The 57,671-nt window shown below is 50.6% G+C and carries 42 protein-coding genes; 11 read left to right on the forward strand and 31 right to left on the reverse strand.

The window, feature by feature from the left end; all coding sequences use genetic code 11:
* From C3F13_00005 to C3F13_00040, 8 genes are all read right to left on the reverse strand, one after another.
* The coding region (locus C3F13_00005; GenBank protein ID PWB56845.1) for a hypothetical protein at positions 1 to 306 on the reverse strand (306 nt) is incomplete at its 3' end.
* A gap of 103 nt (positions 307 to 409) precedes the next feature.
* Positions 410 to 1,120 (reverse strand): hypothetical protein, encoded by a 711-nt coding sequence (locus C3F13_00010; GenBank protein ID PWB56846.1) that lies wholly within the window; start codon positions 1,118 to 1,120, stop codon positions 410 to 412.
* Entirely contained in the window at positions 1,120 to 2,379 is a 1,260-nt protein-coding gene (locus tag C3F13_00015) for a hypothetical protein (GenBank protein ID PWB56847.1), read from the reverse strand. Before C3F13_00015 ends, C3F13_00010 begins: the two co-directional genes overlap by 1 nt.
* Before the next feature lies 1 nt (position 2,380).
* Positions 2,381 to 3,421: an adenylate/guanylate cyclase domain-containing response regulator gene (locus C3F13_00020; protein ID PWB56848.1), complete on the reverse strand. Its 1,041-nt coding sequence runs from the start codon at positions 3,419 to 3,421 to the stop codon at positions 2,381 to 2,383.
* Complete coding sequence (locus C3F13_00025) at positions 3,411 to 3,764, reverse strand: hypothetical protein (protein ID PWB56849.1); 354 nt, start codon at positions 3,762 to 3,764, stop codon at positions 3,411 to 3,413. Before C3F13_00025 ends, C3F13_00020 begins: the two co-directional genes overlap by 11 nt.
* Before the next feature lie 18 nt (positions 3,765 to 3,782).
* Positions 3,783 to 15,722: a hypothetical protein gene (locus C3F13_00030; protein PWB56850.1), complete on the reverse strand. Its 11,940-nt coding sequence runs from the start codon at positions 15,720 to 15,722 to the stop codon at positions 3,783 to 3,785.
* Between the two features lie 24 nt (positions 15,723 to 15,746).
* Positions 15,747 to 17,567: a hypothetical protein gene (locus tag C3F13_00035; protein PWB56851.1), complete on the reverse strand. Its 1,821-nt coding sequence runs from the start codon at positions 17,565 to 17,567 to the stop codon at positions 15,747 to 15,749.
* Positions 17,564 to 19,342 (reverse strand): oligoendopeptidase F, encoded by a 1,779-nt coding sequence (locus C3F13_00040; GenBank protein ID PWB56852.1) that lies wholly within the window; start codon positions 19,340 to 19,342, stop codon positions 17,564 to 17,566. The genes C3F13_00035 and C3F13_00040 overlap by 4 nt, the downstream gene beginning before the upstream one ends.
* 292 nt (positions 19,343 to 19,634) lie before the next feature.
* Here C3F13_00040 and C3F13_00045 point away from each other — a divergent pair, with 292 nt between their 5' ends.
* The 4 genes from C3F13_00045 (at position 19,635) to C3F13_00060 (ending at position 25,695) form a co-directional block, all read left to right on the forward strand.
* Complete coding sequence (locus C3F13_00045; GenBank protein PWB56853.1) at positions 19,635 to 19,997, forward strand: hypothetical protein; 363 nt, start codon at positions 19,635 to 19,637, stop codon at positions 19,995 to 19,997.
* 59 nt (positions 19,998 to 20,056) lie between these two features.
* Complete coding sequence (locus C3F13_00050) at positions 20,057 to 20,851, forward strand: hypothetical protein (GenBank protein ID PWB56854.1); 795 nt, start codon at positions 20,057 to 20,059, stop codon at positions 20,849 to 20,851.
* 272 nt (positions 20,852 to 21,123) lie between these two features.
* Entirely contained in the window at positions 21,124 to 22,440 is a 1,317-nt protein-coding gene (locus C3F13_00055) for a hypothetical protein (GenBank protein ID PWB56855.1), read from the forward strand.
* 507 nt (positions 22,441 to 22,947) lie between these two features.
* A complete protein-coding gene (locus C3F13_00060; GenBank protein ID PWB56856.1) occupies positions 22,948 to 25,695 on the forward strand; it encodes a hypothetical protein in 2,748 nt (915 codons plus the stop codon).
* 144 nt (positions 25,696 to 25,839) lie between these two features.
* Here the strand turns inward: C3F13_00060 and C3F13_00065 are convergent, their stop codons facing one another.
* From C3F13_00065 to C3F13_00130, 14 genes are all read right to left on the reverse strand, one after another.
* Positions 25,840 to 26,316, reverse strand: a complete 477-nt coding sequence (locus C3F13_00065) for an alkyl hydroperoxide reductase (protein ID PWB56857.1) — start codon at positions 26,314 to 26,316, stop codon at positions 25,840 to 25,842.
* Complete coding sequence (locus C3F13_00070; GenBank protein PWB56858.1) at positions 26,309 to 27,292, reverse strand: alpha/beta hydrolase; 984 nt, start codon at positions 27,290 to 27,292, stop codon at positions 26,309 to 26,311. The genes C3F13_00065 and C3F13_00070 overlap by 8 nt, the downstream gene beginning before the upstream one ends.
* Complete coding sequence (locus C3F13_00075; GenBank protein ID PWB56859.1) at positions 27,289 to 28,083, reverse strand: tryptophan-rich sensory protein; 795 nt, start codon at positions 28,081 to 28,083, stop codon at positions 27,289 to 27,291. Before C3F13_00075 ends, C3F13_00070 begins: the two co-directional genes overlap by 4 nt.
* A 1-nt stretch (position 28,084) precedes the next feature.
* Entirely contained in the window at positions 28,085 to 28,513 is a 429-nt protein-coding gene (locus C3F13_00080; protein PWB56860.1) for a PPOX class F420-dependent oxidoreductase, read from the reverse strand.
* On the reverse strand, positions 28,449 to 29,861 hold the full coding sequence (locus C3F13_00085; protein PWB56861.1) for a deoxyribodipyrimidine photo-lyase: 1,413 nt from the start codon (positions 29,859 to 29,861) through the stop codon (positions 28,449 to 28,451). The genes C3F13_00080 and C3F13_00085 overlap by 65 nt, the downstream gene beginning before the upstream one ends.
* 68 nt (positions 29,862 to 29,929) lie before the next feature.
* Complete coding sequence (locus C3F13_00090; protein PWB56862.1) at positions 29,930 to 31,204, reverse strand: MFS transporter; 1,275 nt, start codon at positions 31,202 to 31,204, stop codon at positions 29,930 to 29,932.
* A gap of 12 nt (positions 31,205 to 31,216) precedes the next feature.
* Positions 31,217 to 32,527: a hypothetical protein gene (locus C3F13_00095; GenBank protein ID PWB56863.1), complete on the reverse strand. Its 1,311-nt coding sequence runs from the start codon at positions 32,525 to 32,527 to the stop codon at positions 31,217 to 31,219.
* 58 nt (positions 32,528 to 32,585) lie between these two features.
* Entirely contained in the window at positions 32,586 to 33,356 is a 771-nt protein-coding gene (locus C3F13_00100; GenBank protein PWB56864.1) for a hypothetical protein, read from the reverse strand.
* Positions 33,357 to 33,627: 271 nt separating this feature from the next.
* Positions 33,628 to 35,130: a phytoene desaturase gene (locus C3F13_00105; protein PWB56865.1), complete on the reverse strand. Its 1,503-nt coding sequence runs from the start codon at positions 35,128 to 35,130 to the stop codon at positions 33,628 to 33,630.
* Positions 35,118 to 36,083 carry a hypothetical protein gene (locus C3F13_00110; GenBank protein ID PWB56866.1) on the reverse strand — a complete coding sequence of 322 codons (966 nt, stop codon included), beginning with the start codon at positions 36,081 to 36,083 and terminating at the stop codon, positions 35,118 to 35,120. Before C3F13_00110 ends, C3F13_00105 begins: the two co-directional genes overlap by 13 nt.
* Before the next feature lie 172 nt (positions 36,084 to 36,255).
* Entirely contained in the window at positions 36,256 to 37,398 is a 1,143-nt protein-coding gene (locus C3F13_00115; protein PWB56867.1) for a hypothetical protein, read from the reverse strand.
* A 25-nt stretch (positions 37,399 to 37,423) separates the two neighbouring features.
* Positions 37,424 to 38,671, reverse strand: a complete 1,248-nt coding sequence (locus tag C3F13_00120) for a hypothetical protein (protein PWB56868.1) — start codon at positions 38,669 to 38,671, stop codon at positions 37,424 to 37,426.
* Between the two features lie 132 nt (positions 38,672 to 38,803).
* Positions 38,804 to 39,970 carry a hypothetical protein gene (locus tag C3F13_00125; GenBank protein PWB56869.1) on the reverse strand — a complete coding sequence of 389 codons (1,167 nt, stop codon included), beginning with the start codon at positions 39,968 to 39,970 and terminating at the stop codon, positions 38,804 to 38,806.
* Entirely contained in the window at positions 39,970 to 41,316 is a 1,347-nt protein-coding gene (locus C3F13_00130; GenBank protein PWB56870.1) for a hypothetical protein, read from the reverse strand. The genes C3F13_00125 and C3F13_00130 overlap by 1 nt, the downstream gene beginning before the upstream one ends.
* 185 nt (positions 41,317 to 41,501) lie before the next feature.
* Here C3F13_00130 and C3F13_00135 point away from each other — a divergent pair, with 185 nt between their 5' ends.
* The gene (locus C3F13_00135; protein PWB56871.1) at positions 41,502 to 42,623 is read left to right on the forward strand and encodes a rubrerythrin family protein; all 1,122 of its coding nucleotides are present in this window, start codon (positions 41,502 to 41,504) and stop codon (positions 42,621 to 42,623) included.
* Between the two features lie 44 nt (positions 42,624 to 42,667).
* On the opposite strand, the gene C3F13_00140 is transcribed toward C3F13_00135, so the two are convergent.
* Genes C3F13_00140 through C3F13_00150 form a run of 3 tightly spaced genes read right to left on the reverse strand, consistent with a single transcriptional unit; the run spans position 42,668 to position 44,357 of the window.
* Positions 42,668 to 42,928, reverse strand: coding sequence for a hypothetical protein (locus C3F13_00140; protein ID PWB56897.1), 261 nt, complete (start codon positions 42,926 to 42,928; stop codon positions 42,668 to 42,670).
* Between the two features lie 48 nt (positions 42,929 to 42,976).
* Positions 42,977 to 43,750 (reverse strand): oxidoreductase, encoded by a 774-nt coding sequence (locus C3F13_00145; protein PWB56872.1) that lies wholly within the window; start codon positions 43,748 to 43,750, stop codon positions 42,977 to 42,979.
* Positions 43,731 to 44,357 (reverse strand): sulfite oxidase-like oxidoreductase, encoded by a 627-nt coding sequence (locus C3F13_00150; protein ID PWB56873.1) that lies wholly within the window; start codon positions 44,355 to 44,357, stop codon positions 43,731 to 43,733. Before C3F13_00150 ends, C3F13_00145 begins: the two co-directional genes overlap by 20 nt.
* Positions 44,358 to 44,593: 236 nt before the next feature.
* Between C3F13_00150 and C3F13_00155 the strand changes: the two genes are divergently transcribed.
* Positions 44,594 to 45,205 (forward strand): DoxX family protein, encoded by a 612-nt coding sequence (locus C3F13_00155; GenBank protein ID PWB56898.1) that lies wholly within the window; start codon positions 44,594 to 44,596, stop codon positions 45,203 to 45,205.
* 154 nt (positions 45,206 to 45,359) lie between these two features.
* On the opposite strand, the gene C3F13_00160 is transcribed toward C3F13_00155, so the two are convergent.
* Together C3F13_00160 and C3F13_00165 are read right to left on the reverse strand one after the other, a co-directional pair.
* A complete protein-coding gene (locus tag C3F13_00160) occupies positions 45,360 to 45,710 on the reverse strand; it encodes a 4a-hydroxytetrahydrobiopterin dehydratase (GenBank protein PWB56874.1) in 351 nt (116 codons plus the stop codon).
* 24 nt (positions 45,711 to 45,734) lie between these two features.
* The gene (locus tag C3F13_00165; GenBank protein PWB56875.1) at positions 45,735 to 46,250 is read right to left on the reverse strand and encodes a DinB family protein; all 516 of its coding nucleotides are present in this window, start codon (positions 46,248 to 46,250) and stop codon (positions 45,735 to 45,737) included.
* 238 nt (positions 46,251 to 46,488) lie between these two features.
* On the opposite strand from C3F13_00165, the gene C3F13_00170 reads away from it, so the two are divergent.
* The 4 genes from C3F13_00170 to C3F13_00185 all read left to right on the forward strand — a co-directional run bounded on the left by C3F13_00170 (position 46,489) and on the right by C3F13_00185 (position 50,890).
* Entirely contained in the window at positions 46,489 to 48,510 is a 2,022-nt protein-coding gene (locus tag C3F13_00170; protein PWB56876.1) for a hypothetical protein, read from the forward strand.
* An 84-nt stretch (positions 48,511 to 48,594) separates the two neighbouring features.
* Entirely contained in the window at positions 48,595 to 48,996 is a 402-nt protein-coding gene (locus tag C3F13_00175; protein PWB56877.1) for a hypothetical protein, read from the forward strand.
* Positions 48,996 to 50,129 carry an aminotransferase DegT gene (locus tag C3F13_00180; protein PWB56878.1) on the forward strand — a complete coding sequence of 378 codons (1,134 nt, stop codon included), beginning with the start codon at positions 48,996 to 48,998 and terminating at the stop codon, positions 50,127 to 50,129. Before C3F13_00175 ends, C3F13_00180 begins: the two co-directional genes overlap by 1 nt.
* Positions 50,099 to 50,890: a polyprenol monophosphomannose synthase gene (locus C3F13_00185; protein ID PWB56879.1), complete on the forward strand. Its 792-nt coding sequence runs from the start codon at positions 50,099 to 50,101 to the stop codon at positions 50,888 to 50,890. The genes C3F13_00180 and C3F13_00185 overlap by 31 nt, the downstream gene beginning before the upstream one ends.
* 24 nt (positions 50,891 to 50,914) lie before the next feature.
* On the opposite strand, the gene C3F13_00190 is transcribed toward C3F13_00185, so the two are convergent.
* From C3F13_00190 to C3F13_00205, 4 genes are all read right to left on the reverse strand, one after another.
* Positions 50,915 to 52,885: a hypothetical protein gene (locus C3F13_00190; protein ID PWB56880.1), complete on the reverse strand. Its 1,971-nt coding sequence runs from the start codon at positions 52,883 to 52,885 to the stop codon at positions 50,915 to 50,917.
* A 39-nt stretch (positions 52,886 to 52,924) separates the two neighbouring features.
* Positions 52,925 to 53,410 (reverse strand): gluconate kinase, encoded by a 486-nt coding sequence (locus tag C3F13_00195; GenBank protein PWB56899.1) that lies wholly within the window; start codon positions 53,408 to 53,410, stop codon positions 52,925 to 52,927.
* Between the two features lie 106 nt (positions 53,411 to 53,516).
* Positions 53,517 to 54,431: a hypothetical protein gene (locus C3F13_00200; protein PWB56881.1), complete on the reverse strand. Its 915-nt coding sequence runs from the start codon at positions 54,429 to 54,431 to the stop codon at positions 53,517 to 53,519.
* 176 nt (positions 54,432 to 54,607) lie between these two features.
* Positions 54,608 to 55,012 carry a glyoxalase gene (locus C3F13_00205; GenBank protein ID PWB56882.1) on the reverse strand — a complete coding sequence of 135 codons (405 nt, stop codon included), beginning with the start codon at positions 55,010 to 55,012 and terminating at the stop codon, positions 54,608 to 54,610.
* Between the two features lie 431 nt (positions 55,013 to 55,443).
* Between C3F13_00205 and C3F13_00210 the strand changes: the two genes are divergently transcribed.
* Positions 55,444 to 56,613 (forward strand): hypothetical protein, encoded by a 1,170-nt coding sequence (locus tag C3F13_00210; protein PWB56883.1) that lies wholly within the window; start codon positions 55,444 to 55,446, stop codon positions 56,611 to 56,613.
* Positions 56,614 to 57,671 lie beyond the last annotated feature (1,058 nt).

Below are 57,671 nucleotides of genomic sequence, written 5' to 3' on the forward strand. Positions count from 1 at the left end.
TGCGCCGGTCATCTTGACCTCGTCGGGAGCCTGGAACTTCAGCGCTTGGGCCTTGACTTCATCTGCGCCGGTCATTTTGACCTCATCGGGGGCTTGGAACTTGAGGGCCTGGGCCTTGACCTCATCTGCGCCGGTCATCTTGACCTCGTCGGGAGCCTGGAACTTGAGGGCCTGGGCTTTCACCTCGGCTTCGGAACCCAGGATAAGTTGATCCAACAGTGACTGCTCAGCATCGGTTAGTGTCACGCGCACGGCAGACAACTTGATAAGTAAGCTTCTTAAGTTCTCATTCAGATTCTCGGTCATCTCGGTCTCTCCTTTACTGTTTTTCAACAACGACTGCTCGAATATTATTATACACATGATAACAAATGTCCATCAACTTGTCTGTCTGCTAAATGACACTGGATCATTCCCAATGATCTACAGCCTGGCTCTGGGCAAGCAGATTCAGTTCATCCAGGTTGAGCAACACGATATGGCCACGGCCGGTGAGCAGCCATCCGCTGCGCCGCCAGCGACCCAGTATGGTCGCCACGGTCTGGCGAGTGAGCCCCACACGGGTGGCCAGCTCATCCTGTGAAAGGGTCAGATAACCCTTATCCCTCGACTGTCCATCCAATAGCAACAGCTGAGCAGCTAAGCGCTGCTGGGCATCAAAGAAAGCCAGCGCCTCTTCTCGCTTGCTGCTATTCTGCAGCCTGCGAGCTGTGACTTCAAGGAGTCTTCCTGCCAGCAATGGCTCCTGTGTCAATGCGTGGATAAACACCGCACCCGGTATGAGAAGCACCTCACTATCAACAATTGCCTCCGCACTGGCTGAGCGCGCTTCACCGGTCAGAACCCCCAGCTCACCGAAGCATTCCCCAACTTCTATCTCATTAATAACCAGCTCGCGCCCATCGGGGTTTTCAAGCCGGATGGCAATTACTCCTCTCCACACCACATATACAGCGTCTGCAAAATCATGCTGGAAGAAAATAAAACTACCTTTAGCCACGGGTTGTAATCTGCTACCCTTGGCAATTGCTACCAGGCTGGAGGGGTTAATTCCCTCGAACAAGGGTAGGGAGCTCAGGAACTGGAGTATGGAAGCAGTCGCCGTTAGGCGGTTATCCATCAGTGACCCCCTGGCGAACGCTTGATGACGACAATCGTAAAGTCATCGGATTGGGGTTGCTCACCAACAAATTCCTGGACCTCTTTCCAGATCATGGAGCAAATCTGGGCTGCGGGTAGATGACCGATGGTAAGCAATGCATTGCGTAAACGCTCGACACCATACTGGCTATCTGAGCCATCCAACGCCTCGCTTAATCCATCACTATACATAACAATTAATCCACCTGTGGGGATGACTACGGTCTGCGCATCCAGCTCAATACTTTCGTCAATACCAAGCGGCATGCCCGGGCTGGAAACTGCTTCAACCAGCTGCATGTGACTATCTAGCACGATGGGGTAAGGATGGCCGGCGCGGCAGTAATCAAAACTCCCAGAAATGTCCAGGATGCCATAAAGCAGTGTCACAAACATGCCCGAGTGGCTCATTTCGATCAGGTGGTGATTGACCAGTTGCAGGCATGCTTCAGGGGATGGATTGCGGGGAGCTTCGATATGCACCAGGCTATTGGTTAAGTTAATGAACAAGGCTGCGGGGATGCCCTTGTCACAGGCATCGCCGATCACAAGGCCGAAGCGGTGTCTGTTAATGGGTATAAAGTCGTAATAATCACCACCAACTGCCCGGGCAGGAATGGTCAGAGCTGCGATATCAAAACCTTCCAGCAGGGGCAGGCTATCGGGGAGGATGCTTTCCTGGATCTGGCGGGCAATGGCTAGCTCTCGTTCCAAACGCTCCTTGATCAGCAGCTGTTCCTGAGCAGCTTTTAAATCCTGGTAGGCAGTCGTAAGCTGCTGGTTTTTTTCGCGCAAGTCGAGGATGGTAGTATTTTCCGTATCTTCCAGTCGCAGGCTCATCTGGCGTACCATATCATATGCCAGGCTAGGGTAGCGGTGCAGTAGGCGGTTAAAATCCTGGCGGGTCATTTCAAGAGTCAGGGCGACGGTGTGCGCCCGAACACTGGCAGTGTGTGATCCTTGCGGATCAAACAGGCTCATCTCACCAAATAAGGTTCCCTCAGGCCGGATGGCTAACTGCCGCTCATCCGATGTGCCCAGGGCTTTGATCACTTCTGCTTCGCCCTCCAATAAAATATAAAAGTGCTCGTCTGATTCACCTTCTCGAATGAGAAGCTCCCCAGGATCAAACTCACACGGTTGAAGTGTATCAGCCAGATGCATCAGCTCAGAATCCGGCAGACCTGCGAATAAGGGGATTCTGGCAATTAAGGCAACCTGTTCTGAGCGGTTTAGCATATCATCCTACCGGGATTGAATAGATCCTGACTGCGTGATTCTTGCCCTTGATATCTACCGTTCCCAGGTCATCCACCTTGATCGACTCATGCAATGATTGACGTGTGATCTCGTCGATCAAGATCGGCACCTGCGCGACCTTGGTATATGCCTCAAGACGGGCTGCCAGGTTAACCGTATCGCCCACGCAGGTATACGTGGCCCGGTGTTGAGTGCCGGTATAGCCTGCGATCACCTGCCCCGTAGCAATGCCTATCCCGATTTTTATGGTTGGCTTACTGGCCGCGTCTCGATCAATATTTAACAGGGTGATCATATCGATCATTTCCAATGCAGCCCGAACAGCCTGCTCAGCGTGGTTTGGCAGCGGCATCGGTGCCCCAAAAATAGCCATCAGGCCATCCCCCACCATCTGGTTGACGACGCCTCCCTGACCACTGATGGCTTCGAACATCAAGGTGTAATAAGTGTTGAGCAGCTCGATGGTATCGGCAGGGGATTGAGATTCAGCCAGGGCGGTAAAACCCCGAATATCAGAGAACATGGTGGTGGCTTCAATGAAGCGGCCACCCAGGGCAAACCCTGATTCCTCTAAATCCTGCGCAACTTCGGCAGTGGCAAAGCGCTTGATGAGCTCTCTCTGCTGGTCACGCAAGTGTTTCTTCTCCAGGCATGCCCCGATACGTGCCCTTAACAAAACTGGATTAACTGGCTTAATCAGGTAATCTTCGGCGCCCATCTCGATGCAGCGCACAACGCTATCCAATTCTTCCAGGGCTGAAGTGACAATTACGGGGATGTCGCGCAATTCCAGGTCACTGGCTAACCTCTCAAGCACCTGGTAACCATCCATCTCGGGCATCTGGATATCAAGCAGCATCAGGTCAAATTTACTTTGGTGCAGCAGGTCCAACGCCTGGCGACCATTTTCAGCGAAGGCTACCTGGTGGCCTTGCTGTTCCAGGCCACGCCCGAGGAGCAGGCGGTTGACCTTGTTGTCATCTACCACCAGCAAGCGCCCGGATGTTACATTACGGCTCATCCCTAAGCTCCTCCAAACACCGCTTTACCTGAACAAAGTCCGCAGCCAGCTGCTCCACTTTTGGCGCGGCACCGGTAAGGTCATTCGCTTTGCCCATCATCTCAAGCTCACGGGCCTGTTGTGAAAAAGCCAGGGCACCCAGGCTGGCACTGCTGGATTTAATGGAATGCGCATGCCGACCGAATGAGGTAGTTTCGCCCTGCGTAAGTGCCTGACCAAGCTGTTCTATTAGCGCTGCAGTTTCGATATTGTAGGTGTCAATGAGCTCAATGATAAAATCTGCACCCATCAAGTCTTTGAGCTGGTTATAGGTGGGCATATCAATTATAGCTTGTTCTTGCATAATCTCTCCTCAAATATTTCATTCGGCAGACAGTGGTTTAGCCAGATTGAGGGCATGCACCAGCTCGTCCACTCGAATGGGTTTACTTAAATAATCATTCATGCCAGCCTCAAGGCACATTTCTCGGTCACCCTGCATGGCATTCGCTGTCATGGCAATGATGCGCGGCCGTTTTATTGCTGGGACGTTTGCGCATAGGTGCCGTGTAGCTTCTAAACCATCCATTTCAGGCATCTGCACATCCATCAGGATCACATCGTAAGGTTGGCGTTTGACTGCCTGCAAGACTTCCAACCCATTGGCCGCTACATCAGCACGGTAGCCCATTTGGGATAGCAGGCGCAGCGCCAGTTTCTGGTTGACTACGTTATCTTCAGCCAGGAGGATCCGCAAGGGATGCCGTGAAGCCATCTCTGGATCGAGTGCCAGGCGTTCGGCAGCAGGTTTCGCCACTTCTCCGGCTTTTCCAGCAAAGAGCGTGATTAGCATATCAAACAAGGCTGATTGACGGATAGGCTTTAATAAAATGGCAGCAAATTCGGTCGCCTCGCGTGCTTCCTCACGACCTCCCAGCGAAGTTGACAAAACCAGTGGCATGCGGATTGAGCCTGGGAGGCTGGTCTCCAGCTTGCGAATCTCTGAAGCCAGTTCGAGGCCACTCATTTCAGGCATCTGCATATCCAGGATGGCCAGGTCGAATTTCTCTCTCTTGCGTAACAAGCCTAAGGCTTCAGCGGGCGTTTCACATACCAGGGGCAACATTCCCCAGGTCTGGGTTTGCAGCTGCAAGATGCGCCGATTGGTGGCATTGTCGTCCACCACCAGCAGCCGCCGGCCGCGTAGTTGTGGATGCTCACCTTCCATATGCGGGCGGCCTTTCCAATCCGGTGCTGGTTTAGCAAAAATAATGAAATGAAAGGTTGAGCCTTTCCCATGAATACCTACACTCTCCACCCACATTTTTCCATTCATCAGCTCCACGATGCGGTTGCTGAGCGCCAAACCCAGGCCAGTGCCTCCGTAGCGCCGGCTGGTGGATGCGTCTGCCTGGGTGAAGGCTTTGAACAGCATGCCTATCCGTTCGGGTAGGATGCCGATGCCAGTGTCACGCACTGAAAAGTGCAAGCTGTTGGGTTGCTCACCCTTGCCCACGGTCAGCACAATCTCCCCCTGTTCGGTGAACTTTACCGAATTTCCCAAAAGATTGATCAGCACCTGGCGTAAGCGGGTGACATCGCCAATTATCGCCTGAGGCACACCTGGATCTATCTGATATGCCAACTCAAGGCCTTTCTCAGACGCCTTGACCTTAATTAAATCCAGGGAAGCCTCGATACACTCACGCAAGTCAAAAGGCACCTCTTCCAAAGACATCTTGCCAGCTTCGATCTTTGAAAAGTCAAGGATATCGTTAATAATGGTCAGTAGCGAGTCACCACTGGAGCGGATGGTCTCAGCAAACTCGCGCTGTTCCGAATTAAGCGGCGTATCCATCAGTAAGCCACTCATCCCGATGATGGCGTTCATCGGGGTGCGAATTTCATGGCTCATCATGGCCAGGAAAGCGCTTTTGGCCTGGTTGGCCGCTTCAGCCTCCACTTTTGCTTGATGCAGCTCCTTCTCTGCTAGCTTTTGTTCAGTGACATCCCGGATAGTCTCGATGGCACCTACTACTTCTCCCCTGGTGGTGCGCAGGGCGGATGCGGTTGCATTCAAATATACCGGCTCACCAGTTAGATATGTCACTACTGTTTCATCCATCAATACACCGTCAATCTGGCGGATGTGGGCATAATCCCGTTTAATTTCCTCATCAGGTAAAAGCACCGTGTCAATCAGCAGGGGCCGGCGCTCGCCATAAAAGGGCAGGGAGTATTCGTAATTCGCTTTTCCCAATATATCCGCTGCATTCACATGGGTCAGCACCTCGATTGCAAGGTTCCAGGCGATGACCCTGCCTTCCCGGTCTACCACAAATGTCGCATCGGGTAGGAAGTCAATAATATCCGCCATGCGTCGCTGAGAATCCTGGGCAGCTTCAAACAGGCGAGCGTTTTGGATCGCTACGACAGCCTGCTGGGCCAGGCCGATAGAAAAGTTCAATTCAGCCTGGTTAAACCGGGGAGCATCGGGCTCTCGCCACACGGCCAGTGCGCCAATGGCCCGCTCCTGGGTCAGCAATGGTGCAACAAGCAACTTTTCACCTTCCAGGATGTCTTCTGTGCCGGGAATATTTACTGCCCGAGCATCTAAAGCAGTATCATCAACCCATTCTGCTACGCCACTATTGACAATACATCCGATGATCCCATCACCCAGCTGGACTTCATCGGCTAGCACCTCGCTGGCAATATCACCCTCTGCCGCAATAGCCTTCAACGTCTTGCCATCCGGTTGGAGCAGGTAGACGGCGCTATTCCCGGCAGCTAACAGCTCACGGGCCTGGCTGGCGATGCGCTCTAAGACGGTTTGCAATTCGAGGGTGGCAGAGATCTCACGGCTCACCTCTGCCAGGGCTGCCATCTCAGTTGCTCTCCGTTCAGTTTCAGTATACAAGCGGGCGCTCTCAATGGCGATGGCAGCCTGGCGAGCCAGGCTAACCAGGAAGTCCAGTTCAAGCTGGGTGAAGGTGCCCTGGTCGCGATCACGATAGACCGACATCACTCCCATAACCTTACCACGCGAGATCAGCGGGGCGACCATGAAGACTTCAGGCTCTTCATCGTATGATGGTGTACCTGGAATATTGATGGTGCGTGGGTCATGTTCGGGATCGTTAAGGATCTCAGCCACACCGGTTTGGGCAATGTTCCCAGTAATTCCCTGGCCAAGTGGTACGACCATATCCAAGGTTTCCTTGGCATATTTGCCCTGGGAGACGATCGGTTTCAAGGTGTGTCCATCAGGCTGGATGAGGTACAGGGCAATGTCGCGCACCTGCATCAGCTCGCGCGTCTTGGCTGCCAGGCGCTCCAGCACCGGCTCCATCTCATGCGTGGAGGCAATGTCAGAGCCGATTTCAGCCAGGGCAGCCATCTCAACCGCATGATGCTGAGTTTCCTGGTACAAGCGGGCGTTCTCAAGCGCTACACCCATACTGAGGGCCAGGGTGCTGATTAAGCGCAAATCATTCTCGTTGAATGCACATTCACGGTCGATATCCTGCAGAGTGATCACACCGGTGACTTCCCCACCGGCGATGAGCGGCACTCCCAGGTAGCATTTGGGTAATTCACCTGCCAGGACTGTCGAGCCAAATTCTCGTGCTCGTTCTTCCACATCTTGCGTGATCAACAACGGCTCACGCGTTCGCAGGATATGACCTGAAAATCCTCCCGGTATGTGGGGAGGTACATTCTGGCGAATCCCTTTTTCCACGGAATAACGCCAGTAGGCCATGTTCTCCTGCCGATCGTAGGTGATGATTCCCACCATCTGGGCATCGAAGACTTGCTGTAGCTCAGCCCCCACCAGCTCGTAAATGCCCTGCGGGTCAAGCTGGCCTGCTAAGGCTTGACCTATGCGGCTGATGATAGCCAGCTCACGATTACGCTGCTCCGTTTCTGCTAGCAGACGACGGGTCTCTTCGAAGAGGCGGGCATTTTCCAGGGCTACACCAAGGCTGGCTGCCATCGTAGATAACAATCGGACATCCGATAAAGTGAATAAGCCTGGGCGTTGGTCCTGAAGTGACAGCACACCAATCACACGATCTCCGCTCCAAATTGGCACACCCAGCCAGGATTGAGAACCCATATCCACCCGGTCATCAGTAAAAGCAACTGCACCATGAGCAATCTGATCATCTAACGTCTTCAAGACGAGCGGTTTGCCCGTTCGGATCACCTCTGAAGTGAGCCCTGGGCCAAGCTCGGCTGGTGGTTCGGCAAACCGAGAGCCTTCCCCATCAACCAAATAAGGGAACTGGATGAAGTTCGTTTGCTTATCGTACAAGGCGATAAACACTGAATAGTTGTGCTCCTTTCCAGGTTCCGGTGGAAAGCTACGCATGATTTCATCACCAAACAGGTCGATCATCACCTGGAGATCCAGCTTCGATGCCAAGGCTACCTGAGTCTTATTTATGATCGCCAGCTCTGCGTTGCGCTGTTCGGTCTCCTTGAGCAAGCGCTGGGTCTCGGCGAATAAGCGGGCGTTTTCCAAGGCCACTCCCATGGATGAGGCCAGGGTAGAGAGCAGGCGTACATGGCTTTCGTTATAAACAAAGCGGGTATAGCTCTGAACATCAATCGCCCCGATTGCGTTTTCACCCACCACGATCGGCACCCCCAGGTAAGACTGGGGCATCAGCTCATCGCCCGGGCTGTTCGGACTCAATATGGCCTCATCACCGACGATTTCTTCGAAACTCCCCAGAATCATCGGCTGCTTCGAATCGATCACCTTTGAGGTTAACCCTGAGCCATACGGGAAAGAAGCGGACGTAACATACTTCCGGTCGTAGCTGTAAGGAATGTGGATCATATTGCTATCTGTGTCATACAGGTAGATGTTCACCACTTCCGAGTGGAGAGTATCGCGCACCTGATCTCCAACGGTACGGATAATGGCCTCCACCTGCAGCTGGCTGGACATGGCCTGGCTGACGCTGTTGATGATGGAGAGCTCGTTTGCACGCTGGCTGGTCTCCTCGAGCAATCGCTGGGTTTCGTTGAATAAGCGAGCATTTTCAAGAGCCACATTCATGCTGTTGACCAGGGTTTGCAGTAGACGTACATCTGATTCGGTAAAGGCATGCTCACGCGTAAAGTCTGATAATCCGACCAGACCGCGTACCTGGTCACCGACGATCAAGGGTACGTAAACAACCGATTTCGGTGAATTCGTGCCGGGCACGAGGTAGCTACCGTATTTTTCAGCTTCTTGAGCCGTATTCTCATTGATGACCAGGATCTCTCGCGTCCGGGTTACATGGGCGGCGATTCCCGTATCGATGCGTTGTAAAGGCTGCTGTTCGATCCTCTCACCATTCTCGTATAGGTACGGGAATTGTTCAAGGTTGGTACGCGGATCAAAAATGCGGATTTCCAGGTTATCACTTTGGAAGATATCCCTGATCTTATCTCCTACCGAATCATAGATACCCTGGATATTCAACTCTGCTGCCAGGGCAGCCTGTACACTGTTAATGATGGCCAACTCAGCATTACGCTGCTCCGTTTCTTTAAGCAGCCGCTGGGTCTCGTTAAACAACCGGGCGTTCTCCAGTGCAACGCTCATGCTGTTTACCAAGGTGTGTAGCAGGCGGACATCTGAATCGCTGAAGGCATTCTCACGCTCAAAGTTAGACAGTGTGACCAGACCCCGCACCTGGTCACCCACGATCAAGGGCACATACACGGCTGACTTCTGTATCTGAGTGCCAGCAATGGTATAGCTGCCTAATTTCTCAGTGGTTTCTGCAAAATTCTCGTTAATTACCAGGATTTCGTGCGTGCGGGCGACGTGCGCACTTACCCCTGTATCAATTTGAGGCATGGGCTCTACCCAAACTCGCTCACCCTGTTCAAAGATGTATGGGAACTCCTCCATGGCGGTCCGTGCATTGAATACACGGATTTCCAGGTTCCCACTTTGGAAGATCTCACGGATCTTATCACCCACCGCATCGTAGATGCCCTGGATGTTCAACTCGGCAGCCAGGGCAGCCTGAACGCTATTGATGATGGCCAGCTCGGCGTTACGCTGCTCAGTTTCCTTGAGCAAACGTTGCGTTTCATTAAATAACCGGGCGTTCTCCAGCGCTACGCTCATGCTATTCGCCAGTGTTTGCAGCAGGCGAACATCCGATTCGCTGAAGGCATTCTCGCGCTCAAAATTAGAAAGGTTGATCAGCCCGCGCACCTGGTCACCCACGATAAGGGGCACCATGACTGCCGATTTATCCAGCTCCGTCCCTGCAATAACATAGCTGCCGTATTTTTCTACCTCTTGCTGCATATTAGCGTTGATCACCAGGGTCTCGCCGGTGCTAAGAATATGGGCAGCAAAACCTTTGTCACTTAGTGGCTGCGGCTCAACCATCACTCTGCGGTTTTTTTCATACAGGTAAGGCAAGTATATTAATTTGGCTGCTGGGTCAAAAATGCGGATTTCTAGGTTATCGCTCTGAAAGATCTCGCGAATCTTATCCCCCACCGCATCGTAGATGCCTTGGATATTCAGCTCTGCCGCCAGGGCAGCTTGCACGCTGTTGATGATGGCCAGTTCAGCATTACGCTGCTCGGTTTCTTTTAGCAGGCGTTGGATCTCGTCAAATAAACGGGCATTTTCCAAAGCAGCGCCCAGGCTGGCAGCAATGGTAGTTAACAGGCGGATATCCGATTCGTCATAGGCATTTTCGCGCTGGTAGTTTTCGAGCTGAACAACACCTATCATCCGGTCACTGCTGATGATGGGAACCATTACACCAGACTTGCTGATGTCAGTGCCTGGAAGCGATCCTCCGGTTAAGGCATCACCTTCTTCGACTGTATTCCAGACAACAGGCTGTCTCGTTTGGCTTATCTTCTCAAATCCGCTTCCGGGAATCGGTGCGCTTGGAGGAATGGTCAGGCGCTGACCATTCTCATATGAATACATGTAATGGACAAGGTTGGTCTTTTCGTCGTACCAACGGATACCCAGATCGGGCGTTTTAAAGACCTCCCGCAGCTTATCACCCACCAGGTCAACGATCGCCTGGAAATCCAGCTCAGCAGCCAATCCCTGCTGAATGGAGTTGATGATCTGCAGCTCTGCCACCCGTTCCTGCTCAGCCTGGAATTGACGAGCGTTAGCAATGGCTACACCCATAGAGGATGCCAATGTGGAGAGTAGGCTGACATGGCTTTTTTGAAATGCATACTCCTTATAGCTCTGCACACTTACCACACCAATGACCTGATCGCCGATAATAATGGGCACACCAAGGTAAGAGAGAGTCTCACCACCGCCACCAGTAGCATCCTTTACCAGGATCCCACCGTATTGCTCTTCTTCTTCCAAGTTCGATAAAAGTAAGGGCTCACGCTTGTGGATCACGCCGGCGGTTAAGCCTTTTTCCAATGCGAAGGGCGGAGGGGGGACTGCGTAACCCTTGTCATAGTAATACGGCGTGCTGATCAGGTTCGTTTTTGGGTCGTAAAAGTGAATGGAGGTAACTTCGGCCTTAAAGGTATCGCGAACCTGATCGCCAACGATCTTGATGATCGCATCCATGTCCAGCTGCTTGGACAACGCCTCGCCAACCTTGTTCAGGATAGCCAGCTCGGCATTACGCTGTTCGGTTTCCTTTAACAACCGCTGGGTTTCATCAAATAAACGAGCATTTTCGAGTGCAGTCCCAAGTGTGGCGGCGATGGTGGTCAGTAAACGTAACTCGGATTCACCGTAAGCATATTCGCGCTCGAAGTTCTCATCGTGGATAACCCCCAAAAATCTATCACTGCTGATAATGGGGACATCGACCACTGATTTACTTTGATCTGTACCTGGAACAATCGACGTACCCATGGCCAGCATCTCATTTACGGTGTTATACACCACGGGCTGGCGTAAAGTGGCTATTTGTACGAACGGACTGTTAGGCGTGGGAGAACTGGGGGGTATGGTCAGGCGGGCCCCATGTTCCTTTTCATACAGATAATGGACCAGATTTGTTCTTTCATCATACCAGCGGATGCCAATGTTTTCCGATTGTAATACCTCACTTAATTTATCACCCACCAGGTCGACAATCGCCTGGAAATCCAACTCGGCCGCCAGGCCTTGCTGGATGGAGTTAATGATCTGCAGCTCATTAACGCGCTCTTGTTCAGCCTTGAACAGACGTTGGGTCTCATTGAATAGGCGGGCATTCTCCAGGGCAGTACCCAATGAAGCGGCAATTGTGGTCAGTAAACGCTGTTCTGATTCCTTGAAAGCATATTCATGCTCATAATCGCTAACAGTTATAAAACCGATCACCCGGTCACTGCTGATGATCGGTATGGCTATCGCCGATTTTTCATAATCGGTTCCTTCGATATGTGCAGTAATTCCCTCAAAGTCTGACGCAGTATTGGCGATCATTAAATTGCGAGTGCCACGAAGCTGTTCAAAAACACCACCTGGAACAGGTTCTCTGGTAGGGAGAAATAAACGCTTGCCATGCTCATAGCTGTAAAGGTAATGGATCAAATTGGCCTTCTCATCGTACCAGGCAATGCCAAGCTCATCCGTATGCAAGACTTCGCGCAGCTTATCGCCAACCAGGTCAACGATAGCCTGGAAATCCATCTCCTTGGCCAGCCCCTGTTGAATGGAGTTGATGATCTGCAACTCAGCTACACGCTCTTGCTCAGCCTTAACCAATCGCTGGGTCTCGTTGAACAGGCGCGCATTTTCGAGAGCAGTACCTAGAGAGGCCGCAATCGTGCTAAGCAGGCGGATTTCTGCATCACCAAAGGCATGCTCGCGTTCAAAATTTTCAACCGTAATATCGCCCAGGAAGCGGTCAGAGCCAATAATGGGGATAGACACAAAAGAGAGACTGTGATCCGTTCCTGGCAGGGTTAATGATTTTGCTAACTCTTCTGCTTCAATCACATAGGGTTGGCGCGTCTTCATTAGGGTTTCGTAAATCCCACCCTTAAGAGGCGTAGATGGCAAAGCAAAAATACGCTTACCGTGCTCGTATTGGTAGAGATAATTCGCCAGGTTAGCCTTCTTGTCATACCAGGAAATCCCCAGGTCACCGATATTGAACACCTCGCGCAGCTTGTCGCCCACCAGGTCAACGATGGTCTGAAAGTCCAGCTCAGCTGCCAGCCCCTGTTGAATTGAGTTGATGATTTGCAACTCAGCGATTCGGTCCTGTTCTGCCTTCACCAGGCGTTGAGTCTCGTCGAACAGGCGGGCATTCTCAAGGGCAGTGCCTAAAGAAGCCGCGATCGTGGTTAGTAGACGGATCTCTCCTTCACCAAAAGCATTCTCGTGGTCAAAATCTTCGAGATGAATAGCGCCGAGAAATCTATCGCTGCTGATAATGGGGATGTAAACCGCTGATAAGCTTCTGTCTGTCCCTGGTATAAGGGGATAGTCCTCCATTTCAGCCAGGCCCATCACATATGGCTGGCGGCTGGTCATCAAATGCTCGTAGATACCGCCTGAAATCGGAGGAGATGGCGGCGTATGTAAGCGTTGACCGTGTTCGTATATATAAATGTAGTGAACGAGATTTGCCTGTTCCTCCCACCAGGTAATCCCCAAATCGCCTGTCTTAAATACTTCGCACAGCTTATCGCCAACCAGGTCAACGATGGCCTGGAAATCCATTTCCTTGGCCAACCCCTGTTGGATGGAGTTGATGATCTCCAGCTCAGCCACGCGGTCTTGCTCTGCTTTGACCAGTCGCTGGGTCTCGTCGAACAAGCGGGCGTTCTCCAATGCCACACTCAAGCTATTTGCCACTGTTTCCAGGAGGTGCATATCCGCTTCACTAAATGCATCTTCGCGGTCCACATTCTGCAAGCTGATAGAACCTGAGATATTTCCATGCAGCTTGAATGGAACACTTAGTACACTTTGAGGCATTTCACCCGCAGGCACCACGAAATCGGGGTCGATCTCCCGAATCCCTTCTTCAACATTCTTATTGGCTAAAAGAGGTTGGCCCTGATTTATGAAATGAGACCAGATACGAGGGATGGGCATGGGATCAAAAGAGAACCTTTCTCCTCGCTCAATGGTGTAATGACGGTACATCAGGTTTTTCTCAAGGTCAAATGTAGCCAGTACCACTGTATTGGCGTCAAAGATCTCTTTGATTTTTTCACCAACCAGCTCATAAATTTCTTGAATATCTAATTTTGATGCCAACCCCGCCTGTACACTGTTGATCACTGCCAGCTCAGCGTTGCGCTGTTCCAGGTTCGAATTCGAAAGTTTCAGTTCCACAGTACGATCAGTCACCTTCCGCTCGAGGGTAGCAGACCAGTGCGCATTTTCCAATGCTACCGCGGCTTGATTGGTCAATACGCCCAGCAAACTCAAATCTTCTGGGTCAAAGCGGCCAAAACATCCACGTAGATCACAATAAATCACACCTACCAGCTTACCCTGGCTGAGCAAAGGCGCAGAAAGAATGCTTCGCTGAGTAAGAAGGTCGGCTTCAGGGTTTATCAGGCGAATAAATCCCTGCCGGGTATGGACGACCTCTTTCAGATGCAGATCAATTTCAGCAATAAAAGCTACTGGGTCAGGGGTGGCCAGAACTTTCCCTGCAATGCTTGGAAATGCCGGGCGCGGGAGGATCGTTTTTACTTCGCGGTAATTACCTTCGTCATCTAAAAGCACCAGGGCGATCCGTTCAGCCCCGCTAAGTTCATCCACCGCTTCTAGAATCTCTTGAGGCAGCAGTGAAAGATCGCGTTGAGCATTGAGGTTAACTCCCATTTTCAAGAGCCGTTTGAATACCTCATCTAACCGGCCGGGTTTCTGTACCTTAGAAGTAAAGACTGCCAGATCTTTTTCAATTATTGCATGCTCAGGCGCATGTTTGAGCCATTCGAGGATGAGCAAACGCCGGAAAACATCACGGTGTAAGTAACCTCTTCGTAATCCTGCGTCCGTAAAGTTTTCTAACGCGAGTAATAGCCCCTTCCAGCCTAATTGCAACGCAGACCAGGCTTGTTTAGAAATTTTCTTGCGCGGATTTTCAGCTTTGGTCAGAGGTAAATGGGCACGGTAACACCACCAGGCAAGCTCGACTGGAGAAACATCGGTGACACCCTGGCTAATAATTTCATCCAGGATTCTCTCCGCTTGCCGGGCAAATTTTCCCGCTGATGAACGATCGCTTTTTATTACATTTATTGCAGCTTTGTACGCAAGGTAGTTCGATCTTAAGGCAGGGCTTGGCTGAAATGGGACCTGTTCAGCAGCGCTTAATGCTTCATCTGCTTTTTCTGGACGTCCAGAAAATACATAGGTTGCCCCTAATAATAGGTTTATTATATACTCCATGAGAACATAATGAACCTGATGCGCGTTGTTGAGACCTTTCTGCAAATAATCAACCGACATATTAAAATCACCCAGCAGGCTATACGTGAGGCCGAGGTTTTGGTAATCAAAGATTAACATAGAAGTCTGGTTGGAAGCGAGACTGATTTGCATGGCACGAAGTGAAAGATCAATCGCCCTCTTATAAAGACCAACCTCATCCCACGACTGGCTGCTGTTCATAAAGACAATAGCTTGATATGGCAGGTCGCCGGCATCGGTAAACGCTTCAAGTGCTTCTTCCCACAAGGATCGCCGAAGGGTTTGATCCGTTGTCGAAATTGCCAGTGCATTCAATGCAATACCTTCCCAGTCGCGATCGCCAGTACTCCTGGCAATTTCTAAGCCCATTTTTGTTTCAATATAAAGTTCCTCATATTTACCGGTGGCACTCAGATATAATCCCGAAACAAAATAAGCTTTACACAATCTGAGTTTATCCTGCGAACGAATTAATTTCATGCCTTCATCCAGATAATTTTTCGCCGCAGCATACTCGCCCAGCTCTACCTGCATCATCGCTAGAGATAGTAATGCATCCGCTTTTAAGCCTGGCTGACCGCTCCGCATGGCAGCCACCAGGGTAGCTTGCCCTAGCTGCAGACCGCGTTGCAAATCTCCCAATTGGCGCAGTAAAGTGATCAGCTCTGCATAAGCGCTGACGAAGGTCGCATCATCTCCCCGCTTTTCAGCTGCTTCTGCCAGACCAGTCAGGCATTCGTCGGCCACCTTCGAGTGACCTAACATCTTGTGACAGTGGGCGAGGGATAAATTCATCTCAGCATTGGCATCCCAGGGCACGTTTGCCTTCGCCAGTGCCTGGGTATATAAATCGATCGCCTTCTCATGGGTGGCGGCTTTGCGCGACCAATCTGCTGATTCCCGCAGGGACTGCCAGGTAGGTTTCTTCATAAACTCATTCCTTCAAACACTGGTTTAACTTGCTATGATTTCTGCCTGTTTTAGGTCTACCGGTTCCTGCTGTAGCTCACGCGCGTCCTGAGGTGAGATGCCTACCGTACGCGGCAGCTCGTGGATGCTTGTGCGGGCGAGGCGTTCCGACATGCGGGAAAGCACCAACCGGCTGAAATCCGCTTGAGCCATCATCACCCGCAATATTGAAGCTGGTACCTCCAAGCAGAGGGAGGTTTCTTCTACTACCACATCCGCAGTGCGCGCAGCCCCGGTGAGGGCCGCGATCTCACCAAAATAATCTCCGGGAGTCATACTGGATAGTGAGTGGTATTCACCGCTTTCACTTGCGATTCCAGCTACAGCCTTACCTTTCAAGACAAAATATGCCTGGTCACCCACCTCGCCAGCACTCATCATCCGGGTGCCAGCTTCTACTTCTAATACCGAACCCTGGGTGATGATTCGCTCGCGGTCTGCTCGTGATAATCCTCCCAGCGAGGGAATCAGGCCAACCAGCAAGTCGACATCTGAAGGCAGCACGGCCCGCCTTACCCCAAGTGGGGCAGCAGCCGGTGCACTGCGAAGTAGCTGTAGGGCCTTACGCCACTCGGCAGCTGGCTGACCAATACCTGGCAGCACCAGTGCCCAAATACCACAAGCCAAGGTGATAAACGCGCCAACGAGGTACAGCACACGTACATCGATGATATCAGCCAACCCCGAAGCAGCCATGCCGATCAGGAAGAAAGCGTTGGAGGAGACGAAGAAGGCACTGGCCACCCGCCCGCGCATCTCGGCTGCTGTGTTACGCTGGACCAACACTCGCCTGGCAATGGAATAGGGTGCATTCATAAAACCAGAGATCATCTGCACAGCAATCGCCAGTGCAACAGAGTGCAAAAATGAATAGACCAAAGCTGCCATCCCCATCCCAAACAACCCCACCACCATCCACTGGCCTTCACGCCAGCGACTAAAGTAGCCAACCATCAACAGGCTGGCGATAACAAACCCGACTGAGGTGAGTCCTTCCTGGATGCCATATTCAAAAGTGGTGGCACCTAATGCGCGTTCAGCGAATGGCAACAACAACGAATTAGCCAGGCCAAAACTCACCGCGATGGGGATGGCCAGCAGGAATATCGACCGCAAAGCAGGGTTTTTTGTCAGATAAGTGACGCCTGTCTTAAGGTTGGCAAACACCACTTTTACCGAAGTCTCATCCAAAATCTCCAGCTTGCGCACGCGTAAGAATAATATGCATCCTGCAGAGATCAGAAAAGATATGGCATCAATATAAAAAGCAATGGCTATGTCATATCTTGCAATCAAACCTGCAGCAGCAAAACCTACTGCAGTGGAGCCGAAAGTACTAATGGCCATGAGTGAATTGGCCGCGGCCAGCTCATCATCAGGCGCTACTTCGGGCAGCACACTCTCATATGCCGGGTCAAAGAACTGCCCAACCGTGCTTGTCAGGATCACGATCACATACAGCCAGACAATGCTGTAAGGTACCAGGAAGGGGATCAGGAAAACCAACACGGCCCTGAGCAGGTCAGCAATAATCATGATCTTTCGCCGGTCATAGCGATCCACGAATACCCCGGCGATCAACCCGACCAGCAGGCTGGGAGCAGCCGTAGCCATCAACATCAGCCCTACGCTCAGGGCGGACCCATTGGTTTGCTGGTATACCAGGATTGAAGCTGCCAGCGAGGTAAGGGCACTGCCAATGGTGGACACCAGCTGCCCGGTCCACATCAGTGTAAAATTTTTGTGACGAAAGACGATAAATGGCGATTTTGGCTTGCCGGTGAGCGATGCGGTATCCGTGCTCATTGGTCACCTCCAGTGATCATCTCAAGCTGCTCAAATTTATCCTGCAGGATATCAAAGCCCCCCTGCCAAAAAATGGGTGAAGTAATATCCATACCCGCTTCTTCAAGCATTTTTTGAGGCTCAGCGGAACCACCGTATGATAACAACCTGATATAGCGTGGCACAAAATTCCCTGGATCAGCCAGGTACTGCTGGTATAACGCCAGTACCAGGAGTTGCCCAAAGCTATATGCATACGGATAGAACGGAGAATTGAAAATGTGCGGGATGGTGAGCCACTCCCAGGCGAACTCATCGGAAAGCTCGAGTGCATCGCCGAACTGTTCTTGCAGATTTTTCAAGTATAAGCCTGCCAATTCATCGCTGGTACAGCCGGCCAATATCCTTTGATGCGCCTGCCTCTCAAAAATGGATATATACGCCTGGCGCTCGACCGTTGCATACGCATCGTCCAGGAAGGTCAGTAACAGGTCGCGCTTGATAATTGGATCAGGTTCCCCTTGCAGCAATCGGTCGGTCACCAGCATCTCGGCAAATACAGAAGCAGTTTCTGCCAGTGGCAGCGGGGCATGAAAGTTAAATACCGAGTGGTGACTGGCCAGGATGGAGTGTACCGAGTGACCAAGCTCGTGGGCAAGGGTGGTGACGTCACGGATGCAATTATTATAATTGACCAAAACCCAGGGAATATACTTTGGCGACACGCCGTAGGAAAATGCGCCCGCGCGCTTTCCAGGTCGTACCTGTGAATCAAGGTGAGACTTCTCAAGCACTTGTGAGGCTGCTTGAGCTATTTGCGGCGAAAACTGGTTGAAACAATCCAGAACCAACGGTACAGCAGTGCCAAACTCAATTGTCTTTTCCGAGCTGGCGATAGGGGCATAGATGTCATAACGTCGCAGCTTGTCCATTTTCAGCAGTCTGGCTTTTAGATTGAAGTAACGCTGAAAAAGCAAGGTGTTCTTCTGGCAGGCTTCCAGCAGGGCATCTACCACCGGGTCGGGGATATTATTACCAAAATTACGGACCGAGATCGGGCTCGGGTAACCCCGCAACTCCACCGCTTCACTGCCCCAATCGCGGACCAGGCTGAAATAGATTTGGGAAATCACTGCCTTGCTGCCACCATACACCCGATACAGCTCATTGTATGTGGCAGCCCTCACCTGGGGTGATGGATGGTGATAATACTGGCTCAACCCGTCTCGAGTTAACTGTTTTACTTCTCCATCCACTTCCAAATTAAAAATGAAACCATTGGTGAGGATTTCGTAAATCTTTGTCAGCGCTTCTCCACCATTAGCATCCTTGAGATTGATGATCTTTTCTTCTGGCTCAGTTAACGTGTAAGGTTTAAAACGGCGTATGGAGATCAGGTGATAAGATAATTCACCCGCTGCTGCGATAAATTTATCGGCCACCTCGTTTGATAAGCTTTTAAACCACAAGCTGAAGAACAAGGTGCGATTTTGTACCCCGGTAAGCACTTGCTCAATGCGATCACGCAGGCTTAAGGCCGTCGGGTTTTGAGTATCTTCTGCGAAACCCAGGTACGCATAACCGCCCACCTGACCGGTGAGCTCTCTTAATAGTTCAGTTTTATGCAGCAAGGTGAGGAATTCCGAGGCAGCTAAATCGTTGGAGAGGCGATCGCGATACAATTCAACTTCTCTGACACAGGATTCGATTTGGTCGAGAAGTCCATCCAGCTGCTCAGGGCCTTCGGGTAGCAATTCCTGTAAACTCCATCGAGACGTTTTATGTGTTCTTGTCATTTGTCTATCCGAATCAGGATTTTTCCCAATGATGAATCTCTCATTGGAAATCTGTGATTTGAAACATGTGCCAGGAACAATCGTTCGTACCTATGCCTCCTGCTTTTTAATACAGGTCCAGAAGCGACATACCGATTTTCTTCACAAACCACCTGACGCTATTCAGTTTTTCGATGAATATATTCTTTAGCCCTTGACCCAAGTTTATTTTACTAGGAATTATGGCAAGTGCCCATACGAGAGGAAAAACTACGCCTGATTTCTGAATAATTTATATGATATATTGGTACCTATGAAACCCAAAATCAACAAGACCAGTTTTGGATCAATCACCGTAAATGGAGAGAAGCTTGAGAATGACATTCTAATCCGTCTGGATGGAAGCGTAGTAAAACGAAGGAAGAAACTCTCCAAAGAAGTTTTCGGCACCTCACACACGCTTTCACTGGCCGAAGCAGAATTCATTTATGAAAAAGGCGCTGAAAAAATTGTCATCGGCTCGGGTCAATCGGGTATGTTGAAGCTGTCGGAGGAGGCGGAAGATTATTTCTCCAAGAGAAAATGTAAGGTGAAGCTTATCCCCACACCTGAGGCGATCACAAGTTGGAACAAAGCCAAGGGTAAGACCATCGGGTTGTTCCACGTCACTTGCTAACGTCAATCACGTAAAAAAGCATTTTAACCCACCTCAATCACCCTGTTTTTGGAGGGCTTGTGCAACGCCGCTTATTCTTCACGAGTTTTTTCTTACTGACAGCTTTACTGGTTACCGCATGTAGTTCTGTGGCTTCATCACCAACCGCAACTGCGTCTAGTACACTCACCCAAACACCAACTTATACCTTAATCCCCACACATACATACACTCCATCGCCAACAAACACGTCGACCCCCACAGTGACACCCACCAAGACTCTGACCCCAACCCGGACGTTCACCCCCACCCAGACCCTCACCCCTACGATCACACCTTCGCCAACTTATTCGCTGCCAACCCTGACGGTGAAGATGCAGGCAAACTGCCGTTACGGGCCTGGAACAGCCTATCTCTACGCCTGGGGTATGTACACAGGCGATACTGCTACAGTGTGGGGCCGAAATGATTCGGGCACCTGGTTATGGATTCAACCGGACAATATTAAATACCAATGTTGGATTTCCACCTCAGTTGTCGAGGTCAAAGGGGATGTTTTCTCAGTTTATATGGCGCCTGTTCGCTTGCCCGAATCTGTCCTGTATGGCCCACCTACCGGCGTTTCCGCAGTGCGCAATGGCGATAGCGTGACCGTTTCGTGGCAACCGGTCAACATGACGGAGGACGACGATCGCGGCTATATGATTGAGGCTAATCTCTGCCAGAATGGCAACCTGGTGTGGATGGCTGTGGCAACCATGGAGCCAACTTATACATTCACAGATGAAACAACCTGTTCGCAGGCTTCCAATGGATTGCTATACACCGTGGAAAAACATGGTTATACCGACCCGGTGCCGATCCCGTGGCCTTAGTCACCCCAGGACCTTTTAATGGCCATCCATAAAGTCCTAATTGCATTAACAGCTCGAATTGATTATTATATCCAACCAGACTTAATCATAGACGGATTGTGTAGCAATTAGCTCCGCAAATAGAACCTTGACCCACCAAGATATCTGAAAAAACTCGATCAGAAATCTCCCCGCAACATTAATCTTGCTTTAATATTTACAGGATATTATTGGTCTATCGCCATGTTATAAAATTAGTTAGAATTGAATACCGCCATACGGGGAGGGGTGCTATGGGCAGTTTCCTGGCTACAAACCGATCGAAAATTACCAGGCATGCTGGACTAATCGTGCTCTGTCTGATTACCATTGTTTTACTCTCAGCCAGCATGGCATCCTTGAGCTTGGCTGGCGCCTCAGATACTGGTTCTGACCAGGTGACACTGGCTACGACGATATATTTACCATTGGTCCAGAAACAGCATTCAATACCTCAAACCAGCTACATTATCCTGGGCTGGAATGACCTGGGTATGCATTGCTACAACCGGTATTTCCAGGATTTAGCTGTGCTTCCCCCGTACAATAACCTTTGGGCTCAAGTGATCCTGCGCGGAGATCCTCCCCAGATCGTCACCCAGGGCATCCGGGTTCAATACAGGTTCCCTGACAACACGGTTTCTTCCACAAAATCTGACTTCTGGACCTATGCTGCCCAGCTGTTTGGGGTGAACCTGCCAGATAACGTCGGTTTGAAGGGCAAAGGTCTGGCAGATGTGATGGATCTGGATGCGGATCATTTTGTAGCTGAAGGTATCCCGCTGACAGAATTCAATGATAGTGATCTTAACAATCCCTCCCCGTACCAGCTGGCGGAGATTACAGCTTATGACATTGCCACCAGCGAAGCCCTGGCAACCCTGACGGTGGTGGCGCCAGTCTCTACGGAAATGCATTGCGACAACTGCCATGCTACTGGCAAGGACCCGGGTGGTAACCAGCCACGTACCGAGCTTAATATCCTGGCTTATCATGACCACGAAGAAAACACCAACCTGCTCAACAGCCGGCCAGTGCTGTGCGCCCGCTGTCACAGCTCGAACGCATTGGGCATGTCAGGCGTGCCAGGTGTTCCCAGCTTATCCAACGCCATGCATGAGCAGCATTCTGAGGCCGTCCCAGATACCAGTGATGGATGCTACAACTGCCATCCCGGACCAACGACCAAGTGCCTGCGGGATGCCATGTCGCTCAACGTCCCCTCCCCCTTGGATCCAAATCGCAAGATGAACTGCATCGACTGCCATGGCGGGATGGCTAAGGTAGCCCAGAACTCAAATCCCTGGCTTAACGAGCCTCGCTGTGAAGGGTGCCACACTCCTACCGCTACCCAGCAATTCAACCAAGACCAAGCCTTATACCGCCAATCAAAGGGGCATGGTGGCATCTATTGTGAAGCCTGCCATGATAGCACGCATGCCATCGCCACCAGCCGTGAGCCGAATGATGCGATCAAGTTCGTGCAGCTCCAAGGGCACGCCGGAACGCTGAGTGAGTGCACTGTCTGCCACCTGACCCAACCTGCTGGGCCAGGCCCGCATTCAAAATAAAGTAACAGGTTATATCCAGCAGGCCAACTGGGAAATCCCCACTGGCCTGCATTTTTATCTCATGGTAGAGCATCGCAACATGACAAACTGGACGGGGGTCAAACAAGGAAAAAGTGGATGACTTGGTGTTGAATTCGTACCTGTTCATTTCTTATATTCCAGCAATTCGAATGGATTTATATAAACAGACGGAATAAAGAAAGAGAATCAAGATGGACGTCGTCAATTAATTTAAAGTGACAGTTTTCCCATATTGAAACCCAGAGAACTAAAACTTAGCTATATCTATTTCTTTATCAAAGCCTTCATCAAAGGACCTCGTTTATCTCAGCTTGTGGAATAAAACAATCCTCGATAGACATCATATGCACTAGAATTCTGCAAATATCTACTAGCAGATGGTATGCAATTGGTCGCTCCGAATCCCTCGAAGGTTAATATGTTTTAGGCAATATTTAATCAAATCATAATATATTTATAGGATATTCACGAGTAATCCGATATAGAATGGCGGCAATGATCATTCGTACTCCCGATTATCATTTACGGGTTTTTGTCAGCTCTACACTAAAAGAGCTGGCAGATGAACGTAAAGCGGTCCGCCAGTCAATCCTCAAACTACGCCTTTCTCCCGTTATGTTTGAATCGGGCGCACGCCCCCATCCAGCACAGGAGCTGTATCAGGCCTATCTGGCACAGAGCCAGATTTTTATTGGTATATATTGGCAGAGCTATGGCTGGGTAGCCCCGGATATGAATATTTCGGGCTTGGAAGACGAATATAATCTCTCAGCTAAGCTACCCAGGTTAATCTACATAAAGACGCCGGCAGCAGAGCGCGAGCCCGCCCTTGGGTCCTTGCTTGATCGAATCCGGAACGATAATTCAAGCTCCTACACCTATTTTTCTTCACCTGCTGAACTCAAGGAACTTGTGCAGAACGACCTGGCATTAATGCTCACCGAGCGATTTGAAGCCAGGCAATCGAAAGAAATATCCCCCCTCAAGAGTATAGTTCATCCGCCTACCAATTTACCTGTTCCACGCAACCCCCTCGCCGGGCGTGAGAAAGAGCTCACTTCAATTTGTGAATTGCTCAAGCAGGAAGATATCGCGCTAATCACGTTGACCGGTGCAGGTGGTACTGGAAAATCTCGCCTGGCGATACAAATCGGTTTGAACGTGCTTGACCATTTCACTGATGGCGTATACCTGGTCAGATTAGAACCTATTATCGATCCCGAATTAGTCATCTCCGCCATTGCGGAGACATTTGGGATCAGGGATACACCTGAAAGTCAACCGATTGAAATGATGCTGGGTGAATACCTCCAAGACAAGAATATGCTTTTAATCCTGGATAATTTCGAGCAAGTGGTAGATGCGGCACCCCACGTAGCCGAAATCCTCGAGAAATGCCCCAGGCTCAAATGTATCACAACCAGTCGATTGCCTCTACGCTTGCGAGCCGAGAGGGAGCTTCCTGTCCTGCCTTTAGAGATCCCAGTAGTAAGAGACCCTGGTGAAATCACCGATTTAAGTCAATATGCTGCAGCTGAGCTTTTCATTCAACGCGCACGGGCAGTGAACCCCGACTTCACCATGACGAAGGTAAATGCGCAAGCCGTGGCCGAAATCTGTTACCGCCTCGATGGACTGCCGCTTGCTATTGAGCTGGCTGCTGCTCGGATCAAGCTTCTCCCTCCCCAAGCCCTTCTTGCCCGGCTTGATCATCGCTTCGAGATATTAACCAGCGGGACACGCGATCTCCCTGAGCGCCATCGTACACTGCGCAACGCGATTGATTGGAGCTATCACCTGCTCGATGAGACAGAAAAGACCCTGTTCAGGAGGCTGGCTGTATTTTCCGATGGATGTTCATTTGAGGCAATTCAAAAGGTATGCGACATAAATAATGACCTGATCCCCCAATTAGACGATAGGTTATCTTCTCTGGTTGACAATAACCTGGTGATTCAAATACAGGGATTAGATGATGAACCCCGCTTTGGAATGCTCAACACTATCCGTGCGTATGCAGCTGAGCAATTGGATGCCTGTGACGAATACCTGGTCATTCATGAGAAATTTGCTCAATACTTCCTTGAATTCGTAAAAGATGTTGAGCCTCGCATACGTTCCAAGGAAAGGGAGTGGTGGCAGGGCAAGATGCAACGTGAATTCGGGAATATCCGCAGTGCCCTGGACTGGATAAGTACGACCGGATATTGCATTGAAATCGGGCAGGAAATCGTCATCGAAGTGGGCCTGTTCTGGCACATCTGCGGTTATATAACCGAAGGCCAATATTGGTGCGACCGGATGTTAACCTTATGCGACGATTCAACGTCTGACAGAATTCGTGCAGGCCTGCTGCTTTTTGGAGGACTGCTCAACCGAGCGCAAAGTGACCAGGCAACGGCCACAGCATCTGTTGACAAGAGCCTCGAATTGATATGCAAGCTCCATGATGAACCCTTGATGGGTATCGCCCTCATGGCAAGAGGCATCATTGCTTCAGCAATGCGCGATCTTTCTCGGGCCGCAGAATCATTTGAAGAAGCCGTGGAGATATTCAGGAGAATAAGCGATCTGTGGAACCTGGCAGTCTCTTTGTCCTGGTTGGGTGATATTGCCTTATTCCAGGATGACACTGCCCTTGCCCAACAATATCACAACGAAAGTATCAAGATTGCCAGACAGCAGGGCGATCCTTGGTGCCTCATGCCCGCGCTTATGTCATCTGCACAGGTTGAGATGATGAACGGAGAGCTTGACTCCGCCTATCTAAAGCTGGTAGAGATCACACAGGTATTGCAAAAAACTGGCGACCGCTGGAGTTTATCATGGACACTGATTGACCTGGGACATGTCGTCTACTTACAGGGCAACCTCCAACAAGCGGGTGGATATATTCTCGAAGCACTCCAGCTTGCCAAAACCTTTGGGAATCTGCGAGCGCTGGTCATCGGGTTGGTAAAAGCAGCTGCCCTCATCGCAAGGATGAGCCAGCCAGAAAATAAGATACAGCTGGCTTTAGCTGCCCGGATTTGCGGGACTTGCGCTACATACTCCAATCAACCTGGATTATTTGTCTGGATCAATACAAGGCAGCTTTATGAACAGGCAATAGCTGATACGAAATCTCTAATGGATGACAAGCTATGGATCAGCGGACACACAGAGGGTCAGAACATGCCGCTTGAAAATACGATAATGCTAACTCTGGAATCCCTCAGAGAAAGCATCCGCTAAGTAGCTGTTGCAACGGATTTTAGCGGTTCTCTCTATCTAATAGGCGTGATGCTTTTTACCTGTGACCTGATAGATTCTTGTATGCGACCTTGAAGGTGGCAAAATTAAACCTCCCTACCTGAGGTTGAGAAACTGCCGAAAAAGTTACCCGGGCTCTATCGATAAACGATCGATCAGTTCTAAGACCTCTTGATTCGATGGGATGTCAGACATGTCATGGCCGTAATGGGCATAGCGTGCCACCCCTGCTTTGTCTACGATCACCTGCGCAGGCATCCGGCCTAACTTAAAAAGGTTGACCTCTTGCCCGTAAAGCTTGAGCACACTTGCCTTTGGATCCGGTAAACCAATGAATGGCAGGTCATTCTCCTTCCAATAGGAAGCGAATGCCTTGGCGTCCTCCGGTCCAACTACGATCACCTGAATATTTCGACTGGTAAATTGCTGGTAGTCCTGACGCAACTGCGCCATGTGCTGCCTGCAGAATGGTCAGATGAAACCCCGGTTGAACACCAACAAGACGATAGATTTGTCCCGGTAATCTGATAACCGAATAGTCTCACCATTGAAACTCTTTAGTGAAAAATCAGGTGCAGGTGCATTGATTGGTACTCTAGGCATGAATATTCTCCTGAGTCAGATTAGAGATGAATTGAGATACTGCGTCCATAAATGCCTGGGGCTTTTCTTCGTGGGGGACATGCCCGGTGTTGCCGATGACATGCAGCGTTCCGTTCGGTAAAGCTTTGGCAAGTTTCACACTGTCGGCTGTCGGTACAATACGGTCATCGTCGCCAGTGACCACTAAAACCGGCATGCTTATCTCATTGAGGCGCGCTGATAAATTGGAAGCCTGGCTGGCGAGGGTGAACTCCCACAACGCTTTATCCCAATTCTCCACTCTAAATGGCTTTTGATAGAACTGCTCCATTTCTGGAGTTATCTGGTCTGGATCATGCCAGGCCAGTTTGAGCAGATCACGACCACGGGTGAGAACCTGTCGGGTGAATAATGGTCCCATACGGCGCATCTGCGGGGTGGTTAACACAGGTCGCAGCCAGGCAGGCGTACCCATACCGTGGTAAATGGCCGGGTCGACCAGGACCAGAGCCGAGACCCGCTCCGGATAAGCCAGGGCGGCCTGCATGGCTAACGTTCCACCCGCTGAATTACCCACCAGGATGGCCTGCCGAATCCCAAAATGATCCAACAGGCTATGCAGCAGAGCAACCTGGGAGTCAAGGCTGTACGGGTTCTGCCCTTTCCAGACAAGCGGATGGGAAGATAATCCAAACCCCGGCCGATCATAGGCAATCACCTTGCCCAGTTGGGATAGCGCAGGCGTGACGGCGTGCCATGAATAAAGGCTGGCTGCAAAACCATGCAGCAGCACGAACACCAGCTCGCCCTGCCCGGCTCTTTTGACGTGGATGTCTAATCCGTTGAGCTGGATAAACTCCGAGTCGTCATCCGCCAGGTCGCGTGGCTTGAAGGTGCCCTTCAGGGGAGGCACAGGGATGAGGAGAGGACCAACCAGCAGCAAGGTCAGGCCGCCTGCCAGGGCCAGGGCGCCAGGATGCTTGATCAGGCGTTTCATGCTGTTCCAGTTGTCGGTAAGGTCGTTATGTCTTCCAATGGTCGCCTGGGAAGTAAATAGGCCACGAACAAAGTGACAGCCACCAATACGAAGGTGATCCAGGTTGGGATAGCAACGGCCGAGATGTTTTCAAATTTAACGGCGATGCCTGCCAGAGCCCACAAAATAACCGCGGTATAGGCAACATCCCGGCGGGTGAAATTCATCATACCTGCTATGATAAAGACTGCTGCCAGGACGATGCCCATCCAGACTACTGCACTGATCCCGAAACCATCCCATTTTAGATAATCCAGCAAGCTGGTGACATTGGCGACGGTTGCCACAGTGATCCATCCCAGGTAGATGCTGAAAGTGAGATGGGTAGTGTATCGTTCAGCAGGCGAGACCTTAACACGACCAATCCCCAACCGCAGGTAGGTGATAATCAAAGTGGCGAGCAGGAGCAGCATGGCAACCAGGGTCAGGGGGAATTTCTGATAGTGCCACAGGAAGATCCAGATGATATTGGCAAGACCTCCCAATGAGATCCACCAACCTGTGCTGCGTAAGCGGGGATTTTGCCTCTGGGAGGGAAGAGCCTGGAATATCGCAAAGGCGATCAACCCAAGGTAGATCAACCCCCAGATGGAGAACACATAACCGGCAGGCACAAAATAGACATTAAAGCGATCAGAGATTGTACCGGTATTCTGGCCATTGATCGGGAGGATATTCGCCAGGGCATTTACCGTGATGGTAGCCACCACGGTAAGGACGACTGCAATCTGCCGAAAGATATCTTTTTTCATTTTATTCACTCACTTTCATTTCTAGTATAGTGTATTTCTGGTCCGAAGAATTACCACGCAGGGAAAATAGCTTCTTCAGCAGGCCGTATTTCTTATCTAGCAACTGGTCAACTTTCAGGTCAAGCTCAGCGTCGCTCACTTCACGGGCAAATGCAGGTACCCACTCACCCAGCAAGGCACCGTCCATTTTACATGGGGCAATATTGACCTTAGCGCTATTGCGAATTCGCTTCACTTTGCCGGAATCTGCGATCGTGCGGGCGTACAAGACATCACCCTCCTGGACGAACCAGACTGGGGTTCTGACACCCACACCATTTTTCCGGAAGGTTTCCAGGTTTATGTATTTCTGTTTCTCAAATGGTTTATATGGATTGCTCATACTTTCCTCTTCGATATGCTTCCAGGGCTCGCTGCCTTGCCATTGCATGGTCAACGATTGGAGCTGGATAATCTTTTCCGATCACGCAACCTACCTGCGCTTGCAGGTTGGCTGGCATACCCTGGGGAGCATGGATAAATTCATCGGGTACAGCCGATAGTTCTGGAACCCAGCGGCGAACATATGCACCACTTGGATCAAATTTCTTGGCCTGCAGCACAGGGTTGAAAACCCTGAAGTATGGCGCAGCATCGGTACCCGTCCCAGCCGTCCACTGCCAGCCACCGTTATTGGCAGCCGGGTCACCATCTACTAAATGCTCCATAAAATAAGCGGCACCTCTGCGCCAATCGATCAGCAAGTCTTTAACTAAGAAGGAAGCTGTGAGCATGCGCGCCCGGTTGTGCATCCATCCATGGGTATTGAGCTGCCGCATGCCTGCATCGATGATGGGGTAGCCTGTGCGTCCTTGCGACCAGGCGAGAAAGCCGGCTTCATCTTCAAGCCAGGGGATACGGCCAAGCTCACGCCGAAAGGATGTTTGGAGCACATGGGGAAAATGATCCAATATGCCGGCATAAAACTCACGCCAGATCAATTCATTCAGCCAGGCTTCTGCTCCTTTCCGGCTTAGGGTATCTGGTGACACTTCCCAGGCTTTTCGAGCAGCCATTACCGCCTGCCGGGCTGAGAGCATTCCAAACCGCAGGTACGGTGAGAGCCCTGAAGTGGCGGTAAGATCCATGCGATCCCTCGTCTGGGAATAATGATAGATATCAGCGTCAACGAATGATCCAAGGCGATCTAATGCTTCCTTTTCACCAGCAATGAAATTTGGTTGGGTATGAGAAGGGGCAAAAGTTGGAATATCCAGGCTTTGCAGGGCAGGCATAGGAACCATAGCGTCAGGTGCAGGCAGTGGCTCGCCTGGCAGTGGCAGGCTCTTCCACTTGCGGCTGAAAGGCGTGAACACGGTGTATGGCGATCCATCTGGCTTCAGCAGTTCCTGCGGTGAATAAACCGTAACACCCGCAGTGAGAATTAAGGGCAGCTCACGTTGCACACGGCTATCACGTTGCCGGGCATAGGGTGAGACGTCCGCTTCAGCGAGGATTACCGAAGCGCCAGCCTCACGGAAAACACGCTGAAGCTCTTCGATGGGATTACCCTGCCTTACAATTAAAGCACTGCCTCGCTGGCGTAAGTCGGCATCCAGCAATCGCAATCCATCCAGGAGGAATGCAGTACGGGCATGGCTGGCATGTGCAGCGTTCAGCAAACGTGGATCAAGTATGAAAAGAGGGATAACGATATCTGCCTGCCGCAGGGAAGCCGACAGGGCTTGATTATCACTCAGCCGCAGGTCACGCTGGATCCACCAGATTGCTACACTCATCAAGGAACCATCCCTTCAACAAAAAACAATTTTTTCAAGCACTTCGACAAGATGCCAGCTACTAAAGCTCATTCAACTGCATTCTGGCTAGCCTCCATTGTCGCTTGATGAGAAGGCCTCACGATACGCAAGTATGCTAACACGATCGCCCAACCCATCAGCAGGGCGCTGAAAACACCAGGTGCCCATAATCCAAGGCTTTGCAGCAGGTAACTACCTGCAAGGGGAGCAATCACGCGGGTGAGCGATTCAATCGAGGTAGCAATTCCGAGCAAACCACCCACTTCCTGGCGGGTAACCGTTTTGGTGATCGCGCTCTGGATGACAGTGTTCAACACACCACCGGCCAGTGCCAGGGGGATGATCACAATCACCAATCCAAACAACTGGCTGGTGAATGCCCAGACTAGTAAAGCACCAGTCATTACCCATAAACCGGTGATGATCAACCAATTCTCCCGGAAGCGCTTGGTCAGCTTGCCAATCAACCCTCCCTGGACGATCGCAGCCATTAACCCGACAAAAGCCAGCAGATAGCTCGTTGTTTGAACACTTAACCCCAAGCCCTGGGTGAACAGGGTGAAAACGGTTTGGAATGTGGCAAATCCCAGCGAAAAGAAGAAACGCAATTGCAATAGCGGACCCACCTTGGGGCGGTTGAGGGCTTGCTGCAAAGCTTTGAAGGTGAAAGGTGGACGCCTTTGAGCGGATTCAGCGATCCGCCGTTCGGGTGTAAGCGATTCGGGCAACAATAGAAAGATCATCACCAGGTTGAGAAGCGATATCGCTCCAGCGACAAAAGCTGGCAGGCTATATCCATACTGACTTAATGACCCTCCAACAACTGGCCCAATAATAAACCCCAACCCAAAGGCTGCCCCGATCATCCCCAGCCCTTTTGCCCGGTTCTGCTCATCTGTGACGTCGGTGATATATGCCTGAGCGACGGTGATGTTCCCCCCGGTCAATCCATCCAGGATGCGGCTGAAAAACAAAATGCCAAGGATAATGATGTTGGCTGCAGCAGGATTGATCAATCCAGCCAGATAGTTTCCTAGCGGATCAGCCAGGCCCAATAAGAGGAAACCTATGAATGTCCCCGCCACACTCATCAGTAGAACTGGTCTACGTCCGATACGATCCGATAACCTGCCAAGCAGTGGGGCTCCTAACAGCTGGGCAGCGGCATAAGAAGCCACCAACAAGCCTACTATAAAAGGTGTTGCTCCGTATGTCTCAGCGTAATATGGCAACAGTGGCAGGATAATACTGAAGCCTAATAAATCGATGAACACGATTAAAAATATCGTCAACAGCCGGCTACTCTTCAAGGGGAACCTCAATAATCAGGAAATTTATCTACTTGCTAGATCATCATGGCGCAGCTGACGCTCAAGCCACGCTAGGATCAAGGTCGCCTCACCAGGGAGGGCGCGTTGCAGTGATTGCTGGTAGGCAGTATATAGCTGCTGGAGCAGGGTTAGCGGAAAGCCATGATTAATTAATAAACCATTGAGCCAGTCAGACGTTTTATCCAGGAGATTGATATCTCCCAGGGTTAAGGCTGACTCGATCGCCTTGCTTAGATCCTCCACGGCAGCCTCTTGCAGAAACGGATCAAGCTGTCTGATACGCAAATCGGTATTGACAATACTCACTATCTGGGCTTTTTTTTCTTTATATAGCTGCACAACACGGGAATATTCAGTCGATATTGGTTGGGCACTAAGTATCTGAGTGGATACTTTCAGCAAGCGATCGACTTGCTGTGGAACTTGCAAGATTTCGCTTCCAAGGTAATAGCCAGAGATACTGTGAGTTATCTCAGGCGTTGTGACAAATATACCGCCACCATATGCCAGTGGAACTCCCTGCTGAGCGAGTGACTCAGCTATTATTTGCAAGGAGGCAGCAGCATTGAGCGTTTGAGCCGCAGACACAACCAGAGCTGGAGAAACAACTTGCATGGTGATATCCAGATCCTGGAGTGGTACGTTGGAGCCAAGGAAGACCACATCCCAGCCACTCCTGCGAAGCAGGTAGGTGACCAATAGCAGGCTGAAGTCATGGGCCTCAGCAGGTGGGCAGGCGGCGATAATCCGCCCTGGGCGTGAAGGTGGCACCACGCCAGCCAGCAAGCTATTCAATCGCCTGAGAGCAATCGCCGAGGCAAAATGCTCTTGTTGCACACTGAGTGAGCCGTTATACCAGAGCTGGCCCAGCTTTGCCAGCCCTTTTTGCAGCACCTCAACACAAATCGTCTCGGGTGCAGCCAGAGCAAACGCCTGGTCCAGGATGCGATTGGCAGCCAGGTCATCAAAAGCCAGGCAGGCAGCGAGCCATTTTTGCCAGAGCTCATCGAACACATCCTGCCCAGGACCAGGCAGTAACACTTGCCCATCACCCACTACTGGAGCAGCTTGTTCTGTAGCTGACTGGCTTTTCCATAGCTCCACAGCATGGCTGATACTAAGCCCCTCGTTTTGCCGTGCCACCAGCCACTTGAGCATTTCGATGTCCTGCCGGGAGTACAGACGCTGACCCCCGGCAGTTCGCTGTGGCTTGGGGAGACCATAACGAAATTCCCAGGCCCGTAAGGTAGCTGCGCTCAAACCGACTTCTTTCATCACTGCCTTAAGGTTGTAGATTGGTGTGCTGTCAGGCATAGGAATTCATCTGCTCTACAGAGTTTGCTGCAGGTCAATTTCCCGAATGCTCGGCCGACTAAACCGGTGCGAGGGTCCCGGCGAAGATAATCCATGCCAGAACAGTCTTGGCAGCCAGGCTCAGGACGATATACACACGTTCACCAAAGAGATAGTCCTTCCACGGACCGACTTTCTTATATTGCAGAACCATATTTACTGCAAAAATGTTGAAAAAGACAAACAGGGTCGGAATGATGGCGTAAACGAAAGCAGGCGGCTCTCCACCTTCACCAGCCAGCGATCCGACAAAATAAAGCACAATCACAATCCAGGGGATGATCCCAGCGATTGAGCCATATATGAAGGAAGTCCAGTTGGTTTTCTGTGTGGTCTGGTTATGTAGCTCCATCATGATCCCAAACAGATTCATCATCGCATTGACGCCGAAAATGAGGATGATAGCGCCCAGGTCATAGATGCCAACCAGCATCCCGATCAGCACGATCATCAACGAAGAAGAAAGCGCATATTCATAGAACCTGACCGGGTTCATTCCTTTCATCAAGTTGGATTTATAGAGCTTCTTACCAACGGTAGCCAGGAAAAAATGTGCCACAGCTGAAATAAGTAAGAAGGCTGCCACGGCGGGGCCAAAACGCAATTCAAAGGCAATTTTTGGATCAGGCACCAGAGCCATCTGGCTCACATCAAACTTGAGAAAATTGGTGTAGATGGGATAAGCAGTATCATTGCTTAGCACGATCATGAGGATGCCCTGCAGCAAGTGCAGAAAACCCATTCCAAGATTAAACCGGCGTAAACCATTGAATTTCTTTTCGATGTCCATTTTTATCTCCTCGAAATTAATTTTTGGTATCCAGCTTATCAATTGCAAATTTCTCTGTGCACTTGACAGCGGATATTGACTTATCTGCCAATAGTAACATATTGTATAGATATTGTCAAGGTATTGCGGATGATTAATTCAGAATTACATATATTCTCTATGCAGTGCACAGGGAATCTGCTCAATTCCGAACAGCTAATAAAATCGCTTTGTTATGGGGAGAGCCCGCTAGCTGATTATGGCGTGCTGATCATCGATATTCGCCATACTTTCAATCCAGACCACCAAGCTCATCCAGGATGCGCCTGGCTACCAACCGGCCTGAGATCATCGCAGTTGGCATCCCCGTGCCCGGATGCGTGCTGGCACCGACAAAGTACAGGTTTCGGAAAGTAGAGTGCCTGTTCGCGGGGCGGAAGTATGCCAGCTGGGTGAGGTTGTGCGATAAGCCGTGCGTGGAACCTTTCACCAGATTGTAACGCTTCCTCCAGGACAACGGCGTGAAGGTGGTCTCGCATTTAATGTGGGCTTCAAGGTCTGTGATCCCTAGCCCAGCCAGGCGGTGAAAGACATGCTTGCGCGCCAGGTCGGTGCGGTTTTCCCAGTCTTGATCGTTGGTTTCATCTAAATGCCCGACAGGCACAATGGCTATTAATGTGTCCTGCCCTGCAGGCGCCATTGAAGGGTCCAAGCGGCTTGGGGCGTGGATGTATAAGCTGGGATTATCTGGAATATCCAGATCATCAATGATTGATTTAAAATTTTGGCGGTAATCATCCACAAGGAATAAGGTGTGGGGGCTCAGGGTGGGATAGACCTTATCCACACCCCAGAAGAAGCTGATCACTGAGCAGGAATACTTTTTTTTCAAGATTCTCTCTGCCATGGCGCTCTTTGGCAGGAGATTATTGTAAATGTATGGAAGATCTGCATTGGCCAGGATAACGTCCGGCCTGATATGCTGGTTGTGTTCCAGGTCAAGCCCGGAAGCGCGTCCGTTCTCTACTCGAATGCCTTCCACGGTGGTATCGAAGGCAAATTCCACCCCGGCCTGGCGTGCCAGGGTAGTTAGGGCTTCCACGATGCTGTACATGCCCCCTCGGGGATACCACACACCATGCTCTTGCTCAGTGTATGGCATTAATGAGAAAGTTGCCGGAGCGTCAAACGGGCTCAGACCCATGTAAACGTCCTGGAATGAAAAGGCTGCCTTTAATCTGGGGTTCTTGAAGTAAGCCGACATGTGGTCATAATGCTTCACCAAAGGCTTAACCTGATAAATGAGCGGCAAGTTGCTTAAACAGAAAAAATCAGAAAATCGGCGAAAATCGCGATCCACCAGCTTTCGCATGGCAAGCTCATAATGCCGTCGCCCTTCTGCGTGGTAGCGAACAAACTTCTTATAAGCGCCAGCCTCGATCGATTCAAGCTGTTTTTGAAGCGAGCCCATATCCGAGGTAAGGGCCAGCTGGCTGCCATCATCGAAAACAAGGTGATAGCTTGGGTCAACATGTTGCAAGTCCAACAATTCCTGCATGGGAGTGCCCAATGCAGAAAATTCTTGTTCATAAACCTGATGCATGACCATCAAGGTCGGGCCAGTATCAAAATGATGCCCCTCAAGCTCGATCCAATCGCAACGCCCACCTGGGTGAGGGTTCTTCTCGAACACAGTCACATGTAAGCCTTGTGACGCCAGGTGGATTGCCGCACAGATGCCCCCCACCCCCGCCCCAATGACAGCCACAGATTTGGATTTCATCATTCCTCGCATTGATCCGATAAAGTGAATATCTCCACCGGTTCAGTCGTTCTCCAACGTATGCGCAGCAAAGCTTTGATGACATACACGGCTATCCATAGGAAGACTTTAAATTTCTTCCTTTCAGGATAATCAGCCTTAAGGCAATATTTGTTCCTCTCGATTGCCTTCAACATCCATTCAAAGCGGGCCAGGTAAGCAAACCCTGCCAGGCGGCAGCGCAAGCTTTTCACCGTACTCACATATGCTCTGCCTGTCTCAAAATACTCATGTGCCAGCCTGGCGCGCTCATAAATCCACCTTCGGACTGCGGGTTTATGTAAATCCTCCGGGGCAAGTGCCTCCGATGATAGGATTTCACGCGGGGCATTATAGTAACCCAGATCAATATCACACACCATATCACGCAGCATGTGCACCATGTGGGCGCCGACCACCGCATGGTACCGTGTTGGTCCCTGGGGTGGTGGCTGATCATGACCAAAGAAGTAGAACATATACTCCGTGACGGCCCGGGAAAGTGCCTGGGAATATTCTGCAAGCTCTGCCTGGGAGATCAGCCGCCCACGGCGGTCAACATCGAATGTCATCACCTGCATCATGTTATGTAGATAAATCGATAAACCACTTTCACTATCGGGATCACTATCCACGAGGTCCAGTAGCATCTGCTCTTCAAGGTTGGTTATAGCAGGAGGTTCACCTCGATAACAAGCATCCAGCAATGATTGCTGATGCACGACGAATGCGAGTTTATCTTGCTGAGTGCCGGTCTCCGAGTCAAGCCAGTCATCCACCCAGCGAAAGTAAGCGTAAGCACGGAAGGCCCGCTGCAAGCGATCTTTGTCTGCCAGCCAGCGCAGGGTGTAATAGGTCTGCTTGCTGGCAACTCTGGTGATCCTGGCAGCTAAATGCTGCTTTTCCCCTTCATCTGAAGAGCTATTAGGAAAGATGGAAATTAACATATTTCTGGTAGCTTTCCTGAGTATGACGCATAAGTATACTCCCAATTATGGACGTTTGTTTATTGGGTCTGCTTATATAATCTCAGGGAAGAAATTAAAAAATAATGAAAACACCCAGCTATTATTTTGGAACGGCGCCACAAACAAAGTGTATCAGCAAGGCATGGGAGGGTCATGCAGAGAATGGAACCAACCCCCGGTAGAGGGATTGCAGGTATTCCATTTCCAATTCGTAGTTATATTTTTGCACCACCACCTGGCGTGCTACTCGTCCCAAATCTGCTGCCAGCTCGGGTTGGTCGAGGAGATGGCAAATGGCCTCTGCCAGCGGTTTGCTTTTACCTACAGGTACCAGATAACCATCTTGTTTATTGGTAATGAGCTCTCGAACCGAAGCCAGGTCCGAACATACCACCGGCCGCCCACAGGCCATGGCCTCCAAGACTGAAATCGGAGTGCCATCCGAAGACGGCACGGAAACCACCACATCGCTCATGCAATATAGCGCAGCCAGTTCGGAGCGATCCTGGGTTTGTGGGAGCCAACGAACATGGCTATCCAAATCCATATTTTTTATCAGTTCATCAAGCTGGGACTTATATGAAAGATCTGTGTTGTAGCTTGAAAGGAGAAATATGGTATCTGGAAAGCACTTGAGAACCTGCGCCACAGCTTCAATAACGATATTGATGTTGTAGATAGGCCGGGGTGCCCGTGCACTGAGCACAAGATGCGCAGTGACAGGTAAACCCATCTTGTGTCGCCAGGCAGCGATTTCCATCGTGGTTGGAGGTACTGGATTGAAAATGTCTACTTCAACCCCAAATTGGACCGGCTTAATTGTAGATTTTTTAGCGCCAAGCTTGATGACCTGCTCCTGCATGGTTTGCGAATTCACCGTCACCAGGTCAGCGCGTTTCAAGGTGTAGTTAGCGAGGAATTTCGCTACTCGCGAGTGCTGCGGTTGAAGGAATACATCACTACCCCAGGGTGTGACCACCAGGGGATGAAAGTTACTGGCAGCTCCCAGCCATCCAGCAGAATTGACCCGGTGGGCATGCAGGATATCCGGTTGCCATTGGCGTAAAAATCGCCTCAGCCAGACCGTCCAGATCGGGAAACGGATAATGGGGGCGTAGAATTTCTTTGAAAGGTCAATCAACGTCACTTCAGGCCAGGGCTGTTGGGCGGGTACATCAGCCAACAAGCAAATGGAATGCCCCTGTTTAACGAACCAATTAACCCAACGATGTGTGTGAGGGCTATTGGGATTGGAAATATAGCACAGGCGTAGTTTTTCCTTCGTTGCCATCATTTATCACCACAAGCAATCGGATCACTCATGAGCTGATGTCGGTGAATAAATCGGCCAGCTGTCGAGTTAACTCTCGCCGTTCGAATGAGCTGATGAGGTCCATATCAGAGTTGATGGTGAGCTCACCAGCTTCCCACAACTGGTATAACCTTGCCAGCGTATCGGCAATTTGATCAATATCGGTAGCCGCTACCAGCCAACCCGCGCGTGCATTTCGTATCAGGTCAGCACTCTCACCTGTATCGTCTAGGTACAATATCGGAATCCTGCTGGCTAAATACTCATATATCTTGGCGGGGATAAAGAGTTCCGCGCCAGGGCCGTAGTAGGGGATGAGCAAGAGTAAGTCGGAAGAACTCGCTTGCTCCATCGCAACACGATGGGGCAAGAAACCGAGAAGCTCAACCTGCCCGTCAAGCGAGTATCGTTCGATCAACCTACGAGAATACCGATCAATATTACCAATAAATCGCACCCTTACTTTATTTCGAGGTAATTTTCCACTCTGGAATGTCTGATACAAGGCGCTGAGGAAATAACTTGCTGAGCGCGATTTTTGGTACAAGGACCCAAGGTGGACGAGGGTGAAGCTATCCCTCCTTATCAAATCTGTCCTTTGTGCAGGTAGGTCAGCCTGGTCATAACCATTCGGGATGATCAGGAATTTTTCAGGGTTCAAAGAAGAGTACTTCTTCTGGTAATGCTGTAACGACCTTTGTGTATTTAAAATCACCCGATCTGCTTCACTGAAAACACGGCGCTCAAGGTTTTCATTAATCCGGCGATGGATTGTGGTTGGGAAGGAGAGGAATGGATTTCCAACCCATGGATCACGAAAATCAGCCACCCAGGGCAGGCCAGTCTGATGGTGGAGCTTGCGGGCCACCAAATGGGAAGTGTAAGGGGACGAAGATGAGTAAATCACCGATATCGTATTCGGAACAATAACTTTTCTCCCCGCCGAGGTAGCAAAGGGGAACCAACCAATCTGCTCATCCACGATCAGGAACCAGCGGGTGATGAAGTTCCTCAGGCGAAATGGCAGACGACTTGGCAGGTGTAGGATGAAGGTGCGGTTAATTGGCAGGTCCGTAGGAATTTCCTCGCCCAGGCTCGTGTCCTGCAAGGTAGATCCATGCTTCACGGTGAGGACATACGGCTGCCATCCATGATCAGGCAGATATCTTACGAATTTTAATGTACGCTGGACACCTACTCCACCCATGGGAGGGAAAAAATAAGCAATCATCAACACACGAGGCGATGGTAACATAGTAATTTGTATTAACGAGTGTACCAGGACTGCCTACAATAATGGGTTCGCTGCGAACCGGAAGTGTTTTCCTGAATCAAGCTGGGGGGAAGTGTACTGTTGTCCATAATCAATGCGCCGATGAAGAGCTTTTTAAACAGCCTGGCGTTCGAATGCATGGCGGTCATTATTCACCTGTTGATAGATTTGATCAAACCTTGTACTGACAACTTCTGGACTAAAGTGTGCAACTGCATACTGTCGGATGTGAGCAGAATTATATGCGCTCAGATTATCCAACACAGAGCGCAATTTACTCACCAAATCATCGACATTACCAGATCGAAAAAGCAAGCCGACAGCCGGAGTAATTACCTCAGGAATGCCACCAATATCTGGTGCAACCACCGGTAGGCCACAGGCAAGTGCTTCCAAAATGACGGCCGGCTGGCTCTCAAAGGTGCTGCTGAGCAAGAATACGCTTGAGCGTCTAAGCATATCTGCCAGTTGTGACTTCGGCAGCCCACCATGGAAACGGACCCATTCCGACAACCCTAGATCCTTTGTCAATGTCTCAAGATTCTGCCTTTCCGGTCCATCACCGGCAATGTTTAGCACAACTCTGATCCCTTGCTGGTGAAGGCGGGCAATCCCCTGGATCGCCAGATGGACGGCTTTCTCCTCGCTCAAACGGGCGATGATCGTAATCTCACAATATGTACTGACCACTTGCTCTCCATCCGTCGCTGGATAGAATATATCCATATCGACCACATTTTGTACTGGCACTATTGGTCGTGTGATCCCAAAACTTCTCATCTGCCGACCGAGGCTATCACACACTGGCAGGATCACGTCAACCCGGTTCATAAAGTAGCGAATCAAGGGTATCTGGCTGGGTTTTAATCGGTTGCGTGCATACGCACTGCTGTGCTCGCTAAGCACCACAGGGATGTTCGCTAGACGACCAAGAACAACCGCTACATCGGCTGTGTTGTTGACATTTGCATGGATGATATCAGGGCGACTGGCATCCTGGGTGGATCGCTTAAAAACTTGCCACGCACCATTCAGCTGCCTGATCCAGGTGCTGCCGGGAATAATCAGGCGGCGATACGATAACTGATAGATCGTCAAATTTTGATTTTCGATGCGTGATGTGATTTGGATCGAACTCGATGACGCGGAATCCACTCCATGGATATATAACACAGACACCTTGTGCAATTTTGCAATGGAACGGGCATGCTCCAAGATAAATATCCCATAGTAAGGTCTTTGCTCGGTGGGGAACCACTCGGTGACAAAAAAAACATGCACTAGATATTCCCTTTACGGTGCGAGACAGCTCCAAAGACCTGCCTGGCAATCGCTAGGCCACGGCTTACCAGATATTTAATATCCTCACGCCGAGGGATCAACAGGGCTCCTGGAAGTGTACCCGTTTCATGTGAAAACCAGAACACTGCCAGGCTACCGCTGGTAATGTAAGCGATCGAGGAAGCGATTGCTGCGCCATTGATGCTAAAACGGGGAATGAGCAGCAGGTCCAGTGTGATGGTCACGAAAATGGTAATCCCCGCAGAATATGCCGAATATTGTGGCTTTCCCCGTCCACTCAGGTCAGCCGAGATGATCTTGGCGACTGTAATACCTACGATGCCAGGCAGTAGTAAAAGGAAAGGCTGGACTGCTGGACGGTAAGCCTCACCATAGAAGCTGACCAGCAGCCAGCCGCCCACAAGGCCGAAAACAATGGCAGCCAGAACGACTACCAGCAAAGTCTGCCGGCAAGCTTGAGGCGTGATGCGGTTGGCGGTGTCTTTGTCCAGGCTGGAAACTTTCGGGAATAAAGCCCCGCTGACCGCATTAGGGAGATACCAGAGCAGCTCGGCCATGGTGACACTTGTGGTGTATTGCCCAACAGCAGCTACTCCGCGGAAGAAATTAACCAGGAAACTATCCAGGCGATAATTAAAGAAAGTTAGCAGGTTCCCAGCATAACTCCTGGCACCATAACTTAACGCCGGCTGAACCACGCCTCTCAGCTGGCTCAGTTTCAGGTTGAAATCACTCCTTAGCAGCCACAAGGCAAACAATAATGCCAAGACATTAGCGGACAGCCAGGCGATCACTGCCCCGGTGACCCCCGCCGAAAGTGCACTCGAGGTGATTTGAAACCCAAGGTTGCTTAGTACCCGCAAGATATCAACAGAGTTATAAGCGATCATGCGCTGCTGACCCAGGAGCAGGCTGGCCAGGAATGAAGCCACCAGGCTCAAGGGCAAGCCCAGCATAGCCCAGAGGATCAGCTGCGGGTCTGAACCTGCCAGGATGTTATTCACCAGGAAATATTTATATGCCAGGTAGAATAAAAATCCACCCAGAATGCTTAGTAATAGACCGCCAGCTATTGCCAGCGTAAACATCTGTCGGGTGGAGTACTTTTTAGAAGCAGTGAAGTAGGAAATCGCCCCGTTTAGACCCAGGTTGCAGATGATGATCACCAGACCACTGCTAAGTAAGGTGAGATTGTAAATCCCCTTAAATTGTGGGCCGAGAGTGCGGGCAACAACCACACTGGTCGCAAAACGGCCAGCAAAACTGACGATAGAGGCAATAAAAAGCACCGACGTGCCTGCTATCAAGCCAGTTTGTTTATTCATGAGGATTATTATAATCGAGTAAAAGTTTTCCTTTTCTCAGACCAAGCAGCCATGATCTGGGTTCGTTTCGGGTGGATAACTCAGCAAGAATCGTTAGCTGGTAAGGATCCGTAGATATCCGCGAAGGATTATGGTGGTAAGATAAATCATACCTTGGATAAAATCAGCTGAAAATGGAGAGTTCTATGGATGAGAATGAGCATACCGCCGCTATAGCCAGCCTGAACGACGAGATCAACGGTGCTTATCTTTATGACAACCTGGCGCAGGTTGAGAAGGATAGCCGACTGGCAGAAGTTTATCATCGGATGGCAGACGTGGAGCGCAGGCATGCTACCGAATGGGTTGAACGCTTGAAAGCTGATGGGGTGTCAATCCCGGAATTTAAACCGAGTTGGCGCAGTCGCACGCTTGCTTGGGCTGCCCGGCGTTTTGGTGTAGCTGCAGTCTTGCCGACCATTATGGGTAACGAACAAAAGGATAGCCGGAAATATGCCCACACTGCTAACAGTGCCGGCATGGCAGCTGATGAGGCATCTCATAATCGTCTATTGAACCATGTCGCCCGTTCCATGAAAGGTGGTATGGAAGGTGGGAGCTTGGCCCAGCTGGAAGGCAGGCATCGCGCGGGAGGCGGAAATGCGTTGCGGGCAGCAGTGCTTGGAGCCAATGACGGCCTGGTTTCAAATCTCAGCCTGGTAATGGGTGTGGCTGGAGCGGCATTAAGTAACACGACCATCCTGGTGACAGGGATGGCTGGTCTGCTGGCAGGTGCGATCTCCATGGCACTGGGTGAATGGCTTTCAGTGCAAAGCTCGCGCGAGCTGTATAAACACCAGATAGGGATCGAAAAAGCCGAGCTGATGGCCGCCCCGCAGGAAGAGGCGGAAGAGCTGGCTTTGATTTATGAAGCACGCGGCCTACCCAGGGAAGATGCTCAACGTATGGCCCAGCATATCATCAGTGACCCATCCTCCGCGCTGGAAACTCTTTCTCGCGAGGAGCTCAACGTGGATCCATCAGAGCTAGGTGGCTCTGCCTGGGAGGCTGCCCTGACTTCGTTTTTCCTGTTTTCGGTTGGCGCGATCATACCAGTGCTACCATATATCTTCCTGAATGGATACACAGCGGTGATAGTGAGCACGGTCTTGAGTGCCTTTGGCTTGTTTGCCATTGGGTCTGGTATCACCCTGTTCACAGGGCGCAGCGTGCTGTACTCTGGCTTCCGGCAAGTGCTATTCGGGCTTGTGGCTGCCGGGATCACCTTCGGTCTGGGCAAGTTGATCGGAGGTAACCTGGCTGGCTAAGCTATCTCTTCATAGGTCGTTCAGAGTAAAAAAAACCAAGGTTTCTAGGCTTGGTCTTTGCGGGGGATGCATAGGTAGGATGCGCCGCGCACATCCAGGTAAATCTCACCGGGGGTGACAGCCAGGCGCATGATGATTCCCTGACAGTCCGGACAACGGATTACATATCCCGGGCTTTCTACGAATGCCAATAACCGGCCTACTGCACTGATGCTTCCACAGGCAGCACACTCAACCGGAGCAAGGGTCATTTCAACGCTAAATAAATCGTACAAAATGCCGGCGATAGCGTTGCCATCCAACATGAGTGATTGGGTCTCATCCAATGTCTCAGTATTCATCTCTCGCCTCGCTTATGATCCTCCGGTTGGGCCAAAACGTTCCGTCCGGATTTGATCGGGAGCTATCCCAAGCCTGACCAGGCTATTTGCTACCCCTTCCACCAGAGCAGTGGGACCACAGATGTATGCTTTGAGTGCTACACCGAAGGGTTGGATGACCTCTTCCAGCATATTCTCATCGATTCGGCGATCGTATCCACCCCAGCCCGCTGGCTGTGCCCGCGTAAGGGTATGGAACACTTCCACGCCTGAACGAGAATGGGCAAGAGGCGCCAATTCATCGCGGTAGATGATATCTTGATAAGTCTTAGAGCTATACAGCAACCGTATGGGCACAAGGGAACCTACTGCCTGCCTGTGGCGAATCATTGCCAGCAAGGGGACAATACCTGAACCACCCGCTACCAGGAGCAGAGGTCCACCCATTCTTGCCTCCCAGACGAAATATCCTCCGATCGGACCGCGCAGCTCCACCTGGTCTCCAACAATCAGCACATCATGCAGATACGTCGATACTTCACCTTCCTCCAGGCGTTCAACGGTCAGATCGATCTCACCCCGCTGCTCAGGGCTCGAAGCGATTGAGTAACTACGCTGAGCTTGATACCCATCGGGAGCTGTTAAGCGGACATCATAATGCTGGCCAGCGCGGTGAGGAATCCAGTTGGACACTGCCAGGGTGAAGGTTTTTACATTGGGTGTCTCCGGATGGACTTTGACTACGGTGGAAATTTGCCACTCCGAGACCCGGGTCAGCACCGGCTCATTAATCAGTCCTGTCTCCATAATATCGCTCCTCCTTCCATGGATCTCCGTGGTTGTTGTATCCTAATGTCTCCCAAAATCCAGGTTGATCCTTCTCAAAAAAAGTTAGCCCGCGTACCCATTTGGCACTCTTCCAGAAGTAAAGCGCTGGCACAACCAAACGTGCCGGGCCACCGTGTTCGGCTGGAAGCGGAGCATCTTGATAACGATAAGCAATAAATGCTTTCCCGCCAGTGAGCTCTAATAAGGGCATATTCGTAGAATATCCACCGTCACAAAACGCAAGCACATACTGCGCCTGTGGGTCGATGTCTACTGCCGCTATCAACGTATCCACGCTGACCCCCTCCCATAGGGTATCTAACTTGGTCCACTTGGTAACGCAATGGATATCTACCGTGTATTGCTGAGATGGTAATTTTATAAACTCATCCCACGACCAGCGAACAGGCATATTGACTAATCCATTGATCTCAAAACTCCACTGATCGAGCCGGGTTCTGGGTGTTGGCCCTGCAGAGAGGATAGGGAAATCACTGGTCACATATTGTCCGGGTGGAACCCGATCAGGGGTGCCTCCCAGGCGATGTTTCCCCAAGAAACCACGCGATAAGAATTTCTCACTCATTTCCCCTCCTTAATAACAAATAGGATATATCCGATATATTATATCATATTCGAGGTATAATACTAACAATGAGCCCAGGATGGACCTTTGCCGATTTTCAATATCCGGTGATATCTATCCCAAAATTGCAGGTAGTGATATCCGGTGTTGATGGAAGTCGTCAGACAGCTTAGGACAGGTTCTTCCGAGACTCAAAATTGCTGATTAACACGGAGCATGATATGGAAAACACAAAAATGCAAGAAGTCACACCTCGAAAATACATTGTCACCGATCCTCCACTTGCAGTGGCATTATTTAGCAATGTGCGCTGGGCATGGATTTGGCTGATTATTCGCTTGTATGTGGGATATCAATGGGTCGCGGCAGGCTATAACAAGATCATTAATCCAGCTTGGGTGGGTGCAAAAGCTGGTACGGCATTAACCGGCTTTCTCAACAACGCGATCTCACTCACAACGGGTGCTCACCCAGCTGTCCAAGTCTGGTACGCTAACTTCCTTAAATTCGCTATTCTTCCCTATGCCCGAACTTGGAGTTACGTCGTATCCTTCGGAGAAGTACTGGTGGGGCTGGGCTTGATCATAGGTGTATTTACCGGCATCGCTGCATTTTTCGGTTTCTTCATGAACATGAACTACATGTTAGCCGGATCGCTTTCCACCAATCCAATCCTGCTATTCCTGTCGATTTTCCTGATCCTGGCATGGAAGACTGCTGGTTGGTGGGGGCTCGATCGTTGGGTGTTGATCGACCTGGGCACTCCCTGGAGCCCGGGACTGGCTTTCCAGAGAAAAGGCGAAGCGACAGTCCCCTCCCCGACTACGGAGATGAAGGGTTCGCGCTAGCTGGGTATCGAGAATATATCACTAGGTACAGCACCTGCTGTGGTGAATAGGATCACATTTGCAGGAATCTCAATCCATCAAGGGTAATAATCTACACCTGACGTGATCAGAGTTAATGCACCTATGAAGTAATTCCTGGTCAACGATCTCTCTATTATTGGGAAGAATTGGTATAGAGGGAGTCAGTCCTTGCCGCCATGATGAAATCGTTCAGGTGTAAGCCATGAATCTTGTGTGTCCACCAGCTGACGGTCACTTTACCCCATTCAGTGAGCAGTGCTGGATGGTGGTCTTCTTCGTTGGCTGCCTGAGCCACGCGGTTGGTGAAAGCAACCGCCTGGTTGAAATCCTTGAACAAGAACTCTTTTTCCAGACGTAACTCTCCACCCTTTTCATAATTTCGCCACCCTTGAAGGGTGGCCAGGTACTGATCGACCTCACGATCATTCAATCGTGGTGTTGAAGCAGTCACTGGGCTGCAATGCAGATTAGATAGATCAGTCATAAAATTCCCACCTCTTTGGAAATACTACTCAGGTTTGTAAGGTGCCTGGCGGTCAATATTACCGACGAACTGCGGCAGATCGGTTTGCCCGAGCACCTGCCGGATCGCCAGGTTTTCACCCGTGTGATACCAGTAATGATAGATGGTCCGCTGGAGCAGATTGCCGTACACTCGCTGAAGGGGTTTCCCATCCTTCCCAATTGCCTGTTCCTGGAGCTTTTCCGTGGTCAACGATTCCAGCCAGGGGTCTGCGGCCCGGGTGATCTTGCGCCAATAATTAAGCACCTCACGCAAGGGTGGCGTGCTTGCAGGCGCACCATAGGCATATGCCGCTTGTACTTCCGGATAAGGCAGTAACCCCAGCCCATAGTATAGAAAATAACGCTGTTCTTGCCAAGCCAGATGCCCGATATTCCAGCTGATACAGTTCATCGGCAGGATGCGCTTGACCGCATCTTCTTCTGATAATCCTTTAAGCGCACGTTTAAATTCATCGCGGGTGAATTTTAACTGCAAGACAAGCGGATGAATGGCTGACATTTAATTCCTCCCGGTATACCTTCACTCCATCAAACCGGTTATATTATAACTATTTTTGTCCAATTTAGTCCATGCATTTCTTTTGATTTATCAGGATAAAATTATCAAAACACGCTCAGGTTGCTCCCTTAAGGCCGATCCTTTCGGGCTGCATGGAAACTGGAAAGCATGTTAAACTAAATATACATCCGCAACACGATTATTTGGCAATTGTGCCGATAAGCACTCAGAAGGAGATATGTATTACTGGAGCCGTACCGGCAGTTTTGTTGAAATTCTGTCCTTCCTGATCATATGTGCCCTATGGGCCATGGGAGGGGTGCTGATTGCCAGCCACACCTTCCACCTCAAATCCAGGGAAAAACTGGTCAGTGGTCTGGCGACCGGTTTCCTGCTTTATATTATCCTGAGTAACCTGCTCGCCCATATCCTGCCACTTTCGGAAGCTTTCTGGACTGCCACCGCGATCGTGTTTCTGGTGGGAGTCGGTCTGGCTGTAGCTTCCAGAAAATCGCTGCAGAGCCAGTTAAAAATCCTGGAAAATTGGCCACAGCTTCTGTTGCTTGGCCTGGTGGTTTTTATCTTCACCCTGATCCTGCGCGGCCTGGCAATCTTCGACGATTATTACCACCTGCCGATGATTTCCGTGATGGCCACGGGAGACATTCCACCTCATTTTTATCTTGATCCAGCCCTGCACTTGCCTTACCATTATGGGTTGCAAGTCTTTGCCGCCGGCATGGTGAGGCTGGGAGGTTTCTTCCCCTGGAGCGCGTGGGATATCAGTCGGGCGATTGTTCTTGGGCTGGCAGTCATGCTGGCCTGGTTGTGGATAAGACGCCTCACCCGCCACCCGCTGCCGGCATACCTGGGAACCGTGCTGCTGGTCCTGGGGGGCGGGATGCGCTGGGTACTGCTCTTCTTCCCGAAGCCCATACTTGATCGCATGGGTGCCAACCTGCACATGGACATCTCCGGGTTGACTGCAGGGGGTAACCTGGTCACCGCCCTCACCAACCGCTGGCCCATGGATGGCGGTGGACCATTCCCATTCCCGTATGCCTTCGCCAGCGGCATCCTGGAGCCCCTGAATATGCAGCTGGGTGCTACAGGTGCCATGTGGGAAATGACTATCCTGTTGTTGCTGTTAATCTGGAAGCCTCGCAAGGCATCCGTGATCGGCATCGCCTCGATCAGCCTGATTCTTGCCAGCCTGGCTCTAAGCTCGGAGAATGTATATGCCCTGGTGGTTGCCGGCATGGTGATCATCCTGGCTATCTCCCTCATTCGCTCACGAAGACAACATCGACCAGTGTCTTTTAGCCTGATTACCTGGGGGATTCCGCTGGTAATCAGCGGTATCCTGGCGCTGTTCCAGGGAGGATATATCACCGGGGGATTTATGAGCATCGTCGCCCGGCTAACTGGAGGCAGCTACCCAATGGTGACGACCGATTTCCAGGGTTTCAGCCTGCGCTGGCCTCCGGCAGTGCCCTCTGGCCATTTTGGACCGCTTTCGTTGCTTGACCCGGGCCAAATCGTGATCATGGTCGCCGAAGCCGGGCTAGCGCTCGTCCTGCTCCCGATAGCAATATTCTACTGGTTAAGGAAGCTACGGACAGCCAACCGGTTGCCTCAGGGGCTTGCGATTGGCGCGGTGATTAGCCTGCTGTTTCCGGTGTTTTTCCGTTATGGCCTGGATTTTGATATCACCCGCCTGGTTGGGGCATCACTCTGGTTGGGATTTGCCCTGGCCTTCCCCGTCTTATGGCTCTGGCTGGTCAACGCCAAACAAGGATACCGCCTTGCCGCGGGGATTGGTTATGGGATAGCCATTCTGGCTGGTGTGGTGATGCTGGCAGTTGAATTTATCGCCATACCCGCCGTGCAAACAACCTATTACCTCCAGTACCAGGAGAGTGACTTTTCAAAGCCGTACTGGAATAAACTGGAAAAAGGCGGCCAAATCCTGGATTCGATCCCCGAAAGAGCTGTACTGCTGTTCGGCAGGGCCTCTTACGCGGCTGAGGACGTATATCAGCGCTCACCTACCTGGAAAGCCTTGATCGCAGACCCCAACCCAACCAGTGTAGCCGCGGCCGGGTACTCTTATATTTATATGGATGACATTTGGTGGCAGGAAATTCCACCACAAATTCAAGCTGCCTACAACCAGCCTTGTGTGAAATTGGTGGTGGAGATGAAACTGGCTGGAGGCCAGAACCGAAGGTTATTTGATATCAAAGACTGCAGACCCTGATGATGTTTTCCACATGGGTGTGGTATGATTTTAGGGTCATATTTCCACAACCTCAATTGACCTGGATAGTAATTGGGTGAACCAATGAGCATCGAGTTTATTAAAACTAAAGAAGATGTGCTGACCAGTATTATCATTCGCCGGGAATACACCCCCACAGAAACGACCTTTGTCACCAGCCCAGACCTGGCCCAGCAGCTTGGTTTCGTGGTTTACCCGGCAGGCGGGGTAATCAAGCGCCACATTCATAAAAATGTCGACCGGCAAAACATATCCAGCTCCGAAGCCTTGATCGTGCGTGAAGGTAAGTTAGAAATTGATATTTTCGATACAGAGAAGCACCTTTTGGTCACCCGCGAGCTATGCGCGGGTGATATGGTTTTGATGGTCTCTGGGGGTCACGGATTTCGCATCCTGGAAGCTGTGGTCTTATTGGAGATCAAGCTAGGTCCGTATGCTGGTCCAGCGGACAAGGAACTCTTTTAATGATCCCGGTCAATGAACCGCTGGTCGGTGAAAAAGAAATCGAATACGTACTGGATTGCCTACGAACAGGCTGGATCTCATCATCGGGGAAATATCTGGAAAGCTTTGAGCAGGCTTGGGCAGAATACTGCGGCATGCATTATGGGATCGCTGTCAGCAATGGCACCACTGCTCTGCAGGTAGCAGTGGCCTGTTTGGATCTGCAGCCAGACGACGAAGTAATCCTACCTACTTTCACGATCATCTCCTGTGCTCAAGCTGTTACATATAATGGTGGCATCCCGGTGCTTGTGGATAGTGAACCGCGCACCTGGTGCATGGACGTTTCCCAAATTGAAGCCAGGATCACTCCACGTACCCGGGCAATCATGCCGGTGCATATCTATGGGCATCCAGTGGATATGGACCCGCTCCTCACCCTGGCGAAGAAGCATGGATTGGTGGTCATCGAAGACGCAGCTGAAGCACATGGTGCTGAGTACCAATCTGGCAGGAACTCATCCAATCCGACCTGGCAGCGTTGCGGTGGTTTAGGGGATATCAGCGTATTCAGCTTTTATGCTAATAAGTTGGTGACTACCGGCGAGGGTGGGATGGTGCTTACCAACGATGCTGCCCTGGCGGATAAAGCACGCAGCCTGCGTAATCTGTGTTTCAAGCGCGAGCGCCGTTTTTACCATACTGAATTGGGATATAACTTCCGGTTGACCAACCTGCAAGCTGCCATTGGACTGGCGCAGATCGAACGTATGCCAGAGACAATTGCGAAGAAGCGCTGGATCGGCGAGAACTATACCCAAAGGCTCAGACACATCTCTGCCTTGCAGCTTCCTATCGAAGAGTCATGGGCCAGGCAGGTATACTGGATGTATGGCCTGGTCATCAACGAGGCGACGGGCCTGGACGCAACCAAATGCGCTCGATTGCTTCAGCAAAAAGGTATCGAGACCCGCCCGTTCTTCCTGGGCATGCACGAGCAGCCGATATATCAGCAGATGGGTCTGTTTGGGGGAGAGAAATACCCGGTGGCTGAACGTATTGCTCGCCAGGGTGTATATTTGCCTTCCGGGCTCACCTTGACTGACGAACAGCTAGACAAGGTTTGTCAGGTGGTGGAGGAAATCCTGGTTTGAGTTCGCTTCCTGATGATCTCCAAAGTGCCAGCACATCTCAACTCGAAAGTAGACAACGAGGTTTGGTTTCCATTATCCTGGCGACGTACAATGAGAGCGAGAATATCTGCGACATGATTGCAGCGATCCTTGCAGCAGTGCCAGATCCGGTGGAGATCATTGTGGTTGATGATAATTCTCCTGACCAGACCTGGAAAATCGCGATTGAATTGAATGAGCCGCATGTGAAGGTAATCCGGCGGGTAAATACACGCGGGCTGGCATCGGCGATTAACCGGGGGATCATCGAATCTCAGGGGGCATATATCGGCTGGATGGATGCCGACCTGTGCCACCCACCTGCCCTTCTCCCCACCATGCTCACCAGCCTGGAAAATTGCGACGTGGTGATTGGATCACGCTACGTGCCCGGTGGGAAGGACGATCGCGAGCCGAGCCGTGTCTTCACCAGCCGCTTCATCAACCGCATGGCGAGCTTCGTGCTGGACCATGGCATTCTAGATTACGACAGTGGTTTCATCCTCATGCATCGGACTGTGCTCGATTCTGTATCCCTTACCCCAACAGGCTACGGGGCATATTTTATCGAGTTCATCTATGGCTGCTACCAAAAGGGCATGAAAGTGGTCGAGATCCCTTACACTTTTACAGAACGCACAAGGGGGACATCCAAGTCGAATAGCAATCTGCTTCAATTTGGTTTTGCCGGTCTGGGCTATGTGACCCGGATCATTCGCACCCGCTTCTCTCACCTCGACTAATTGCCGCCCCCCATCCATTCTCTCCTATTTATCAATATTGGGGTCGTACGACCCACCCATATAGAGATTCACCACGCCATCGTATGACCCGAACAGATCCAGGCCATTTAGCCGGGTTCGGCCACTGCAAATGGTGCAGAAGATAGCACAAGGCTTAAAAGTTGGGTCAGCATACCGATCCAATACCTCAGAATAGTACAACGACTCGATCCGAATCCCGCTCTGTGGAGCCTTGAGAAGCCACCAAATCGGGTATTCCACATCCCGGCTGTCAATACGCAGGCCCACATCCTTGCATCCCGATTCACGAATATCGTGGGCTGCTTCCATCATGGGGTTGTTCCAATCTGGGGCGTTTATGAATAGCAGGTCGCGCGGCTCAGCAAAAAATATGCTGCTGCTTTTGGTCGTGCCCGTGGCAGGCAACGGGTGGATAGCGTAAGGCTCAGGCTCGTTTTTCAGGGCAATCAGCGGCCGTGTGGAATTAACAAACACGTAAGGCAAGGAAATGACGAGAAGAAAAATAATAGCCAACGGCGCCAGCCATCGCTCTCCCAGGTGGAAAATCACCGCACCAAAAACCGGAGCCCAAACTAACAACAAGGGCAGCTGAAAGCGTACACCATAATCATCATAGTGGGCAGATAGGGCAAAAATAACAAAAGAAAGCAAGGCTGCCAGGCTGTACCAAAGCAAATCACGCTGCTTAACCCGTCTGGTTGCGTAGAATATGGCCACGGCAACAATGGATAGGATGATCAGGAAAAGGTGGATGGGGCTGCCAGCCGAATCTTCGTTGTTCCAACGCCAATCTAGCTTAAAACTCTCCACATTGGGATCGGAAGCCCGGAAGGTGCCCTGTACAAAGCTAACCATAGCCTGGTTGAAGCGCGGGCTGGGTGTGACCAGATTTAGCAGGACATCCTTTACCAGATTAGAGGCCACCGATCCAATTCCAAACCGCGCTGAGCTCATATCTGCTACCCATGCACTGGGTCCGAGCGGTCCACCATAGGTGATGAGATTACGCGACCAGTACCCGGCATTTAATACAATTACCACCAGCCCAATAATGGCAGCCCGTTTCAGGAATAGCAACGCTTTCCTCTGCCTTAACCAATGGACAATCAGCCAGATACCCCAGGCCACTGCATAAGGGTAAAAAGTGCCCTTAGACAACAGGCCAAGACCCAATGCAGCGGCAATGGATAGCACCTCGGCCCAACTTGCGTCCGCCTGGCAAGCGTACAGGACGAAGACAGCCAGTATCACCAGCCACATGGCAGCGACGTAATCATTCTGGGTGCTGGTTGCTTCGAGCAGGCCGATCGGAAGGCTGATGGCAAATGCAGCCGCAGCTGCTTGGGCTTTCCTTCCCGCTCCGAACAGCCAGGCCCCCAAGGAGGCTGCCACGGCACAAGTTACCAGACTGATCCATTGGGGTAGATTGGCAAGCTGATCATTGCCCCAAAGCAAGCGCAGCTGCAAGATACTCGCTTCAGCCAGGATGGGATGAGTTAATTGAACCTCGAAACCTACCGGATAATGGGCCAGGCTGCGATCCTGTGCCCAGTGCATCACCCGGCTCATATGGTATAACAGCGAGTCCATGTTGTTGGCGGGCGAGATAACCGCTACAACCAGGAGCAGTACAAAAATAAGGCTAAAGCCGAGCAGAACAACTATTGAAAACCGATCCAGGCTCCGAAACCCTGCACCTAATCGCTGCCAACCCCGTTCCAGCCAGTGCATCCGCCATCCCAACCAGGCAGTCACCAACAGTGCAATCGCCCAGGTCCCTGCAACATATGGCTGGGCCAGCGCATGGAATATTCCCAAGATTTCAGACTGTGCAGCAATGAATATCCCCAGCAACAATACAGACTGTAATAGCGCCAGGCGAACTCCCTTAAGCCTGGATGGGTTTTCACTCTGCGTACCCAGCAGGTCAAGGAATACCACGAACATCGTTAGTAACAAAAGGACAATAAACATGCCGGTCAGCAAGGATCGATGGCAGGATATGGGAGCATACTATTGCTGGTCATGCATCGGTCGAGTGTGAAATAAGATCTGACTGATAATTTCATCCACTGGTAAAGAAATATCCACCTCCAGGCAATTATCCGGTTCTTCCAGTGTCTCAAATTGGCTCTTCAGCATTTCGGCTTTCATATAATGCCCAGCTCGCGACGTCATCCGTGACAAGATAAGATCATAATTGCCTTTTAGATAGATGACTTGAACACCAGGGTTGCCTTGGAGCAAGACCTGCCGGTAAGCTGCCTTGAGAGCAGAGCAAGCCAGAATGCCATTTCGGTCTGCCCGCAGGCAAGAGGAAATCAAATCATGCAGGTTGACCAGCCAGGGAGCACGATCAGCATCATCCAGCGGATAGCCCGCCGCCATCTTGGCAATGTTCTCGGGGGGGTGGAAATTATCTCCATCATAAAACTCCCAGTCTAATTTTGCCGAAAGGGCTCTCCCAACCGTGGTTTTTCCGCAACCCGAAACGCCCATGATGATAAAAAATTTCGACTCCAACGCTGTTATTCCAAGGGATGCTGTGGGTTCATTTGAATCGCCAAGCATAGTTACATTTTATCTCTAATTAGAGGTTACCAGATTAACCACCCGGTGTGACTGAACCCAGGGCGATAAAGGTAAAAACAACCACATCCATGCAGAAATGGATGACCCATGCCCAGGTAAAACCTCGCGTTTCTAGCATGGATTTTCCCATCAGCCAACCGGGGATGAATGACATGATCACCCCAACGATGCCATAGGGTACACCATAATAATGGGCAATGCCAAAATATACAGCCGTAATGAGCAGGGCCTGCACCGCGCCTACTGGGACTTCGAGTGTACTCAGCCAGGGCGCTCGATAGATCATCTCTTCGCCGAAAGCGTTAATCGCGGCAAACAGAAAAATGAATGGCAGCAGTGAATAAACATGCCTGAGAGAATTCGTGGATGGCAGGTTGCCAAAGATCAGGCTAAACGCGATCAAACCCAGGCTCATTGCCCCAGCAATGGCTGGCCCCAGGATGCGCCAGGAAGATGGCCGGGTCATGATGAGTGGGATGGGTGCAGCCCGGGCGTCAAGCCTGCCTTTGACCAGGAAAAAGCGCTCGAACTTACCTGTTAAAACGAGCATGATGATCGCCATCAACATACCTGTAACGAAGCGTGGGATGACTACCGAACCGACTTCAGAAGCGAATGGGTTGATGCCTGCCAGCCATGTGGAGAATGCAGGAGTCAGGAATAATTGCGGAACGACCGAGTCCACCACGTAAACAGCCAGCAGGGTTGCCGTGAACAGCCATAAAGGGCGGAATCGCTTCCATATCAAGCTGACCAGTAATGATACGGCTGCCAACCCAACTTTAGCCGGATACAGCCAGAATGGTTGACCGCCACTCAACTCCTTAAAAAGAATATCCGGAAGCAACGAGACCAACAGGATGATCACCCAAACAACCAAAGCAAACAACTTGCGGTCACTTTTCACCCCGGCTGTGTTTTCTACCATTTACACCTTCCAACAATATCAATCACTATCTTCACTTTGTAAGTCCTAGCTATTCGTAATTATTCCGGATGTTACCTTGTGCAAGTAATTGGAGAAGTATTATAACAATACTGTTTACGCACACCGATCAACTTAAGTGCAATGAAGTGATTTACCTGCAAAAAAAACACAAAGCACTATTCGACCCACATATACGGATTCCAGGCTATTTCCCAGGAGTATCCATCAAGATCTTGAAAATAAGCATCGTAGCCACCCCAGAACGTTTCTTGTGGTTCTTTACTGATCACTGCACCAGCAATTCGCAGATGGTGAATGATCTCATCCACATCTTCCCGATTTTTTACATTATAGGCCAGTGTAAAGCCTGGAAAGCCTCTTCCATCATCAGGTACCCCAGCATCCTCCGCCAGTAAGCTCTTGGGGTATAGTGAGAGCAGCATGTGATTAAGGTTGAAGAACACAACCGCGTCATTTTCTATACCATTTTTCGAAGGGAAACCGATAATTTTGGAGTAAAACTCATATGACCTCTTCAGGTCATTTACTCCGAGTGTGATCATAGTAATGCGTGGTTCCATATAGAATCTCCTGTTCTGATCGTATTTCATGGGCGATGAAATAGAAAAACTTTATGATTGATGAGTATATAATAAACCATACGATCTTACCTGTTGGTCTCACAATTTGGAATTGAACCTATCAACTGGTTATGCACACAAGACCAACGATACCTGGCTTATCCCGATTTTAGCTTTTAATACCCAAACAATATTCAAAGTGGTATCATGCATCAAGAAAACAGTTCTTCAAGTTATCATTTTAAATATAAAGTGATCAAATTTAAATTTTTGCTCCTGGCTGCCCAGTTACCGGCAAGTTGGATGCTAGCACATCAATCTCGTTTTCTGAAATAATTCCCTTGTTCACTGGCTCCACTTACCCGGAGAACCAAACAACCAATTCGTACTTTGCTCTACTTCTCTTTTAATCGCCTGAAGGAGATAATCCGTTGAGCCCAAAACGTTCTCGATTATTTAAAACCTGCCTGGTCATCCCACTGGGTGCCGTTGGTTTGCTCGTGCTTATCACTGCCATCCTAGACCTGACCAATATCGGATTACCCCAACACTCATTAACGATTGACCATCTCAGTGAGCTCGAGAAAGCCCGCCTGGCTGAAGTGATCCATTTACGCAAGTCTCTTGGAGATGATGTCTGGCCGGGATGGTCACAGGCTGATATCCCGCTGATCGTTTATAACGAGCAATATGTCTTCCTGGTGGGTTATCCTGACCCTCCAGCTGGATGGAAAAAAGTCCCTTCCATGGAACAACGCGGGGGCACTTGGGAGATCGTGCCTGCTGACACCTTCGAAGGCCAGCCTTATTATCGCACGGAATTAACTGACCGTGATAAAACCCCTCAAGGATTTACTGTCTTAGTTGGCGACCGCTGGGTGGCGACCTTCATGACGCGTGAATACGGCCAGGTAAATTTTTATCAGGACTTTCGCAAGAATTTTCCACCTGTGATTTCTGACCTGATTCCAGTACGCCTCGTTTGGGCATTTTTAATGGGTAAGAGCGAATCTTACATCGCTGCTCTCGAGCATGAGAGCTTCCATTCTTTGGAAGGCATGCTTGCCTTGAATACATTCAACGCGTCCGAAGAGATGTACTCGGTAGAAGCTAATTACCCCTATGATGCAATGGATGATCCCTGGAAGCAGGAAATGAATGTGCTGGTTGATGCTGCACAAGCCGCAACAGATGCTGAAGCTCGCGACCTGGCAAACCAGTTCTTGCAGTTACGTACCGAGCGACACAAAGGATTGACCACCGAAGAAATCAGGCTGGAACAGCTGCGAGAGTGGGAAGAAGGGTTGGCTAAATATGCTGAGCTGAAAATTATGCGGCAGGCGGATGCCAAACATGACTACCTACCAATAGAAAGTATGGCTCAGGACAAGGACTTTAAATATTATAAAAATCAACAAAGATTTTGGACCCAGCAATTAGAGCAAGCCGCCAGCGTGGGGGGTTTATCAGGAGATACCCGCTTCTATTACTCCGGGAATGCCATTGCAGTATTATTGGACCGCCTGATGCCTGGCTGGAAGCCGCGCGCTTTACCCGGTGGCGAATACCTCGATGATCTATTGCAAGTGGCAGTCGAATAGAGAAAACCCTGCTGCGTGAGGCGAGTTGTTGCTTTCCACAATCGTTGCTAAGCTGTCCTTTCCCTGACTACCTTAAGAGATCGTCAAAATAGTCCGTATAAGAGTTGTCAGCATGGGCAAATTACGATAGGATATAGTAGCTCAGGCATTCACTATGCAAATCCTATCGACTAAATTGTCTGTACCACCAGTCAGGTCAAAATTCGTCCCCCGCGAGCGGCTGATCCAGAAGTTAAACGAGGGGCTGGGCTGCAAGCTTATCCTGATCTCAGCTCCAGCCGGCTATGGTAAATCAACCCTGCTGAGCGCCTGGCTGGATAATCTGGCGATACCCTCGGCTTGGATCGCACTCGACGACAACGATAATGATCTCTTGCGTTTTCTATCGTATTTTTCTGCTGCCTGCCAAAAAGCTGAATTGGGGGGAAATATCTCTATTGATGCACCCATCAACCTGGCATCCAAAGCAGATACGGAGGCATATCTTACATCATTGATAAATCAACTCGACAGCATTGGAAAACCAATTTGTGTTGTCCTCGACGATTACCACATCATCCAGGATAAGCAGGTCCACCAGGCAGTCAGCTTTTTAATTGAACAGCGACCAGTTTCGCTGCACCTGGTCATTGCAACCCGTGCTGATCCTCCCCTCTCGCTTGCACGTCTGAGAGCCCGGTCGGATTTGCTCGAGATGCGTATGTCAGATCTTCGATTTAATACCGAAGAAGCCGCAGACTTTTTAATTCGAACGATGGGCATACAGGTTTCATCGGATGATGTGACCCGCATCACTCAGCGTACCGAGGGCTGGATTGCCGGACTGCAAATGGCTGCCCTGTCGATGCACGACATGACGGATACTTCTGGCTTCATTAATGCATTTACAGGCAGTCACCACTATATCTTCGACTACCTGATGGGTGAAATCCTTGCCAAGCAAACGCCTGAGATGCACCGCTTTCTGCTTTACACATCCATCCTCGAACATTTAACCGCGCCATTATGCGATTCCTTGATCGGGCGAAATGAACATGAAGGTATTTCTCGCCCGTCAG

The sequence above is a fragment of the Anaerolineales bacterium genome, from assembly GCA_003105035.1.
Taxonomy (GTDB): Bacteria; Chloroflexota; Anaerolineae; order Anaerolineales; family UBA4823; genus FEB-25.

Coding starts and splice junctions, on each gene's coding strand:
- C3F13_00025 (PWB56849.1), bottom strand. CDS start 3,764: ATGCAAGAACAAGCTATAATTGATATGCCCACCTATAACCAGCTCAAA.
- C3F13_00010 (PWB56846.1), bottom strand. CDS start 1,120: ATGGATAACCGCCTAACGGCGACTGCTTCCATACTCCAGTTCCTGAGC.
- C3F13_00035 (PWB56851.1), bottom strand. CDS start 17,567: ATGAGCACGGATACCGCATCGCTCACCGGCAAGCCAAAATCGCCATTT.
- C3F13_00080 (PWB56860.1), bottom strand. CDS start 28,513: ATGCAATGGCAAGGCAGCGAGCCCTGGAAGCATATCGAAGAGGAAAGT.
- C3F13_00085 (PWB56861.1), bottom strand. CDS start 29,861: ATGAGTGTAGCAATCTGGTGGATCCAGCGTGACCTGCGGCTGAGTGAT.
- C3F13_00120 (PWB56868.1), bottom strand. CDS start 38,671: ATGTTACCATCGCCTCGTGTGTTGATGATTGCTTATTTTTTCCCTCCC.
- C3F13_00160 (PWB56874.1), bottom strand. CDS start 45,710: ATGACTGATCTATCTAATCTGCATTGCAGCCCAGTGACTGCTTCAACA.
- C3F13_00105 (PWB56865.1), bottom strand. CDS start 35,130: ATGCGAGGAATGATGAAATCCAAATCTGTGGCTGTCATTGGGGCGGGG.
- C3F13_00180 (PWB56878.1), top strand. CDS start 48,996: ATGATCCCGGTCAATGAACCGCTGGTCGGTGAAAAAGAAATCGAATAC.
- C3F13_00110 (PWB56866.1), bottom strand. CDS start 36,083: ATGTTAATTTCCATCTTTCCTAATAGCTCTTCAGATGAAGGGGAAAAG.
- C3F13_00145 (PWB56872.1), bottom strand. CDS start 43,750: ATGGAGACAGGACTGATTAATGAGCCGGTGCTGACCCGGGTCTCGGAG.
- C3F13_00165 (PWB56875.1), bottom strand. CDS start 46,250: ATGTCAGCCATTCATCCGCTTGTCTTGCAGTTAAAATTCACCCGCGAT.
- C3F13_00170 (PWB56876.1), top strand. CDS start 46,489: ATGTATTACTGGAGCCGTACCGGCAGTTTTGTTGAAATTCTGTCCTTC.
- C3F13_00205 (PWB56882.1), bottom strand. CDS start 55,012: ATGGAACCACGCATTACTATGATCACACTCGGAGTAAATGACCTGAAG.
- C3F13_00130 (PWB56870.1), bottom strand. CDS start 41,316: ATGAATAAACAAACTGGCTTGATAGCAGGCACGTCGGTGCTTTTTATT.
- C3F13_00030 (PWB56850.1), bottom strand. CDS start 15,722: ATGAAGAAACCTACCTGGCAGTCCCTGCGGGAATCAGCAGATTGGTCG.
- C3F13_00060 (PWB56856.1), top strand. CDS start 22,948: ATGGCGGCAATGATCATTCGTACTCCCGATTATCATTTACGGGTTTTT.
- C3F13_00195 (PWB56899.1), bottom strand. CDS start 53,410: ATGGGCGTTTCGGGTTGCGGAAAAACCACGGTTGGGAGAGCCCTTTCG.
- C3F13_00135 (PWB56871.1), top strand. CDS start 41,502: ATGGATGAGAATGAGCATACCGCCGCTATAGCCAGCCTGAACGACGAG.
- C3F13_00190 (PWB56880.1), bottom strand. CDS start 52,885: ATGTTTATTGTCCTTTTGTTACTAACGATGTTCGTGGTATTCCTTGAC.
- C3F13_00200 (PWB56881.1), bottom strand. CDS start 54,431: ATGGTAGAAAACACAGCCGGGGTGAAAAGTGACCGCAAGTTGTTTGCT.
- C3F13_00155 (PWB56898.1), top strand. CDS start 44,594: ATGCAAGAAGTCACACCTCGAAAATACATTGTCACCGATCCTCCACTT.
- C3F13_00055 (PWB56855.1), top strand. CDS start 21,124: ATGGGCAGTTTCCTGGCTACAAACCGATCGAAAATTACCAGGCATGCT.
- C3F13_00075 (PWB56859.1), bottom strand. CDS start 28,083: ATGAAAAAAGATATCTTTCGGCAGATTGCAGTCGTCCTTACCGTGGTG.
- C3F13_00040 (PWB56852.1), bottom strand. CDS start 19,342: ATGACAAGAACACATAAAACGTCTCGATGGAGTTTACAGGAATTGCTA.
- C3F13_00150 (PWB56873.1), bottom strand. CDS start 44,357: ATGAGTGAGAAATTCTTATCGCGTGGTTTCTTGGGGAAACATCGCCTG.
- C3F13_00015 (PWB56847.1), bottom strand. CDS start 2,379: ATGCTAAACCGCTCAGAACAGGTTGCCTTAATTGCCAGAATCCCCTTA.
- C3F13_00175 (PWB56877.1), top strand. CDS start 48,595: ATGAGCATCGAGTTTATTAAAACTAAAGAAGATGTGCTGACCAGTATT.
- C3F13_00070 (PWB56858.1), bottom strand. CDS start 27,292: ATGAAACGCCTGATCAAGCATCCTGGCGCCCTGGCCCTGGCAGGCGGC.
- C3F13_00140 (PWB56897.1), bottom strand. CDS start 42,928: ATGTTGGATGGCAACGCTATCGCCGGCATTTTGTACGATTTATTTAGC.
- C3F13_00045 (PWB56853.1), top strand. CDS start 19,635: ATGAAACCCAAAATCAACAAGACCAGTTTTGGATCAATCACCGTAAAT.
- C3F13_00095 (PWB56863.1), bottom strand. CDS start 32,527: ATGCCTGACAGCACACCAATCTACAACCTTAAGGCAGTGATGAAAGAA.
- C3F13_00100 (PWB56864.1), bottom strand. CDS start 33,356: ATGGACATCGAAAAGAAATTCAATGGTTTACGCCGGTTTAATCTTGGA.
- C3F13_00020 (PWB56848.1), bottom strand. CDS start 3,421: ATGAGCCGTAATGTAACATCCGGGCGCTTGCTGGTGGTAGATGACAAC.
- C3F13_00115 (PWB56867.1), bottom strand. CDS start 37,398: ATGATGGCAACGAAGGAAAAACTACGCCTGTGCTATATTTCCAATCCC.